The sequence below is a fragment of the Dorea sp. OM07-5 genome (assembly GCF_003481355.1).
Classification (GTDB): domain Bacteria; phylum Bacillota; class Clostridia; order Lachnospirales; family Lachnospiraceae; genus Dorea_D; species Dorea_D hominis.
In genome coordinates this window covers 115,344-173,014 of sequence record NZ_QUKZ01000006.1, presented here as the reverse complement: position 1 = coordinate 173,014, position 57,671 = coordinate 115,344, and the positions used below count along the sequence as shown (strand labels likewise).

Annotated in this window: 40 protein-coding genes, 1 tRNA gene and 1 riboswitch (1 of these 42 only partly in view); of the genes, 5 read left to right on the top strand and 36 right to left on the bottom strand. The window is 40.7% G+C overall.

What is annotated here, in order from left to right; translation table 11 throughout:
- Positions 1-173: 173 nt before the first annotated feature.
- Complete coding sequence (locus tag DXC04_RS07875; protein ID WP_021859709.1) at positions 174-974, bottom strand: SDR family NAD(P)-dependent oxidoreductase; 801 nt, start codon at positions 972-974, stop codon at positions 174-176.
- Positions 975-1,510: 536 nt separating this feature from the next.
- Here DXC04_RS07875 and yfcE point away from each other — a divergent pair.
- Entirely contained in the window at positions 1,511-2,056 is a 546-nt protein-coding gene (gene yfcE, locus DXC04_RS07870) for a phosphodiesterase (RefSeq protein WP_118288417.1), read from the top strand.
- Positions 2,057-2,120: 64 nt separating this feature from the next.
- On the opposite strand, the gene DXC04_RS07865 is transcribed toward yfcE, so the two are convergent.
- A complete protein-coding gene (locus DXC04_RS07865) occupies positions 2,121-4,709 on the bottom strand; it encodes a cation-translocating P-type ATPase (RefSeq protein ID WP_118660685.1) in 2,589 nt (862 codons plus the stop codon).
- A 258-nt stretch (positions 4,710-4,967) separates the two neighbouring features.
- Here DXC04_RS07865 and DXC04_RS07860 point away from each other — a divergent pair, with 258 nt between their 5' ends.
- A complete protein-coding gene (locus DXC04_RS07860; protein ID WP_118519924.1) occupies positions 4,968-5,204 on the top strand; it encodes a hypothetical protein in 237 nt (78 codons plus the stop codon).
- A gap of 226 nt (positions 5,205-5,430) precedes the next feature.
- Here DXC04_RS07860 and DXC04_RS07855 read toward each other — a convergent pair whose 3' ends face one another.
- The 3 genes from DXC04_RS07855 to sdaAB are packed head-to-tail and all read right to left on the bottom strand — an operon-like array spanning position 5,431 to position 7,689.
- Positions 5,431-6,066: an endonuclease III domain-containing protein gene (locus DXC04_RS07855; protein ID WP_021859705.1), complete on the bottom strand. Its 636-nt coding sequence runs from the start codon at positions 6,064-6,066 to the stop codon at positions 5,431-5,433.
- A 56-nt stretch (positions 6,067-6,122) separates the two neighbouring features.
- The gene (gene sdaAA, locus DXC04_RS07850; RefSeq protein ID WP_021859704.1) at positions 6,123-6,992 is read right to left on the bottom strand and encodes an L-serine ammonia-lyase, iron-sulfur-dependent, subunit alpha; all 870 of its coding nucleotides are present in this window, start codon (positions 6,990-6,992) and stop codon (positions 6,123-6,125) included.
- Positions 6,993-7,017: 25 nt separating this feature from the next.
- On the bottom strand, positions 7,018-7,689 hold the full coding sequence (sdaAB, locus tag DXC04_RS07845; RefSeq protein ID WP_118288414.1) for an L-serine ammonia-lyase, iron-sulfur-dependent subunit beta: 672 nt from the start codon (positions 7,687-7,689) through the stop codon (positions 7,018-7,020).
- A gap of 247 nt (positions 7,690-7,936) precedes the next feature.
- Here sdaAB and DXC04_RS07840 point away from each other — a divergent pair, with 247 nt between their 5' ends.
- Together DXC04_RS07840 and DXC04_RS07835 are read left to right on the top strand one after the other, a co-directional pair.
- Positions 7,937-9,055 (top strand): DUF4317 domain-containing protein, encoded by a 1,119-nt coding sequence (locus DXC04_RS07840; protein ID WP_118660683.1) that lies wholly within the window; start codon positions 7,937-7,939, stop codon positions 9,053-9,055.
- A gap of 130 nt (positions 9,056-9,185) precedes the next feature.
- Positions 9,186-9,269, top strand: a tRNA-Leu gene (locus DXC04_RS07835).
- A 263-nt stretch (positions 9,270-9,532) separates the two neighbouring features.
- Here DXC04_RS07835 and DXC04_RS07830 read toward each other — a convergent pair.
- Entirely contained in the window at positions 9,533-10,087 is a 555-nt protein-coding gene (locus DXC04_RS07830) for a carboxymuconolactone decarboxylase family protein (RefSeq protein WP_021859701.1), read from the bottom strand.
- 482 nt (positions 10,088-10,569) lie between these two features.
- Between DXC04_RS07830 and mgtE the strand changes: the two genes are divergently transcribed.
- A complete protein-coding gene (gene mgtE / locus DXC04_RS07825; protein WP_118660681.1) occupies positions 10,570-11,964 on the top strand; it encodes a magnesium transporter in 1,395 nt (464 codons plus the stop codon).
- A 93-nt stretch (positions 11,965-12,057) separates the two neighbouring features.
- Here the strand turns inward: mgtE and DXC04_RS07820 are convergent, their stop codons facing one another.
- From DXC04_RS07820 to DXC04_RS07675, 30 genes are all read right to left on the bottom strand, one after another.
- On the bottom strand, positions 12,058-12,693 hold the full coding sequence (locus DXC04_RS07820; RefSeq protein WP_021859593.1) for a thiamine phosphate synthase: 636 nt from the start codon (positions 12,691-12,693) through the stop codon (positions 12,058-12,060).
- A 104-nt stretch (positions 12,694-12,797) separates the two neighbouring features.
- Entirely contained in the window at positions 12,798-14,012 is a 1,215-nt protein-coding gene (thiH, locus tag DXC04_RS07815) for a 2-iminoacetate synthase ThiH (protein ID WP_021859594.1), read from the bottom strand.
- A 39-nt stretch (positions 14,013-14,051) separates the two neighbouring features.
- Entirely contained in the window at positions 14,052-14,825 is a 774-nt protein-coding gene (locus DXC04_RS07810) for a thiazole synthase (protein WP_118660679.1), read from the bottom strand.
- A gap of 32 nt (positions 14,826-14,857) precedes the next feature.
- Positions 14,858-15,514 (bottom strand): sulfur carrier protein ThiS adenylyltransferase ThiF, encoded by a 657-nt coding sequence (thiF, locus tag DXC04_RS07805; RefSeq protein WP_408640167.1) that lies wholly within the window; start codon positions 15,512-15,514, stop codon positions 14,858-14,860.
- A 136-nt stretch (positions 15,515-15,650) separates the two neighbouring features.
- A complete protein-coding gene (gene thiS / locus DXC04_RS07800; protein ID WP_021859597.1) occupies positions 15,651-15,848 on the bottom strand; it encodes a sulfur carrier protein ThiS in 198 nt (65 codons plus the stop codon).
- 147 nt (positions 15,849-15,995) lie between these two features.
- Positions 15,996-16,103, bottom strand: a riboswitch (TPP riboswitch).
- Positions 16,104-16,165: 62 nt separating this feature from the next.
- A complete protein-coding gene (locus DXC04_RS07795) occupies positions 16,166-17,098 on the bottom strand; it encodes a thiamine pyrophosphate-dependent enzyme (RefSeq protein ID WP_021859598.1) in 933 nt (310 codons plus the stop codon).
- Positions 17,099-17,115: 17 nt separating this feature from the next.
- Complete coding sequence (gene porA / locus DXC04_RS07790) at positions 17,116-18,297, bottom strand: hypothetical protein (protein WP_021859599.1); 1,182 nt, start codon at positions 18,295-18,297, stop codon at positions 17,116-17,118.
- 1 nt (position 18,298) lies between these two features.
- Entirely contained in the window at positions 18,299-18,601 is a 303-nt protein-coding gene (locus DXC04_RS07785; RefSeq protein ID WP_021859600.1) for a 4Fe-4S binding protein, read from the bottom strand.
- Positions 18,601-19,173, bottom strand: a complete 573-nt coding sequence (locus tag DXC04_RS07780; protein WP_021859601.1) for a 2-oxoacid:acceptor oxidoreductase family protein — start codon at positions 19,171-19,173, stop codon at positions 18,601-18,603. The genes DXC04_RS07785 and DXC04_RS07780 overlap by 1 nt, the downstream gene beginning before the upstream one ends.
- Before the next feature lie 339 nt (positions 19,174-19,512).
- A complete protein-coding gene (gap, locus tag DXC04_RS07775) occupies positions 19,513-20,538 on the bottom strand; it encodes a type I glyceraldehyde-3-phosphate dehydrogenase (RefSeq protein ID WP_118660677.1) in 1,026 nt (341 codons plus the stop codon).
- Positions 20,539-20,912: 374 nt separating this feature from the next.
- Entirely contained in the window at positions 20,913-24,182 is a 3,270-nt protein-coding gene (locus DXC04_RS07770; RefSeq protein WP_118660675.1) for a rhodanese-like domain-containing protein, read from the bottom strand.
- A gap of 230 nt (positions 24,183-24,412) precedes the next feature.
- Positions 24,413-27,109 (bottom strand): FIVAR domain-containing protein, encoded by a 2,697-nt coding sequence (locus DXC04_RS07765; protein WP_118660673.1) that lies wholly within the window; start codon positions 27,107-27,109, stop codon positions 24,413-24,415.
- A 182-nt stretch (positions 27,110-27,291) separates the two neighbouring features.
- Positions 27,292-29,337, bottom strand: a complete 2,046-nt coding sequence (locus tag DXC04_RS07760) for a leucine-rich repeat domain-containing protein (RefSeq protein ID WP_118660671.1) — start codon at positions 29,335-29,337, stop codon at positions 27,292-27,294.
- Positions 29,338-29,342: 5 nt separating this feature from the next.
- Positions 29,343-31,289: an FIVAR domain-containing protein gene (locus tag DXC04_RS07755; RefSeq protein WP_118660669.1), complete on the bottom strand. Its 1,947-nt coding sequence runs from the start codon at positions 31,287-31,289 to the stop codon at positions 29,343-29,345.
- Positions 31,290-31,308: 19 nt separating this feature from the next.
- Positions 31,309-33,132: an Ig-like domain-containing protein gene (locus DXC04_RS07750; RefSeq protein ID WP_118660667.1), complete on the bottom strand. Its 1,824-nt coding sequence runs from the start codon at positions 33,130-33,132 to the stop codon at positions 31,309-31,311.
- 201 nt (positions 33,133-33,333) lie between these two features.
- Complete coding sequence (locus DXC04_RS07745; RefSeq protein ID WP_118660665.1) at positions 33,334-36,090, bottom strand: leucine-rich repeat domain-containing protein; 2,757 nt, start codon at positions 36,088-36,090, stop codon at positions 33,334-33,336.
- Between the two features lie 308 nt (positions 36,091-36,398).
- A complete protein-coding gene (locus DXC04_RS07740) occupies positions 36,399-38,159 on the bottom strand; it encodes a fibronectin type III domain-containing protein (protein ID WP_118660663.1) in 1,761 nt (586 codons plus the stop codon).
- Between the two features lie 174 nt (positions 38,160-38,333).
- Positions 38,334-40,610 (bottom strand): rhodanese-like domain-containing protein, encoded by a 2,277-nt coding sequence (locus DXC04_RS07735; RefSeq protein ID WP_118660661.1) that lies wholly within the window; start codon positions 40,608-40,610, stop codon positions 38,334-38,336.
- A gap of 148 nt (positions 40,611-40,758) precedes the next feature.
- Positions 40,759-45,930 carry a leucine-rich repeat domain-containing protein gene (locus DXC04_RS07730; protein ID WP_118660659.1) on the bottom strand — a complete coding sequence of 1,724 codons (5,172 nt, stop codon included), beginning with the start codon at positions 45,928-45,930 and terminating at the stop codon, positions 40,759-40,761.
- Positions 45,931-45,966: 36 nt separating this feature from the next.
- On the bottom strand, positions 45,967-46,848 hold the full coding sequence (locus tag DXC04_RS07725; RefSeq protein WP_118660657.1) for a nucleoside hydrolase: 882 nt from the start codon (positions 46,846-46,848) through the stop codon (positions 45,967-45,969).
- A 7-nt stretch (positions 46,849-46,855) separates the two neighbouring features.
- Complete coding sequence (locus DXC04_RS07720; RefSeq protein ID WP_118660655.1) at positions 46,856-47,887, bottom strand: ABC transporter ATP-binding protein; 1,032 nt, start codon at positions 47,885-47,887, stop codon at positions 46,856-46,858.
- Between the two features lie 55 nt (positions 47,888-47,942).
- Positions 47,943-48,755 carry an ABC transporter permease gene (locus DXC04_RS07715; RefSeq protein ID WP_021860902.1) on the bottom strand — a complete coding sequence of 271 codons (813 nt, stop codon included), beginning with the start codon at positions 48,753-48,755 and terminating at the stop codon, positions 47,943-47,945.
- A complete protein-coding gene (locus DXC04_RS07710; RefSeq protein ID WP_118660653.1) occupies positions 48,742-49,638 on the bottom strand; it encodes an ABC transporter permease in 897 nt (298 codons plus the stop codon). The genes DXC04_RS07715 and DXC04_RS07710 overlap by 14 nt, the downstream gene beginning before the upstream one ends.
- A 39-nt stretch (positions 49,639-49,677) precedes the next feature.
- Positions 49,678-50,925 (bottom strand): ABC transporter substrate-binding protein, encoded by a 1,248-nt coding sequence (locus tag DXC04_RS07705; protein ID WP_118660651.1) that lies wholly within the window; start codon positions 50,923-50,925, stop codon positions 49,678-49,680.
- A 41-nt stretch (positions 50,926-50,966) separates the two neighbouring features.
- On the bottom strand, positions 50,967-51,992 hold the full coding sequence (locus tag DXC04_RS07700) for a phosphotransferase family protein (RefSeq protein ID WP_118660650.1): 1,026 nt from the start codon (positions 51,990-51,992) through the stop codon (positions 50,967-50,969).
- 25 nt (positions 51,993-52,017) lie between these two features.
- Complete coding sequence (locus tag DXC04_RS07695) at positions 52,018-53,361, bottom strand: TIGR04283 family arsenosugar biosynthesis glycosyltransferase (protein ID WP_243112119.1); 1,344 nt, start codon at positions 53,359-53,361, stop codon at positions 52,018-52,020.
- A complete protein-coding gene (locus DXC04_RS07690) occupies positions 53,345-54,058 on the bottom strand; it encodes a TVP38/TMEM64 family protein (protein WP_118660649.1) in 714 nt (237 codons plus the stop codon). The genes DXC04_RS07695 and DXC04_RS07690 overlap by 17 nt, the downstream gene beginning before the upstream one ends.
- 104 nt (positions 54,059-54,162) lie before the next feature.
- Entirely contained in the window at positions 54,163-55,158 is a 996-nt protein-coding gene (locus tag DXC04_RS07685) for an Ig-like domain-containing protein (protein WP_118660648.1), read from the bottom strand.
- Between the two features lie 33 nt (positions 55,159-55,191).
- Positions 55,192-56,526 (bottom strand): hypothetical protein, encoded by a 1,335-nt coding sequence (locus tag DXC04_RS07680; RefSeq protein ID WP_118660647.1) that lies wholly within the window; start codon positions 56,524-56,526, stop codon positions 55,192-55,194.
- Between the two features lie 156 nt (positions 56,527-56,682).
- A protein-coding gene (locus DXC04_RS07675; RefSeq protein ID WP_118288394.1) for a glycosyltransferase family 2 protein crosses the window boundary here: on the bottom strand, positions 56,683-57,671 show its 3' portion. The gene runs 223 nt beyond the window's last position; the window shows 989 of its 1,212 coding nt (coding positions 224-1,212); its start codon lies beyond the right edge, outside the window; the stop codon is at positions 56,683-56,685.

Here is a 57,671-nt window from a genome sequence, read left to right as displayed (position 1 = left end):
TCGCATTTTATCTCCGACGAATTATTTTGACTTTCAAAGTATATATTCTTTTCCTTTGTTTGTCAAGTATTTTGATATTCAAATTATATTGCCCTGAAAAATTACCCCACCGCCGGTCAGGAGATATTTCCAAAACCTGCGGTGGGGTTGAACTGTATGTACACATCAACCAATTAAGGTCTCTGTCCCATTCCACCTTCCAATGTAATTGTCTCACCATTCATATATTTAAAATCCGGAGAAGCAAGCTGTACGCATGCACGTCCGATTTCTTTCTCAACGTCTCCGTAGTGTCCTGCCGGCGGCATCTTAACATTTGCCTTAAATGCGTCAGGATATGCTTTCTGGAAGTTCTCTAACTGTGCTGTCCATGCAAGCGGGCAAACAATATTGACATTGATTCCATCTGCTCCCCATTCTGTTGCTGCAACTCTTGTAAGTCCACGGATACCTTCTTTTGCAGCCGCATATGCACACTGTCCATAGTTACCAAACAATCCTGCTCCGGAAGCGAAATTGATTACTGAACCTTTAGTCTCTTTCAGGTAAGGATAGCATGCTTTCATATAATAGAATACTGCATAAAGTCCGGAATATACTGCAAGGTCAAACTGCTCTGTTGTGTGATCTGCAAGTGTTACACCCGAAGCAGATGCCTGTGCATTGTTGATCAGTACATCAATTCTTCCAAATTTGTCAACTGCCTGTTTTACTACATTCTGAACTGCCGCCTGATTGTCTGCTCCAGCGTTCACATCTGCCTGTACCGGCAGCACTTCAATTCCGTATAATCTCTCTAATTCTTCTTTTGCATCTTCCAGCTTCTTTACATTTCTTCCGGTAATAACAAGATTAGCGCCCTCTTTTGCATAAGCAGTTGCAATACCATATCCGATCGATCCGCAACTTCCATCACTTAATACAGCGCGTCCTCCTCCTGTAATGATTGCTGTTTTTCCTGTTAAAAATCCCATAGTTTTAACTCCTTTCTGTGCGTTATGTCTTTCCTGATCCATACCTTCTGTCACGGCACCTGCAAGTTATCTCTCCTGCACTGTGGAGTGGTCTTCTTCTCGTCCTTTCGAGTTCCCCCTTAAGCAGCTTCATATCCTGGCTGCACACTTCCCGAAATGGGCAACTGCGCTTCCCCAGCGCGAAAGGTATAAGAGTATAATAGCAAATTGCTTCAGCAAATTCAATATACAATTTCGTTTATTTTCAGTCATATTTGTTAATTTTTTGCTAATCTTTCTTATTGTTAGAAAATTACCATTTGAATACTTATTTATTCCATCCCCACCTGAATATCTGCTTTATTTTTCTTTTCATTTGTCCCCCGGCTTGTTACAATAAGGTATGATGTCAGGGTTAAAAGTCTGAAAACACGATATGCTTACACAAGAGCGGTTTTATGGCTTTATGACCCGTCTCGATATGAGCATAAAAAGAAAGCGTTAGCTTCATGATATGCGAATATGGGGTAGAATTTAAGAAAAGATGAGGTAACAAAATGAAATTAATGATTGCATCCGATATTCACGGTTCAGCTTATTACTGCAAAAAAATGCTGGAAGCATATAAAAAAGAAGAAGCAGACCGTCTGCTTCTTCTTGGCGATATTTTATATCATGGACCACGTAACGATCTTCCGAAAGATTATAACCCAAAGGAATGTATCGCTATGTTGAATCCGATGAAAGAACATCTGCTCTGTGTCCGTGGGAACTGCGATACAGAGGTTGACCAGATGGTTCTGGAATTCCCGATCCTTGCCGACTACTGTTTCCTGGAACTGGATGGACATACGATTTTCGCCACCCATGGTCATCATCACAATCCGAAGAATCCACCGATGTTAAAAAAAGGTGACATTCTTTTAAACGGACACACACACATTCCGGCACACCAGGATAATGGAACTTTCATTTACATGAATCCGGGATCTGTCTCTATTCCAAAGGAAAATTCTGCACATGGGTATATGATCTATGACGGTGAATTCCACTGGAAAAAACTTGATGGGGCAGAGATTCCTATGCCACTCCAAAAGGTTTAATAATAATTTAAAATAAAAAATAGACCGCGTCCAACCTCATTGTCTGGCACGATCTATTTTTTTCTTAATTTTTCTGTTCTTTCTTAAACACTCTTCTATATAAATTACGCATTCCACTGACTAACAGTGTCAGATAACGAAGTACCGGTTCTGTTGCAATGGAAAAAATCACAAACAACATAATGCATTTTTCTGACATTCCTGTGATTGCAAACAGCTTTGGCAGGAAGATACTGCAGAGAATGAGACCTGTCATGGACCCAATCCACACAATTCCGCGCAGAAGATTCAAAGGCTGACAGATCCGGTACAATATCATAAATCCAACAACCGCAAGCAGCATAGTTGCTGCTGTCGAAATAGCCGTTGCTCCAACTCCGAATTCCTGCCCAAACACAACCAGTGCCCCAACTGCAAGTACATCCGTAAGCCCCGCCGGAAGTGCTTTTAATACAACATTTGTAAGAAAATGTCCTTTAATAATATCTTTATTCGGCTGGAACGCAAGGAAAAATCCCGGTATTCCGATCGTAAACATACTGATCAGCGAAACCTGTGATGGTTTCAGCGGATAAGAAATCATAAATACAACCGAGAACAATGACAACAGGAAGGAGAATATGTTCTTTACAAGGAACAGACTCGCTGATCTCTGGATATTATTTACTACACGTCTTCCTTCCAATACAACTGATGGCATACAGGCAAAATTGGATTCCAGAAGCACAACCTGTGATGCCTGTACCGCAGCGTCACTTCCGGATGCCATTGCAACGCTACAATCCGCATCCTTTAATGCCAGTACATCATTTACTCCGTCTCCCGTCATTGCTACGGTTCTTCCCTGGGCTTTCAAAGCCTGTACAAACTGACGCTTCTGCGCCGGTGTAACACGTCCAAACACAGTATATTCCGCAATCGCTTCCGCTGTCTCTTCTTCTGTCCGAAGCGTAGACGCATCAATATAACGATCTGCATTTTTAATTCCTGCTTCTTTTGCAACCTCAGAAACCGTCAATGGGTTATCACCGGAAATAACTTTCACATCTACTCCCTGCTCTGCAAAATAGGCAAATGTTTCCGGTGCCTCCTGACGGATTGGATTTGCCAGAAGAATATAGCCGTAAGGAATCACCTTATCTCTCAGACGTTCTCCGTCCAGTTCTCCTTCGTATTTACCAAACAATAGCACACGATATCCTTTGCCGGCATATTTCTGGACCTCATCCCTGCACTGGTCATAATCTTTCCGAAGCACCAGTTCCGGTGCGCCAAGTACATAATTATTCTCTGTGCCATCCTTTTCCTTCAAACACACTGCACTGTATTTCACTGCGGATGTAAAAGGAAATACCTTCACCACGTTTCGTCCGTTTCTATCCTGGAAATACTCTTTCAGTGCCGCCATTGTTGCATTATCATTGCTCATGGCTTTTGCAAAATCTCCAATTAACGTACGGAGCTCTTTTTCATCTGGTTTTCCTGCTGACTTTTTCTCACCGATTTCTTTTTCTTCGGTTTCTTCTTTTTCTTCATTATCTTTTTCATCTGCTGTAACTGCTACCAGTTGCTTCACACACATAGATGGTTCGGTAATCGTTCCTGTCTTATCGACGCATAATACATCTACACGCGCAAGTGTCTCGATACTCTTCATGTCATGCAGCAATACTTTCTTGCTGGCAAGTCTCATGGAACTTACTGCCAGCGCAACACTTGCAAGCAAGTATAAACCTTCCGGGATCATACCGATCACAGCTGCTACCATAGATGTAATACTTGACCGGAACGGATCATGGTTCATAAAGAAGCTCTGCACAAATAAAACAATTCCAATCGGGATCAACGCAATTCCGACAAATTTGACCAGTTTGTCAAGAGAACGGATCATCTCCGACTGTTCACCCTGTTGCATCTGCTTTGCTTCCAGAGTCAGTTTTGAAATATACGAATCAGCACCAACTGCATCCAGTCTTGCATGACACTGACCTGCCACAACAAAGCTTCCCGACATCAGTGAGTCTCCTTTTTGCTTCGTAATCTCATCCGATTCTCCGGTAAGCAACGACTCATTGACCTGCACCTCGCCTGCCACAACAATCGCATCTGCCGGTATCTGATTTCCCGCTTTAAAAATTACAATATCATCCAGAACAAGCTCCTGTGCATCTACTCTGGATATCTTACCGTCTCTTACCACACTGGCATGCGGTGCATTTAACATATTCAGATTATCCAGTACTCTTTTTGCGCGGACTTCCTGTATGATACCGATCAATGTATTAAAAATAATAACCGGAAGAAATGTCAGATCTCTGAACGCTCCGACAAGGCAAAGTAAAATTGCCAGTACGAGAAAAATCAGGTTAAAATAAGTAAATACATTCTCATGTATTATTTCTCCTGTTGTCTTTGACGGCGGATCTACCGCTATATTCGACCAGCCATCTGCTCTGTGCTTAGCCACCTGTGCCGCTGAAAGCCCGATCTCATAATCCGGCTCGTAACGGTCTGTAGTTCTCTTTCTAACACCTGTTTTTGTAAATGTTTCTGTTATTCCTTCATCAAAAGGTTCGTCCTTATAGCCTTTATTTTTATAGTAATTCTGTCTTTCTTTTTTATATTTCCAACCGGCGGGCTTTTTTCTTTTCATTTAGTCCCTGCCTCCTTTTATTTTATGTTAGGATTAAAAATGCCATACGAATTGTTCCGTACTGTATACTCCTACAATTCTCCCCAATCTTCTATATCATCTTAGCACATTTTTCCATCTGCAAATCTAAAGATTCTGTGAATAGTTTCTTAGTTTTATCATAACATACTTTAAAATATTATCACAAAATATCTTTTGACTATCTGTCCATTCTTCGTTATAATCGTAAAAGCAAATAGAAAAGGAGACAGAACATCTATGAATTTCAATCAGATTACCATGTTATCAAAAATGAAAAATGCCATGGAAACATTTCGCCGGAATCATCCAAAATTCCCATTGTTTTTGAATGCCGTATCACAGGATGCTCTTGTAGAAGGAACTATTATTGAAATAAATGTAACTACACCAGAAGGAAAAAACTACTGTACTAACGTAAAATTAAAAAGCAGCGATCTTGAATTAATGGAAACCTTGAAAAATATGAACTCTTAAGACCTGTTGTTTCTGTCGGGCAATGCTAAAGTGAGCTACAAAGCCTGCCGCTGACAGTTTTCTCCGGATATTAGGGCAATACAAAAACAGCACCGCAATATCTTTCTGAGGAATTCCCTCATTTTCAGATATTACCGTGCTGTTTTTTATTACTACATTTATAGTCTGACTTTTAGCTATATATGAAGAATCTGTCACTGACATTCTTCAAAAACGACATAACACTTCAGACTCCCACTTTTTTACAGATATCTGCCAGACAGCATCTGTCACAGTGTGGCGTTGTCCGTGCTGTACAGACTTCTCTTCCGTGATATACAAGACGATGGCAGAGCTCACTTCCTTCTTCCGGAGGGATGATCTTCCATAGTTCCATCTCTACTTTCTTCGGATCTTTGATTCCATCTACCAGTCCGATCCGGTTAGACAGCCGGATACAGTGTGTATCTGTAACGATCGCAGGTTTTCCAAACACATCTCCCATAATCAGGTTTGCGCTTTTACGCCCAACACCTGGAAGTTTCAGAAGCGCTTGAAAATCATCCGGTACATTTCCGTCGTATTGTTCATCCAGAATCTTCATGCAAGCGCTGATATCTCTTGCCTTACTTTTGCCAAGTCCGCATGGTCTGACAATTTCTTCAATCTCTTCCGGTGAAGCCTGTGCCAGCGCTTTCACCGTCGGATACTTATCATACAATGTTTCAACGACTATATTCACTCTGGCATCCGTACACTGTGCGGCAAGTCTCACACTTACCAGTAGCTTCCATGCCTGATCATAGTCCAATGTACAGTCCGCATCCGGATATCTCTTTTTCAAACGTTCTATTACTTCAAGTGCTCTTTGTTTTTTTGTCATTCTGTCTGCTCCTTCTTGCTGCCATCACTAATCATCTGTAATCTTGGAATGATGTATTACATACCCAGTTTTTCTGCAACAGCCTGTCCTGCCGGTGTGCCTGCGACACCACCGATACCCGTCTCACGAAGAGTAACATCCATCTTATCTCCAACATCTTTCATTGCATCAATCACCTGATCGATCGGGATCTTACTTGTAATTCCAGCCAGCGCCATATCTGCAGCTGCCAGTGCATTCACTGCACCTCCGACATTTCTCTTCACACATGGGACTTCTACCAGTCCCGCTACCGGATCGCATACCAGTCCCATCAGATTCTTAAGCGCCATTGCACATGCATTGGCGATCACTTCACTGTTGCCACCACGTACATGACAGATTGCACCTGCTGCCATTCCGGAGCCGGAACCGATCTCAGCCTGACATCCACCTGATGCACCTGCAAGATATGCTCTGTTGGCTATGATCTGTCCCAGACCTGCTGCTACATATAATGCTTCTATCATCGTTTCCTCCGGCACCTGATACTCTCTGTAATAAGTAACAAGAACTGCCGGAAGTACACCACATGCTCCAGCAGTCGGTGCTGCTACTATTCTCTTCATGCATGCATTATTACAGCCCATTTTCAATGCATTTGCCATAACTTTTGCCATAAAATCGCCACATAACGGTTTCTCATTCTCTCTGTAGGCATCCATCTGACCGCCGTCTTTTCCGACCATTCCACTTTGTGAAACCAGATTCTCTTCATAGGCATCCAGGTTTTCCAGCATAGACTGCCACATACCTGTCATCTGTTTCCAGGAGTTCTCCAGTGTAACTCCTCTTTCATTTGCATCTTCTATCTGTACAGCCTTCCAGAATGGAATGCCATCTTTTTTGCAGCGTAGCTGCGCTTCTTCCATTGATTGATATGACATACGCTTCTATCTCCTTTTACTATTCTTACTCTACTCCGTTCGGATCCAGGAATTTTACCCGGATAATTCCCGGCTTACTCTCCAGATCTTCGATTGCTTCCTTCGGAATCACCTGATCTGTCTCAACAACCATTACCGCACAGCCTCCACGTTTATCGCGAAATACCTGCATTGTCGCAATATTAATCTCCGCTTTGGAAAGTGCTGCTGATACATCCATGATCCGTCCAGGTTCATCTATATTTCGAATAATCAAAGTGCATGTCTCACCGCTGAAATTCACGTCTATTCCATCCAGCTTGCAGACTTTGATACGACCACCACCGATGGAATGTGCCTGCATCTTCATCGTCGGAACACCTTCTGCTTCCATCACAATCTGTGCTGTATTCGGGTGTGCACCTTTAATGTCCTTGTTCTCAATTGTAAATTCCATGCCTTCTTCTTTTGCTACATCAAAGCTTACCGGAATCCGCATATCGTCTGGCAGCATCCCCAATAATCCTGCGATCAGTGCTTTGTCCGTTCCGTGTCCTTTCCCCGTTGCAGCAAATGAGCCATGCAGATATACTGTAGCTTTCTCTGGCTGTCTCCCGAACAATTGTCTTGCAATAAGACCGATACGCGCTGCACCTGCTGTGTGGGAGCTTGATGGACCGATCATAACCGGTCCTAAAATGTCAAAGATATTTCCCATTTTTTTACCCTCTCTTTTCTATTTTTTGACACATATCTACTTCTTATTATACGTTTTCTCACCTCTCTTTACAATCTTTTTCTGTACGCCGTTCTACTTATTTTCTTTCTCTTTTTTGTTATAAAAATCACATAATTTCCACCGCACTTTCCACTCCTGTATTCATCTATTTTGACACTGCAAACTTGTAAACAAAGTCATGATATGCTAACATTGAAGTCAGTCTGAAAAAGGGAGTGTATGACCTATGAACAAGAAAGAAGTACTGGAAATCCGCAAGCAGTTCACGCCGGAAAACTGTGCAATTACACGTATTTGCGGCTGCTATGTGGATCACGAGAAAGAAAAAAAGACAGAACTGAAAAAGGCTTTTCTTTCCATGCCGGAAGAAGAAGCCCTCAAATATTTTGATATTTTCAAACATACGTTATCCGGAACACTTGGGAAAAATCTGATGAACATGGAATTTCCGACAGAGCAGGAGATGCCGGGGGGAACGCAGGAATTTCTCTTAAAGCTCCGTGACAGCAAGCTTACCGATGACCTTCTGGTTGAGGAATTTTACGATAAGGTCATTGAAAATTATATTTACCCGGAAAATTATTACATCATACTGATCCATGCGGTCTATGATGTGCCGGGCAAATCTTCAGACGGTCTGGAGATGTTCGATGCTTCCGATACTGTATATGAACATATCATGTGCAGTATCTGTCCAGTAAATCTTACCAAAGCGGGACTTACATACAATGCAGAGACGAACAATATTGAAGACCGTATCCGCGACTGGTTTGTGGAATTACCTGTCAAAGGTTTCCTCTTCCCGGCATTTAATGACCGCGCAAGTGATCTTCACGGAGTTCTGTATTACTCCAAGAAACCAGAAGAGCTGCAGCCGGACTTCATTGAAAATGTTCTCGGAAGCCAGATCCCACTTACCGCAAAAGATCAGAAAGCATCTTTCCAAACGATCATCAGTGACACACTGGGGGAAGATTGTGATTATGAAGTTGTAAGAAATATTCACGATAATCTGAATGAAATGATCGAAGAAGCCAAAGAAACACCGGAACCGCTAGAACTCGGCAAACCGGAAATGAAGAATCTTCTTGCCAGAAGCGGCGCTTCCCAGGAACATCTCGAAACTTTCGATGAGGAGTTTGAGGAAGTGGTCGGCGAAAAACAGACATTACTTGCCGCCAATATTGCAAGCACAAAGACTTTCCAGATTGAAACTCCGGATATTGTTCTGAAAGTAAACCCGGAGCGGTCTGATCTCGTTGAAACCCGAGAAATTGACGGGCGGAAATGTCTCGTTATTCCGATTGATGAACATCTGGAAGTCAATGGAATTGAAGTCCATTAAGCATGGGATAAAAAGTATGGACTTTCGTTTTGCAATTGAGTGCAAATAAAAATTTTCATATTTTTTCAAATAATACAAAAAAACATTTGCATTATCTGCCAGAATGTGATATTATACTTTTTGTCAGCGAGCGGAGATGGCGGAATGGCAGACGCGCTAGATTCAGGTTCTAGTGGGAGTTAATCCTGTGAGGGTTCAAGTCCCTTTCTCCGCACTAGCGATAAGAACTCTTGAGTAATCAAGAGTTCTTTTGTTATTGCAACGAAGCAAATGCATCCTATTTGCATGACAGCATTTAACGACCGCTAATCAGAGCAAGATTCTCGAGAGCATATCTTATCTCTGTGTATACGATGAGCCAAGTACAGATTTGTGCTTGCACAAGGATCCGTATTTGGCGAACAAAACAAAAGACTTCACCCTGGGCACGCCCAAAAATGAAGTCTTTTTCGTTCCCTTACTATTTTCCTGCGAAACTTATTTAATAGCATCTCTCCATGTTGCAGGCTCGAACTTGTCCTGGATTGGGATCAGTCTCTGATCAACATCGATCTGTAATACAGAGTTGAAATTATTTGTTGCCATCATCTGGCATGCAAATCCAACAATAACTACGATCTCTTTGTCAGTGTAATATTTCTTTAACTCTGTAAATGTCTCGTCAGATACTTTTGTAGGGTTCTTAACGATCTGCTCTGCAAGACTCTTCAGAAGTGCTTCTTTCTCAGTTGGTTCAAAGTTAGATGGATCAATTCCGATCTCTGCTAAATCGCTTACGAAGAATAAGGAGCACAGAAGGCATCCGTTTGTTGATGATACAGAATGTGCATAAACAATTGCTGCACGCTGTCCAATAATTTCAACCAGTCTGTTCCATGATGTATACCATCCCATAAATGCGTCATATGTTGCATAATCCTGAAGCAGTGCTTCTTTCATATTTGTTAATTTTCCCTGATTCTTTAACTCAAGATAAGCTTCCAGTTCTTTTCCTGTAGCTTCTTTTTCATTTGTAAATGCTACTCTTGCCATTTCTTAATGCCCTCCATTTTTATAACATATTCTTTCAGTAGGTTTATAGGAACATAATACTACTTTCCACATTTTCCGTCAATCATAATTCACATTTTCTCACTTTTTTGTTTGTTTTTTTGGTGTTTTGACAAATGTATTTCTGTTAAAACGATGTAAATTTACTTTATTACATATAAAAGCACTTGCGCCTCATTATCGAAAAGGCTATAATATTCTACGGGAGATTTTGCAATTTTCGCAATAATTCCAACAATCATTTCTAAAATTATTTTAAAGGCAGGTGAACAGCATGGACGGTTGTGATAGTCACGGGCGAAGTAAGAATATAGAATCGGAAACAAGCAACAGTCGATGCTGTTGTTTTCTATAATTTTTGATTCTATTTTCCATGCCCTGATTTTCATTTCTTAAGACAGCACAAATTCATTTCTTAAGGATATTTAAACAACTGAAAATCACACAGCAACTTGGAGGTAAAAATGGAAAATAAAACACAGAATTACACACCGGAGATTCTAAAAATCATCCGGAGCAACACCTCTCCGGGGATTATGCGAAACAAACTGGAAGACTACCACGAGAATGATCTCGCAGAAGTTTTTCCGGAACTGACCATAAAAGAGCGTGTCAAACTTTGTCGTATTCTCGACCTGGATATGCTTTCTGATATCTTTGAACACACCGATGAAAAAGAAGCAGCAGAATATTTGAATGAAATTGATGTCAAAAAAGCGGCATTAATTTTGTCTGCAATGGAAACAGATGCCGTTGTAGATGTTTTGCAGATGGTTCCAAAAGACAAAAAGAATCTTTTTATCGAACTGATGGATGATGATGCCAGAAAAGACATCGCCGTTATTGCTTCTTTCGACGAGGAAGAAATCGGTAGCAAAATGACAACCAACTGCATCATGATCCGTGAAAATCTCACGGTCAAGCAGGCAATGAGCAGCCTTATTGACCAGGCGGCAAAAAATGATAATATTTCTACTATATTTATGGTGACAGACAAACAGACTTTTTATGGTGCTATGGATCTGAAAGATCTGATCATCGCAAGACAGGATCAGCCGTTGGAAGACTTGATCGTAACGTCTTATCCTTATGTATATGGAAATGAACTGATTGATGATTGTATTGAAAAGTTAAAAGATTATTCCGAGGATTCTATCCCGATTCTTGACAATGAAAACAAACTGCTAGGTGTCATCACATCCCAGAGTATGGTAGACCTGGTTGATGACGAGATGGGTGAAGACTATGCAAAGTTCGCCGGATTGACCGCTGAAGAAGATTTGAAAGAGCCATTGCGCGAGAGTATTAAAAAGCGACTTCCGTGGCTTCTGGTTCTGTTAGGTCTTGGCATGGTTGTTTCTTCTGTTGTCGGATTATTTGAAACAGTTGTAAGCCAGCTTACATTAATTATGTGTTTCCAGTCACTGATTTTGGATATGGCCGGAAATGTCGGTACACAATCGCTTGCTGTTACGATTCGTGTCCTCATGGACGAGTCATTAACCGGAAAACAAAAATTTGAACTTGTATTAAAAGAAATGAAAATTGCATTTTCCAATGGTTTTATCCTTGGTGTTCTGTCCTTTGTATTAATTGGATTGTATATTGCACTTTTCAAAGGAAAGAGTTTCCTGTTCGCCTATGCAGTCTCCGGCTGTATCGGTGCTTCACTGTTATTGGCAATGGTTATTTCCGGCGCCGTTGGCACATGTATTCCTCTCTTCTTCAAGAAAATACATGTCGATCCGGCTGTCGCATCCGGGCCACTTATTACAACCGTCAACGACCTTGTTGCCGTCGTATCCTATTACGGACTTAGTTGGATCCTTTTAATCAACCTGATGCATTTAGCAGGTTAGAAAAGGGGACGGGGATTTTCTAAAAAGGGACAGGTGCAACCGCAAAAGGGGACGGGGATTTTCTAGAAAATCCCCGTCCCCTTTTGCGGTTTTTTACATTTTCATCATGCCAGACATGATACACCCACCAATTGCTCCACATTTTCCCAATTCTATCCACTGGTCCATGTGGAATTTTATTCCACCGATTCCATATACAGAAATATCTACAGCTTCACAGACTTCTCGTAAAAAGAGCAAGCCTCTCGGCGGCAGCCCTTTTTTGCAGTCTGTAGCGTAAATGTGCCCTGCTGTTATGTAGGTTGCACCGAGTTTTTCTGCTTCTATGGCCTCTTCTACAGAATGTACAGAAGTGCCAAGTTTCGCAAATTTTTCTCTCCACCGCCCAGATGCACTTTTCCCAGCCGTCACTTCCCGTAACAATGGCAGTGGCAAATGAAGGCCGTCACACGGCAATTCCATCGCCACTTGATAGAATGTATGCAAAATACATGGAACCTGATACTCTTTGCAGATTGCCAGCACTTTCTCTGCAAGATCTTTATATTCTTTTTCGGTCAGATCTTTTTCCCGCAAAATTATGGCATCCGGTCCCCATTCACAAATTTTTCGGATCTGTTCTAAATATGGTCTCTTGCTTAATGTACGGTTTGTCACTGCAACTACATGAAACCCTTGCACTTTCTCATTTGTACATCTATCATCCGTATTTTTTATTTCTTTACACATACTATAATCTCTTTATATCTTTTACTTGTTCACACATAAAATATAATCGCTTCGTGCATTTTATTTCTTTACGAAAATATAATCTCTTTATATCTTATAATTCTCTATACATAAATATAATCACTCATGACCGGCTGCAAATCATTTTTCAGCAATGCATCATAAACTTCCTTCACACTTCTGCCATCAGAAATTTCAAACTGATCATCGCCTTTGTCCTCGATGTCTTCCACATGGCTTCCGATTCCGGTGCTGACTCCTGCAGAAATCTTAGTAGCCGCAATACCTACGAGATGATCTCGCACGCGTGCGCACTCTCTTGTTGATACGGTAATGCTTGCAAATGGCATAAAGAGACGATATGCGCAAACAACCTGCAACAGCTGTGTCTCATGCACATCCATCGGGTTGATCCGGTCGTTATTGATGATCGGACGCAACCGTGGACAGGAAAATGCAATTTCTGCATGTGGATATTTTCTCTGTAATAAATATGCATGATATCCGGTTGCAAATGCATCTTTGCGGAAATCATCCAATCCCAAAAGTGCGCCGAATCCGACACCACGCATGCCACCTTTTAAAGCACGCTCCTGTGCATTCACACGATATGGATAAATACGTTTATGTCCTGCCAAATGTAATGTTTCATATTTATCAGAATTGTATGTTTCCTGGAATACGGTCACATAATCTGCACCACATTCGTGTAAATATGCATATTCGTCTGAATTGACCGGATAGATTTCAAGTCCGATTACTTTGAAATATTTTCTTGCAATCCTACATGCATTTCCGATATATTCCACTGTGGACTTACTTCTGCTCTCCCCAGTCAGAATGAGAATTTCCTGTAATCCAGTTTCTGCAATTGCCTGCATTTCTTTCTCAATTTCTTGATCATTTAACTGCGCACGGTTAATTTTATTGTGACAGTTGAATCCACAGTAAATACAATAATTCTCGCAATAATTTGCAATATAAATCGGCGTAAACATATACACACTGTTTCCAAAATGTCTGCGTGTCTCGTCTTTTGCTGCCTGTGCAATTTCTTCTATAAACGGAAGTGCCGCAGGTGATAAAAGCGCCGCAAAATCTTCTGGTGTTCTGGATGTGTGTGCGATTGCCCGCTTTACATCTGCCGCCGTGTATTTATCATAATCGTAAGCTTGCATAGCTTCTACAACCTGATCCAATACTTCTGAGCCGATATCTTCCATTCCTGGCAAATATGTCATATGATCGATTCTGTTTTTCTTCTGATCTTCCAGAATCTCCTCACTTAATATACTTTCATTGATATGTTGATTTTCCATCTTTTTTACCTTCTTGTATTTTTGCAATTTTTGTTAAGATTAATCCTCTAAAAATCCCGTAAGCGGAGAGGATGCGCTGGCACCTCTTTCGATTTTTCTTCCAAGTCCGGACAGATAAGCACTGCGCCCTGCCTCGATTGCTTTCTTAAATGCTTCTGCCATGACCGGAACATCACCTGCTGTTGCGATTGCTGTATTTGCCATCACTGCCGCTGCGCCCATTTCCATTGCTTCGCATGCCTGTGATGGGCGACCGATTCCGGCATCCACGATGATCGGTAGATCCATTTCATCAATGAGAATCTGTATAAATTCTTTCGTCGCAAGTCCTTTATTGGAACCGATCGGCGCTCCAAGTGGCATAATGCATGCTGCTCCGGCATCTGCCAGCGCTCTTGCCGCATTCAGATCCGGATACATATATGGCATAACTACAAATCCTTCTTTTGCAAGAATTTCCGTTGCTTTTATTGTTTCGTAATTATCCGGCAATAAATATTTGGAGTCGCGGACAACTTCGATTTTTACAAAATCCCCGCATCCAACTTCTCTTGATAATCTTGCGATTCTGACAGCTTCTTCTGCATTTCTTGCTCCGGATGTATTCGGAAGTAATGTTACATTGTCCGGAATATAATCCAGAATATTTGCCAGTCCGCCTTCATTTGCGCGGCGAAGCGCCAGTGTAATGATCTGCGCATCTGCTTTTTCAATGCATGCTTTTACAAGATCCAGTAAAAATTTTCCTGATCCTAAAATAAATCTGGATGTAAATGTGTGTCCTCCCAGACTCCATGTGTCTTTTGTACTCATATGTTTGTCCTCTTTTCTTATTATTTTTTGATTTATATCTCTTCCTCACCAAGAAGCAAGCGTGTGATCATATTTGCTTCATGGGCAGCGCAGATTGCAACTCTTGGCGCCATCAGTCCATTTCCATAACCTGGCTCTGTCACACGGTCACCACACAGGTAAAAGTTCTTCATCAGATGTTCTGTGCGAATTGTATTACTGCTCCCATAGCCTGCCATTCCGGTTGCCGATACCAGTTTCTTTTTCGGAAAATGCTGTAGAATTCCATTTACCAGCATTGCTTTTGCTTCTGGATTATCAAACGCTTCGCATACAATTCCTGCATCTTCAAAAAGAGAAATCAGATTCTCTTCTGTCACTTTCACGCAGTCTGTCCGGATATCAAGATATGGATTGATTTTCAAAAGCAGCGATTTCAACGCATCGGTTTTATACATTCCAAGATGTTCCATAAAGTACTGCTGCCGGTTCAGATTCGTAATATCCACTACATCAAAATCAATCAAGTGCAAATGCCCGACACCAATTCTTGCAAGTGCATACGCCACATTTGATCCAAGCCCTCCAAGTCCGGCAATTGTCACATGTCCGGCAGATAATTTTTTCTGGATCTCCGGCGAATGACGTTCTTCCAACGCCGCCTGGATCTCTTCTTTTGTTAATGTCTTTGTTGTCTGTCCTTCCATCATTTTCTCCTTTATGTCATTAACTTCCTGGCTCATCTCTTTTTGGTCCGGAACTTCTTTTTCCTCATCGGTTTCCTCACGCAACTGTCATAATCCCTGTGCTCATCTCTTTCTGTCCCGGACTACTCTTTCTTCCGCTTTAGCCTCCTCCGACAAATGTCACAACTTCCAGACGATCACCGTCTTTCAACATCGTATCGGAATATTCATATTTCGGAAGAATATCTCCATTTAACTCTACCGCAATCCTTTTCATCTGATATCCTGCGTTTTCTAGATAAGCAGCAACAGATATTGACTGTTTCATCTGAATCTCTTTTCCATTTACTGTGATCATTTCACTACACCTCCTTTTAATCTTAGAAAAAAAGAGTTCACAAAGAAACGTACCCGCGGTGGTGCGCCCCTTCATGAACTCTTGTTCACTCTCAATCTTTTATACCTGTTAATAACAAAAACGGAAGATACCAAAGTATCTTCCGCTCATAGCATATTCCTTGCGTTCCTACGTTGGCATTATCCAAATCAGGTATATGGGTCGAAGTTTTAAACTTCCTCTCAGCCTATCACATAAGCTCCCCGGTTCTATTTGATTGTTCCTCTCCAGTATAAATGTATTTCACAAATCTGTCAAATATATTTTATATCACATCCTTATCTGGAGCATCTGAACTGAAGTTCTTCCCATCTTCTGTCTACTTCTTTCTGGAAAGCCTCTAACAGATACTCATTGCCTTTCTTGAAAAGATGTTTGAATCTTCCCTGTGGTCTTAAGAAATCTTCGATTGGGAGTTTCTTCTTCGGCTCATAGTTCAGAATCCATTTTCCTTCTACGACCTCAAATAACGGCCAGTAGCATGTCTCTACACCAAGTTTGCAAATCTCCATAATATCCGGCGTATTGTATCTCCATCCACGCGGACATGGTGCCATAATATTTAAGAAAGCAGCGCCTGGTGTATAAATCGCTTTTTCGGATTTGATATGCAGATCTTTAAAGTTCTGTACAAACGTTGTCTGTGCCACATACGGAATATCATGCGCAGCAATTACAGATGCAAGATCTTTTCTGTTCTGTGGTTTTCCGTTACTCTCGCTTCCTACCGGTGTAGTTGTTGTATCTGCATACATCGGTGTTGCAGAAGAACGTTGGATGCCGGTATTCATGTAAGCACCGTTGTCATAACAGACATATACCAGATCCTGATTTCTCTCCATTGCTCCGGACAGTGACTGCAGACCAATATCATAAGTACCGCCGTCACCACCAAATGTGATAAATTTGTATGTTTCGTCTAATTTTCCTTTTCGTTTTAATGCTTTGTAAGCACCTTCCACACCACTCATGGTTGCGCCTGCATTTTCAAATGCATTATGAATGTAGCTATCTTCCCATGCTGTGTATGGGTATGTAAATGTGGATACTTCCAGACATCCTGTTGCATTTCCGATGACTGCTTTATCACCTTCATGAAGACCGCGCAGTACATTACGAACTGCGATTGTTCCGCCACATCCGGCACACATTCTGTGTCCTGGCGCCAGGCGCTCTGATTTATTCATTGTCTCTTTAAAATTATAACTCATCTTCTCTACGGCCCTCCTTATTCTCTAATTCCAAGATAGCGGTAGGTTTCTCCTGCATCGCCATCTGCGATCATCTGTTTCAGGGCTTCAAATACGCCTTCCATGTCTTCTACGCGCACGTCACGTCCGCCAAGACCGTAGATGTAATTCACTGCCAGCGCATCTGCTTTTGCGCGGTATAATGCACTCATCACATCTGCACCTAACGGTCCGCCATGGTTCGTATAGCTTTCTGCACGGTCCATAATTGCAACTGCTTTCACATTTTTGAGCGTCTCCGCGATCTCATCAGCCGGAAATGGGCGGAACAGACGGATCTTCACAAGTCCGACTTTCTCTCCCTGTTCTCTTAAGCGGTCAATTGCATCTTTTGTTGTTCCTGCTGCAGAACCGATCATTACAACTGCACGTTCAGCATCTTCCATGCAGTAAGATTCAAACAGACCATATTCACGTCCGGATACTTTCGCAAATTCCTTTGCAACCTCCTCTACAACTGCTGGTACATGTTTCATGCCTTCTGCCTGCGAGCGTTTTGCTTCCATATAATAATCTGTGATCGCATATGGACCAACTGCCATCGGGCATTCCGGATTCAGAAGATAATTTTCCGGTTCATATTCTCCAACGAAATTCTTTACCTCTGCGTCATCCAGTAATTCGATATTTTCTACTGCATGACTGGTGATAAATCCATCCTGACAGATCATGATCGGCAGTCTGACATCTGCATGTTCGGAAATGCGATATGCCTGCACCATGTTGTCATATGCTTCCTGATTATTTTCTGCGTAAATCTGGATCCAGCCTGCATCTCTTGCTCCCATACTGTCGGAATGGTCACAGTTGATGTTGATCGGGCCGGAAAGTGCACGGTTTACAAGAGCCAGTGCTAACGGCAGTCTATTAGATGCCGCAATATATAATTCTTCCCACATATAAGCAAGTCCGCAGGAAGAAGTCGCTGTCAAACTTCTTGCTCCTGCTGCCGAAGCTCCGATTGCAGCGCTCATGGAACTGTGCTCACTCTCTACCGGAATAAACTCTGTGTCTACCTGTCCGTTTGCTACAAAAGAAGCGAAATACTGTGGAATCTCTGTGGACGGAGTAATCGGGAATGCCGGGAACACATCTGGATTAATCTGTCTCAATGCGATTGCAACCGCTTCATTTCCTGATAAACGTTCTCTTTTTCCCATCTTATTTCACCCCTTCCATCTTAATTGCGTCAAATGGACATGCTTTTACGCAAATGCCACATCCTTTGCAGTGTCCATAATCAAAATCCAGTCTCTTCATGTCTTTTACCGGGATGCAGCTGTCCGGACAGACCGGTACACAAAGCAGACACTGTTTACATTTATCTGCGATAAATTCTGGTTTTACTTCTGACCATTCCCCTGTGTTGAACTCTTTGGAGGTTCCTGCACCGGCAACGATCATACCTTCTGTCAGCTCTTCCCATGTTGCTTTTACACCTAATTTACTGATATCTGTAGCCATTAGTGCACCTCCTTAAATGCCATCTCAAGTGCTTTCATATTGCCGTCAATAACTTCCGGCTTGCTGGCGAATTTGTGCTTGAAGGATGCTTTCATTTCTCTTAAGAAAGTCTCCTCATCCATAATCCCTGCTACTTTTACAATTGCAGCAAGAAGTGGTGTGTTCGGGAAATATTTTCCCATTGCCTCCATTGAGACTTTGTGTGCGTCAATAATATAAACTTCTCCTTCGTATCCATGAAGATGCGGAATGATCTCCTCTTTTGTGCGCTGTGTATTTACAAGAATTGCTCCATCTTTTTTCAAACCGCTAGTCACATCCACGGATTCCAGTAAGGATTCATCTACTACAACTACATACTGTGGATCATAAATATTAGAATGTACACGGATCTTTGTATCGCTGATTCGGTTATATGCTGTAATCGGTGCTCCCATACGTTCCGGGCCATACTCCGGAAAACCCTGTACGTATTTGCCTGTCTGGAATGCTACATCTGCCAGCAACAATGCGGCTGTTTTTGCACCCTGACCACCACGACCGTGCCATCTGATTTCTGTATGATTACTCATCTTTCGTATTCCTTTCTTTAAAAACTAGTATTATTCTGATTATACTGTATAAATATGTGCATGTCTAGAGTGCACTCTGTTTTTATGTTTTTTATAATTCTTGAGAATTGCATCTGCATCTTGCTTTTTCTTGCAGATGTAGATACTTTTCCGGCGTAAGACACCAAGAATCAACTTGTATCTCTCAAGTCCACAGAAACATCTCACCACGAAAAAGCACCCCAGAAGATCTGCTCATCGACAATTCTCCTGGGATGCTTTTTCGTGACTTTCGACTGTTATTACGGATATTTACTTTTTCTTATATTTTTACTTTTTCATTCTACAACCCTGGTATCACTACTTGATACCGCTATCTACCTGATACATATGTTTGATCAGGCGGAAAATCTGATTTGTGTACCCCCACTCATTATCATAGAAGCTGATAAGCTTGAAGAAATGTCCATTGATCTGGATTCCTTCACGTGCATCAAAGGATGATGCATGGCTGTCTCCGATAAAGTCAGAAGATACTACTTCGTCATCGATATAATCTAAAATTCCTTTCAGATATGTCTCTGAAGCTTCTTTCATTTTCTTACAAATATCTTCGTAACTGGTTTTTGTTTTTAAAGCAACATTCAGATCCACAATGGATACATCTGAAGTCGGTACACGGTAAGAAATCCCATTCATGCGATCTTTTAATGTTGGAATAACGAGTGAAATCGCTTTTGCAGCTCCTGTTGTGGATGGGATCAGGTTGCCAAATACGGCACGTCCTGTACGCCAGTCTTTAAGTGAACGGCAGTCAACTACTTTCTGCTTAGCTGTAGCAGAATGTATCGTAGACATTAATCCATACTCAATTCCGTAATTGTCTTCTAAGACTTTACACAATGGTGCAAGACAGTTTGTTGTACACGATGCATTCGAAACAACATGCATAGACGGCTGATAAAGTTCGTGGTTGATTCCCATTACAAATGTCGGTGTATCCTGGTCTTTAGCAGGTGCGGAAATGATTACTTTCTTTGCGCCACCTTTGATATGTGCCATTGCTTTCTCTGTAGTACAGTAAGCACCTGTCGCATCTATAATATATTCTGCTCCACATTCCCCCCAACGAATGTCTGCAGCATCATTTTCCGAGTACACACGAATCTTCTCACCATTGACGATGATTCCATCCTCATACTTTTCGAGCGTTCCCTGAAAACGTCCGAATATTGAATCGTAACGGATCATATAAAGAATATAATCCAGATCAGCGTTTCTTACGTTGATCCCACAAAGTTTAAACTGCTCCGGCTGATTGATGGCAATACGGAATGCGACTCTGCCAATGCGTCCAAATCCGTTGATGCCAATTGTTATTGCCATAATAAATACCTCCTGTGTATGACATATTAATACTTTTGTATCTTTCCCCATTTGCAATAACAGTCCGCCACAATCTATCGCGAGTGTAACATACTTTTTCCCGGAATACTACCGAATTGATAGTAATTAATCATTTAACGGGATACGTAAATATTTAACAAGATTTCGATTTTTTCACAGATATTTCTGACTGAATATGCCTCCTTCCGACAACCTCCTAATCAGGATTAAAAAGAATAGAAATGAAGTTTCCTATTATATAGAAAATGGTGCCTTGCGTATCTGCGCAAAGCACCATTTTATTCGTATTATATTCTTTATTTATAAATCATTATGCTTAAACCATTTCATACCTGTAAGCACTTAGATTCATTTTATTGAGCCGGGCTTACAACAACTTTGTATGTTGCCTTATTTCCAGCTTTTGTTCTTGCAGTAATAGTAGCTTCTCCTGCTGCGACTGCTGTAACTTTTCCAGTTGCATCTACTGTTGCAACCTTCTTGTCGGAAGAGCCATAAACAACTTTACTGCTTACACGTGCCGGCCAGCAAGCCAGTTTATTTTCTGCTGCAGAAGCTCCTGCAACAAGCATTTTACCGGAAGCATCTTTGTTTACTTTTTCTGCTGCAAAGCTAAGCTGTGCATAGTTCTTTACAACATCTGCAGATACGTCCTGAATTGGCCATGCAGCTTTGTCTTTCTGCCAATTCAGCTGCCATAACCACCATCCGCCATCATACAGGCTGATGTTCTTCACACCATTCTGATAACAGATCAGGAATGGGATTGTAGCTCTCCATCCGGTTCCGCAATAGAATGATAATTCATTGTCTAAAGAAGAGTCAGACTCTGCAAGGATAGATTTTACTTTGTCGATTCCTACAACTTTACCGTTTTCAACATAGCTTCCATCATCTGTGTTATGTCCCCATACAGCACCTAAAGGCTCTCCTGCATAGTCGATATATCCATAACCTGTTTCTTCGCCTTCAAATTCTTTTGTAGAACGGATACTTACCAGACGGAAGTTTGCGTCATTCTGTAGTTTGTCTTTTGCATCCTCTGCTGACAGGATGTACTCTGGATGCGCCGGAACAGTTGTACCGAAGCTGTAATTATCTCCTCCGGCTTTCTGCTCGTTTACTTTTGTCTCCACATCGTATCCGGCAGCTTTCCATGCCTGCATACCGCCATCGACAACTTTTACGTCTTCAACTCCTGCATAAAGCATTGCAAACGCAACTCTTGTTACGCTAGAATCAGATGCGCTTCTGCCGTATAAAACTACTTTTGTATCTTTTGTAATTCCGTTTCTTTTCAGGAACTCGCTTAACTGTTTACCGCTGCGGATATTAAAGTTATCTTCCGGTTTTACATCTTTTTCGTCATAAAGTCCGAAATCGTCTTTTCCATCTCCATATGGCCATGGATCACAGTCGTCATATTCTACTGCATCTGAGTTGATATGATATGCTCCCGGAATATGACCTGCATTATAGTTTTTATCTCCTGCTGTGTCTCCCCATGCAACTTCTGATACGAATACATTTTCATATCCTTTCTGAAGTCCGGACATTGCACTCTTTAACCATTCCGGCGATACATATACCTGCTGTTTGGATACGGATGCAGCTGTTGTTTCTACAGAATTTGTATTCTTATTGTAGAATACTTTATTTCCGTTTGCATCAATGTATGGATTTCCTTCGTTACTCCAGCCGATCCAACCATCGCTGTAAAGAGATACATTATCATATCCTAAAACAAGAGCATCCCACATAGTCTCAGCAGCTCTCCATCCACTTCCGCAGAAGAATGACAGATGTTTGCTTACATCTATACCCTGAGATTTCCAAAGTGTTTCCAGTCCTTCTTTGCTTCTCATAGATTTATCAGCATTACGATAATAGATCATAGAGCTTGAATATCCACGTCCTGATGGGCCAAATACGGATCCCTCGATTCTACCTTTCAGATCATGGTAACTATATCCTGAACTCTTACCGTCCCATTCTTCCTGAGTACGTGTATCTACTAACTGTACGTTATCATCTTTCAGAAGTTCTTTTGCTTCTGAAATTGTATCAATATATTCCGGATGTAAAGGTTTGTCGGTTCCAAAGCTTGCTACTGCTTTTGGTTTGTTGATGCCTTTTTCCATCTCATATCCTTTGGCATTCCATCCAACCATACCTTCGCTCATTACGTGAACATCCTCGCATCCAAGATATTTAAGGATAACACCCATACGTGTTGTTGCCATCGGCTCTGAACCAACGATGATTACACTGCTATCTTTTGTAACACCTTTGTCTGCTGCAAGTTTCAGAAGTGTTGCATCATCATTCAGTCTCCACTCTGAACGGTAGGCTTCGTCTTTTTCCGGTACATATACCTTTGGAGTCTCATATTCATCTGTATTTACATGAACAGATCCCGGTACATGTGCATCTTCATATCCAGATCCTGTATCCGGGTTATTTGTCTCATCTCCCCAGGCTACATCCAGTATTACAATATTGCTTCCACCTGTTACTTTCTTAGCTTCTGAAGAAAGTGCTGTATTCTTTGTAACATGGTCGCTGACATTCTTTACAACTTCTGCCGGAACATACAGATCATAATTCTTGTATGATTCCATTGTAAATGTTCCTTTGTTGATTGCAGATTTTGCATTGTAAATGGAAAGGTCCTTGTATCCTTTTTTCTGCAGATAAGCTGCAACAGTTGCTGCATCTTTTCCGTTTGTATCATAGATTACATAGCTTTTAGCAGTCGTAACACCAATCGCTTTTAACTCCTGCTCGATATAATCTTCTCTTGTAGAATTTTCGGCAGATTGTGACGAAAATCCGGCTGTCATCCACTGTGAAGATACGTTTACAGAATTTTTGATATGTCCGCCTTTGCTGACACCATCTAATGCCCATCCCTGATAAGCATCTGTAAGTCTTGCATCAACTAATACTTTGTTGTCGCTTGCGCTCTTTGCATACTCTTTTACCTGAGTTGTTGTAGCGGTTGCGAAATCAACAACTGTCACCTTGCATGTAGTTGACAGATATTTGCCTTTGCTGTTTTTCTGTGTTGCTTTTATAGTAATTGTTGCTGTACCAGCCTTCTTAGCTGTTACTTTCCCATTGCTGCTTACAGTTGCTACTGCTTTGTTGCTGCTTGTCCATTTTACAGGGCAGTATACGCCAGCCGGTTTTACAGTTGCTTTCAGTGTGTTTGTTTTTCCGACTACTACAGTTGCTTTGACAGCACTTACTTTAACGCTGCTTGGTTTTAAGTTCTTAACAGTAATCTTAACAACTTTTTTCACTTTTTTGTTCTTCTTGGATGTTACAGTAATGTTTACCTTTCCGGCTTTCTTACCTGTTACAACACCTTTGGAAGATACGGTTGCAATCTTCTTGTTGCTTGATTTGTAAGTAACTGCCTTGCTTGCATTTGCAGGCTTTACTGATTTGACCGAAATTGTAGACTTTCCTTTGATATCAACTGTTTTTGTTGTTACCTTCACGGAAAGGCTCTTCGGTGCTTTGGACGCTGCCTGTGCCGGTACGCTTGTACCGAAAACTGCTACAACTGCTAACATAGCAATCATTGCTACCGCAGCCTTTTTCATAAAATTTTTCATGATTTACCCTCCTTTTGTAAATTTGTATCAGGGTATATAATCCCTGATAATATTTTACTGCAATAGAAACTTTCACTCCAATTGGTATTTTTGATATATAAAAGCACTTATAGATTCTTATTGATATTTATTATCAATAATCGTCATCAGATACTATAGCAACAAAATTCCCGACATACACATCCGATTATGTACATGCCGGGAATTTTTTTATTCGTTATTCTCTTCGACTATTTTGTTTTCACTTTTTTAGCAGCTGACCAGCCTGAGTAAATCTTCACACTCTTCTTGCCAACTTTGACTGTCTTATAAGTACGGACTCTTACATAGTAAGTTTTCTTCGCCTTTAATTTCTTCACTGTTTTCTTAACAGTTGTATTTTTAGAAATCGTAGATGTCTTTACAGATTTTGCGAACTTTTTGTTTGTAGAATACTGTAACTGGTATCCGCTTGTCTGTTTGCTCTGTTTCTTCCATGTTGCGCTGAAGCTCTTTCTTGCAGCTTTTACTTTTGAAAGGCTTGTTCCCTTTGGATTAATGTTGAATGTCTTTGTAAATGTTCCTTTGTAGTCTCCCTTGAAAGTAACTTTTACTGTGTATGTTCCGACATTTTTGCATCCTGCTGCATATTTTACTGTGTAATCTTTGCTTGTAATTTTCTCACCTTTATTGTTCTTTGCAACAACGGCTGGTTTCTTTACCTTTCCATCGTATACATAGCTTGTCTTAGCAAGTTTTACGGAAGCTACTTTTTTCACTTCTGGTTCCGGTTTTGGAACTTCTGCTTTAACTAATGCTGCTTCTGCGTCTTTCACAGCCTGGATCGCATTCTGGTAATCTGCAGCTGTAACTCTTTCTGCTCCTGCTACCTTCTCAGAAATAGCCTTTGCAGCATCTACTGCTTCTTTGTAAGCATTCCAGCTTTCTTTTGTGAAGTCAACTTCATTTTTCTGCTCTGCATCAGCAAGAACTTTTTCCATCTGCATTTTTGCTGCATCTGTAATATCGTATTTTGGATTTTTCTTAACAGCAATACGAACATCGCCTGCGCTCTCAACTGAGAATCCATCAATACTTGTAATTACTGCATTCTCTCCTTCACTTACTGTAAAGTTATGTGCATTAACCAAAATTACACTGCTTACCCAATCTGTGTCATCTGCAACTGTTACATTATAAGTTAATCCACTGTCTTCTGCCGGATTGATCTCATACTCAGCTACACCTTTATTATTTGTCACAATATTTCTGACACGAGTTTTGTCATTATCTGCTGTTAATTTAAATTCTACGCCTTCTACCGGTACACCTTCAGCATCTACTGCTTTCACACGGTATACATCTTCTGCTGAGAAAGCGGAATTGTTTGTATATTCTTCATCCTGTGATGCCGGAATAACAGTTACACTCACACCTTTCAGGTTTGTATAAGTACCTTTTTTGCTTGTTGGTGTGATCTGATATTCTTCTTCCTTCTCTGTTGTATTTTCAGGAAGTGTTACTTTGATGATTGGATTTTCCTTAGAAATCTGAGTTGGTACATTTGTCTGTACTTCATCCCACATCGGATAACCCTCTGGAGTAATCGTTTTCTTACGCACACGATAGTAAATTGTTCCCTCGTCTGCTCCGTAATTGTCTAATACAAGTCGAAGTTCTACCGTTCCACCTTTGCTTGTCAGCTTATCCCTTGACACACCAATATTTGCTGAATCCCATGATGGAACTTTTTTTAATGCTTCCATTGCATCTTCAATGTTCTTCTGTGCAGCTTTGATTTCTTCTACAGAAGCATTGTCAGTTAATTTTTCTGCTGCATCTACTGCAGACATAACTTTTGCTTTGCTTTCATCTGTATACAGACTGTAATCAAATTTCTTAGCCTCAGCGACCTTAGCTTCCAGCGCTTTTCTTTCAGGAGACATTTCTACCAGTCCCTTTTTCGCTGTCTCTAAATTACTTTTTGCTGTCGCAATCTGCGCTGTTGTTGCATTTTTGTTTTCATATACTGTCTTTGCTTCTGTAAGCGCCTGCTGAAGAGCTGCCCAGCTTTTTGATGTATAATTGTCTTTGTTTAATTTTTCTACTTCATCGATTACAGCTTTTAATGCCACTTTTTGTGCATCATCAGCCGCTGCCTTCTTAACTACAAACTTAATTTCGCCAGCCTGATTGATTGATTTTCCGTTAATTTTGGAAATAATCGGACTCCATGATTGATCATGACCAACTTCAAATGTACATCTGTTCTCACTTGTCCATCCACTGTCTTCCGAAACTCTGATCGTGTAAATACATGTTATGTCATTATCTTCTATTTCATACTCTGCCACACCATTTGCATTTGATGTAAATTCCGGCTCATTTCCAAAAGACTCATCTTTTCCGACTAATTTTACACCTTCTACCGGAGCTCCATTTTCATCTACTACTTTTGCACGGAATGTAGTTTCATCAGATAAAACTTTCTCTTCCTCTGATCCTGCATTGGCTGCTGCAACAGTGAAAGATGCTCTCTTGGCACCTTGTTCCGTCCCACCCCAAGAATTCTCGAACTTTCCACTTGTCAGGTTTACGATCAGTTTATATTTCACTTCTGTTGTCTCTTTGTTTGCCGGAATATTTACTTTCAGTTTGTTCCCGACAACCTGTCCTTCAACATTCTCATATCCTTTTACTATTTCCCAATTATAATCACCAATATCTTTCTTTAACTGGTAATAAATCGGACTGTCTGTTGTTGAAAAGTCGTCAAACTTAATTGTTGCGACAAGTTCTCCTCCTTCACTCGGAAGCTCTTTTGAATCAAGAGCATAGCTGTAGATTCCATATCCTGCAGCTTTCGCTACATTTACCTGTCCTGCAAACAATCCTAAAACCATTGCTAAAGACAGGAGCCAGGCAAAAATTCTTTTCATTTTCCCCATTACTTTTTCTCCTTTTCTTTTTTCATTTGTTAATTACATTACGATTACTATTATACGTTGTTTTTCGCATTCTCTCCAATCGGTATTGTCAATAAAGCGATTCATTTATTCATAGTATCTATGCAAGAAGAAGGCTTTCTCCTGCCTTTTATAGCAAGTGAACGCCTTCTCTTCGTTCTCTACTATTTCGTCTTCACTGCCTTAACTTTTGACCATCCAGAATACAGCTTCACTGTCTTCTTTCCGGCCTTGACATTTTTGTATGTGCGAACTCTTACATAGTAAGTTTTCTTAGCACTTAATTTTTTCACTGTTTTCTTAACAGTTGTATTTTTAGAAATCGTAGATGTCTTTACAGATTTTGCGAACTTTTTATTTGTAGAATACTGTAACTGATATCCACTTGTCTGCTTGCTCTGTTTCTTCCATGTTGCGCTGAAGCTCTTTCTTGCAGCTTTTACTTTGGAAAGGCTTGTTCCCTTTGGATTGATCTTGAATGTCTTTGTAAATGTTCCTTTGTAGTCTCCCTTGAAAGTAACTTTTACTGTGTAAGATCCGACATTCTTGCAACCTGCAGCATATTTTACTGTATAGTCTTTGCTTGTGATCTTCTCGCCTTTGTCGTTCTTAGCAACGATGCTTGGTTTGTGTGTCTTTCCATCGTATACATAGCTTGTCTTAGAAAGTGTTACAGATTTTACTTTCTTTACTTCCGGTGTTGGTTCCGGCTTTGGCTCCGGTGTCGGCTCCGGCTTTGACTCTTCTTCGCCCGCTTTACTTAATACAAACTTCAGCTTTTCTTTTCCGGTTGCTTTCACCCCATTGACAGTTGCTGTCATTCTCGGCGGACCACCTTCTACTCCATAAGAAACGGTATAATAGATTTCTTCTGGATTTGCAATATATTCATCTGCCGGTCTGATTGCAATCTTATCGTAAATAGTATCCATCATCTTATGTGGAACGATGAGCATACCATTTTCATCACTGACAAGCTCCTCCGTGTCTTTTACGTAAGGTGTAGTCTTTTCTTTTACAAATTTCACACCCTCCATCGGAACGCCTTTTTTATCTACCACTCTGATTTCAATGCGATCCCAAATTGCATTCGACTCGTTCTCGTACTCTGGGTAAGCATCCGGTGCCTCACCTTTTTCAATCTTTTCTTTATTGCTTTTAATTGCCTGAATTTTCTTTTCATCGATATAAGTTTTCTGTTCCTCTGTCAGCTTATCATATGTATCCAATGCCTTCTGCACGGTTTTTAAATCTGCTGCACTCATATTACTGATACTGAATTCATCAATATATTTATTCACTTCGATTGCGGCAAACAGATCCTCTTTCTTTGAATTATCAGGCAGATAAGTCATTTCTTTGTCTAGTGATGTCAGCTCTGCCAGTGGTCGTATATCCTTTACTTTCGAATCTCCCGTAAGGCTGATTCTCTCCAGCGATTTAATCTTGCTTACTGATGCAATATCTGTAAGATCCGGATTGTCTGACACATCTAATGATGTAAGGCTTGTAAGTCCGCTCATATCCGGAAGTTTTTTCAATGCATTATAAGATACATCTAATGTTCTAAGCTCTGCCAACTGACCAACCGGTGCAATATCTGAAACTTTATTACGAATCAGACTTAAACGCGTCAGTTTTTTCATATTTGCAATCGCAGAAATATCTGTAATCTCATTTTCATTGAGTAGCAGACTACGCAAATTCGTCAGACTCTTAAGCGCGGAAATATCTGTGATCCCATCACCTTTTAAGAATAACTGCTCCAACTGACTTAATCCTGAAAGTGGCGTAAGGTCTTTAATTCTTGCGCCCTCTTTGTACACTGTAAATCCGATTACAATCTGCTTTGCGGATGTGGCATATTGCAAACCTTCCAGGCTTTCCACATACCATGGCATTTTCCAGTTTTTAAATCCATTTGGATTGGAGCTGGATTCATAAAAAATGTACTGTACAGTCGAGGATGCTACATCTTCTTTTGTCAGTACTAACTTCTGATCATTTTTACTCATTGCCGAACGAATCGCCCAATTAAGTATTGGATCCGGAACGACATCTTCCTTCTCCGGATAATAGACATCCTTTTCTGCCAGCCCGGAACATCCTCTAGCTTGTGCATAGACATTGCCTGTCCATGCACATGTAGCGAGCATAATTCCGGTCATTAGCATTGCGACGTTTTTCTTTACTCTGTTTTTCAATTTCATTTGCTTTATTTCACCTTTACACTCTTCACTTTAGACCATCCAGAATACATTTTCACTGTCTTCTTTCCGACCTTTACATTTTTGTAAGTACGCACTCTTACGTAGTAAGTTTTCTTTGCGCTTAATTTCTTCACTGTTTTCTTTACAGTGGATGTCTTTGTAATTGTTGTTGTCTTTACAGATTTTGCAAATTTCTTATTAGTAGAATACTGTAACTGGTATCCACTTGTCTGTTTGCTCTGTTTCTTCCATGTTGCGCTGAAGCTCTTTCTTGCAGCTTTCACTTTGGAAAGGCTTGTTCCCTTTGGATTGATCTTAAATGTCTTTGTAAATGTTCCTTTGTAGTCTCCCTTGAAAGTAACTTTTACAGTGTAAGTTCCGACATTCTTGCAGCCTGCAGCATATTTTACTGTATAGTCTTTGCTTGTGATCTTCTCGCCTTTGTCGTTCTTAGCAACGATGCCAGGTTTCTTTACCTTTCCATCGTATACATAGCTTGTCTTAGCAAGTTTTACAGAAGCTACTTTTACTTCCGGTTTAGCCGGTTTTTCCGGATTTGATGGTTTCTCCGGTTCAGTTTTTACCAATGCTGCTTCTGCATCTTTCACTGCCTGAATCGCATTCTGGAACTCCGCATTTGTTGCACTATTATCTTCTGCAATTTTCTTTGCAGCTTCTACTGCATTCTTATAAACATTCCATGACTCTGCTGTATAATCAGATTCATTTTTCTTTCCAGCCTCTGTGAAGATTTCTACCATTGTGTTTTTCGATTCCTCTGTCACTACTGTTCCTGCAATCTTGACACCATTCTCGCCTTTTGCCATATAATATCCATCTTCTGAATTTGGAATAGTCTCTACTCCGATTTCCCAGTATGCGGCTTTCGGAAGGTGTAAAACAGACGGGAATTCTGCTTCAAATGTACGAAGAGTTTCTGTACCTTTTGCTTCCGCTTCTTTTTCTTCCACCTGGCTTAATAAGACTCCTTTTGGTGAATAACAGTGTACTACGTAATAGAACTTTGCAGGAAGACTTGTTCCTTTCACAGTAATTGTAGCTGTACCACCCTCGCGACTTACTTCTGCACCTGCGCCAGATACCTCTGAAATACTTAGTTCGTTCTTTTTTACAACAAGCTTTACTTCTTCGCCATTGTATTCCTGTCCATTTACTTTAGCGATGTAATTCTCATTCTGGTTTGTGTCTCTTTCAAAATAAATATTTTCAATCGGTGTAACGATTTCATAATCTTCGCCTTCTGCAAGTGCTATCGCAAATGGCATACCGATTCCTTCTCTTTGTGACAGTGTATAGCTTGCTGTTCCGACCGCATCTGTCGGTTGTGCGAATGAATTCCTACAGCAATTCGGAGAGAAGATCTCTAAGTGTACGCCCTCTACCGGAAGACCCTTTTCATTTACTACTTTTACGTTCAATGTCTTTGGATGCTCTACTGGTTCTACTGGTTTTTCACTTTCTATCACCTTTAGTGCCAGATCAACAGTCTCCCCTGCATATGCTTTTCCATTTACAGATACAATGCAAGGATATCCCCAGCTTTCACCAGAATTTTGTACATCCATTTTTATGGAATCATTTGCAAGTGTATATCCGCTTCCTGATGCGGGTTTTACTTCATAGATTCCAAATCCTGTTCCATCACCGTCCGCAGCATCCATGTTTGCCATAACAAGATCAGTAAAATCATTTTCATCCAAGTATGCTTCTCCATCTTCATCTGTTGTGGCAAAATCATAAGTTTCCCCATCTTTTTCAAAGACAAGCTCCACGCCACTTAAAGCTTTTCCTGATTCATCCACTGCGCGAACTGCAAGTTCTGTCGCATGACTTGCCGCCTTTGCCGTCAAAGGTGCTGCTCCTGCAAATGTACCAAGCACCATCGCTGCTGTAAGCACACCTGCAAGAAGTTTTGCTTTTAATTGTTTCATAATCTTCCTCCTTTGTATTTTATTTTATTTTGATTTTAATGGTTTTCTTAATACCACTTCCATCCGTTGCCTTTGCGGTTATTTTTACTGTCTTTCCTTTTCCCGCTTTCTTTGCTGTTACTTTTCCTTTCGCAGTAACTGTTGCGTATTTGCTATTTGAGCTATTCCATGCCAGTTGTTTATTCACATCTTTTCCGGTTGTTTTTACAGTCGCTTTAACTGTAATTGCTTTTCCGTTCTTTAATGTGTCAGAAGCCTTTAATGTGATTTTCTTTACGGCATGTTTTCTTATACGAATCGTATAACTTCCGGACTTTTTACTTCCGTCAACCGCTGTTGCCTTTATGGTAACCTTCTTTCCTGCTCCTGCCTTATTTACAGTAACTTTTCCGGCAGAAGTTACAGTTGCATATTTTTTATTGGAAGTTGTCCATTTCACTTTTTTATTCGTTACTTTTGCAGGAGATACTTTTGCCTTTAACTGAATTTTCTTCCCTGCTGCAATATCCCTGGATGCTCCAGTCACCTGCACCTTGCTTACCTTTATCGTTTGCAAATCACTTGCTTTTCCATATTCTACTACGACCGGATACATGCCCAGACTGTGCATTGTAAACTGAACATCAGTGCCGTTCTTCGTCTTCTGATTTTCAAAGGCCAGCTTCTTTAATTGCTTCTCTCCATCAAGGTAATATACGTTCTTTACTGTTTTTCCTTCCGGAACTTTTCTTGTTACCTGAAATTCTCCGGCTGCAAGTTTCGCTCTTTCCCAGCGATGTGGATTTACGACACTGATGTCCAGGACTTCATAGTCTTTATTCGGAAGTTCACTCACAAGATCTTTGCTTAAAGATTTCTCATATAAAAGCATATCCTTGAAATTGATTCCTGTCACACTCGTATCACCTGATTTGCTTACAAGTATTGTATCCGAATGATGTGTCTCGTTCTTATCTACTAGTCGAAGCTCATCTACCTTTGCACAGCTGGAATGATTGTACGCATATCTTCCTGCACCGTACTCAGATTTATCTTTTGCTACAAGTGGAAATGAATCCATATCCCATTGTTCATTCTCAATTACTACCATGTAATTTTGATCTTCCAGAAGCTCTGTCTGCAATCTTCCATTTTCCCCGGTAGTACATTCTAATGTCTCCACCGGACTTACAAGCTTGAGCTTTACATTTTTTAAAAGTCCTGTTCCATTTTTATAGTACACCGGCAGGCTGATTCCAACACGCATATCATTTTCCAGCTTATCGTATACTTTGTTCGGATCTCTCTTGTACATTCTAAATTCATCCACTTCTGGATAATCGTAAATCATCTGTCCGTCATTATCCTGGATGTTTTTCTTAATATTGTAAATCTTTCCTTCTTTTACCCAGATATAAAGAATCGGTGTACGGTATTCTTCATCCTGCGCATAGATCATATAGTTATTGTTATTGACGAGACTTAAGTCCGGAAGTTTTCCATTTTCTACTGTTACTTCGCCTTCCGTCTCCTGTTTAGTCGTGTTATAGATTACAAATTTAACTGGTTTCGTCATTGGTCGCATAACGATTGGATTAGCTGAAGCAATTACTACTTCATTGACCTTTATTCCTTTCACTGTCACACGATCCGTCGCGTAAATATCCTTGTATTGATATCCCGGTACTCCGTTGTATCTTTTTTGTTCCAGCTCATCTGTAGTCTGCACAACTTTCTTCTGTTCTGTACTTGTCTGTGCGCTCGCAGCGCTTACACCGCACATCATCCCCGGTGCAACGCCTGCGACCAAGTTCCCCACAACAGCCGCACAAAGTAAGCCTGTAAGTATCTTTTTCCCTTTCATATTCCCTCCATTTTTCTTGTAATTCTTCGTTAAATCATTACGTTTCTTTACTTTTATTGTAATATATCCTCCGCACTCCTTCCAATCGATTTCATTGATAAATGAGCCTTTTTATAGATGTCATCTATTGTATATTATTGCTATATAACAAATGAGCAGGTCCCTTATTGTAAGGGTTTCCTGCTCATAAAATGGATTTAATTATTTTACTGTTGTCTTCTTAACTGTAGACCATCCGGAATATAATTTCATTGTCTTTCCGTTTACTTTCACCTTCTTGTATGTACGAACGCGAACGTAATAAGTTTTCTTCGCGGTCAGATTCTTTACGGTCTTTGAAACGGTTTTGTTATTAGAAATTGTGGAAGTTTTTACGCTGCTCTTGAAACTCTTGTTTCTTGAATACTGTAGCTGATATCCACTTGTCTGTGTCGACTGTTTTGCCCAGGTTGCCTTTAAGCTCTTCTTTGCTGCTTTCACGGACTTCACCTGCGTTCCTTTTGGAATGATTGTAAATGTCTTTGTATATTTTCCTTTGTATCCGTTTTTAAATGTTACGGTTACGGAATACTTGCCGACATTCTTACATCCAGATGCGTATTTTACTTTGTAGTTGGATGATGAAATTACTTTCTTCTTATCATCCTTCGCTACAACTGTCGGACGTTTTACTTTTCCGTTGTATGTGTAAACCGTTGTCTTAAGTGCAACAGAAGATACTTTCTTTACTTCCGGTGTTGGTTCTGGCTTCGGTTCTGGTTCTGGCTTTGCAATCTTTTCCAGTCCTGCTATAGCCTGCTCCAGCTTCGTTCTTGCTTCATCTACCTCCTGTTGAGTTGCATCTTCATTATTTCTGACTTCATTTGCTTCCCAGAATACCGGGTAGAAAACGTTCCATGATTCTTCTGTATAATCAGCCTTTTTCAGTCCTCTTGCAATACTAAGCTGAGTCTGAAGTCCTTTCAGATCAAGCTTTTCTTTTTCTTTTTCTGCTACTTCTACAACGAAACTAAGATCCGCAGGGTCATCTACAGTGATCGACTTTATAAGTTCACTGTTTGCGCCATATTCGCCTTTCACATAATATACTTCTATTTTCGTTACTTTTGACTGTTCTTCTACAAGACGAATTCTTACTTTTTCATACTTTTTCGATTCACGCATGTCTATTGTATAGTAATTATAAGATCTGCCCTGTGTCGTATATTCTGCAAGTCCATCTGCATCGGACTCTATCTCTGTAGTTCCCGGTGTCCAGGAATTTCCAGCCGTAAATTTAAGTCCAGGAATTGCAACACCTTTACTATCTACAAAAGCGATGTGCAGTGTCTTGTAATCCGGTCCTTTTTCGAGTCCATCAATGGCATTGATCAGTTTTTCTTCTGCTGCATCGATCTGCTCCTGCGTCGCGTTTTCATTTTTATTGACACTATTTGCCTGAGCAAGTGCATTTTTCAATGCTTTATAAGACTCTTCTGTGTGCCCAGCCTCTTTAACTGTTTCCGCTGTTTTGATTGCTTTCTCAAGATTCTGTTTATTTACACAAAGTGTCTCACCTGCGTTCAGCTGTAGTGTACGATTAATGGATGGCTTATCAACTGCTGTTCCATTAATCTTACCAATTTGTCCTTCTTCATTCACCTCAACTGTGATCACATCTTTGTCTCCGGTAAATTTAGACTCTTCATTCAGTGAAATATTATATGTAAGTGTCTTTACTGCTGTCGGGAATGTGTACTCTGCAATTCCGTTGCCATCTGTACTGATTTCAGAAAGCACTTCATCGGAGCCCTGCTTTTTCACACTGAATTTTACATTTTTCAGTGGCTGTCTGTCAGCATTGCCAACAAAAATATTAATTGTAGATTTGTCTGCTTCATAGTACTTATCGTATTTGGAAAGAGAACTGTCTGGCTCAACAGCCTTTCCTTCTTCTAAAAGTTTAATATTCTTCTCTGCAACGCTGATACGATTCTCATTAATATAGGATTTCGCATCTTCGGAGGCTTTGTTATATGCTTTTCTTGCAGCAATCACATTTGTCTTGTCACCAAGTTCTACTGTATTCGCATTAAACTTCTCAATCAAACGATTTACATTTATTACTTCGAATAATAAATCTTTCTTTGTCTCAATCTTTGTACCACTTAAGTTCAATTTACCCTTTGTAAGTTTTGTAAGCTCTGTCAGCGGTGTAATATCTGAGATATTTTTATTATTACCCAGATTCAAAGATTCCAGATTTCTAAGATTTGCAAGTGGAGTAATATCTGAAACCTGATTGTTAATAAGATCAAGTTCTTTTAACTTTGTCATATTCTTAAGAGCACTGATATCTGTGATCTTATTATCTCCAAGCCACAGCATCTTCTCTATATTCGTAACACCTTCCAGTGCAGAAATATCAGTAATATTATTATTACGCAGTGTTACTTCCTGCAGACTTGTACATCCCTCTAAACCGTTCAGCGTTGTGATGTTGTTAGATTCCATCGCCAGATATTTCAGCTTGCTCATCTTCTTTAACGGTGTAAGATCTGATATTGTGTTATACCCACAATTCAAACGTTCCAGATTCACTAAGCCGGAAAGTGGCTTGAGCGTTGTAAGCTCATTCATGTAAAATCTTAAATCACCAAGATTCGTCAATTTTGAAAGCGGGCTTAAGTCCTTGATCTTATTGTAAGATAAATCAATCTTGTAAAGATCTTTACCATACTGTAGTCCTTCTAAGCTGTGTACATAAATATCCAATGTCTCCGGATATGCTTCCGGATGTGTACCTGCTGAGAAAGTAAACTGTTTCAGCCCTTCAAAACGTTCCGGTGTAATTGGTTTATAATCTTCTTTTTTATAACTCTGATCGAGTGTCACACCACGGATAACCCAGTTTAACATCCAGTCCTGGATCACATCTTCTGGTGCCGGTTGGAAGACATCCTCTTCCTCTACATTCACTCACGCATCTGCTGCATGGGCTGCCATAGATATGTTTCCCGCACATAACATAGCTGCCAGTAACGCTACTGTAATTTTTTGTCCTAATTTTTTCCAGTTCATTACTATTTTCCTCTCTATTTTAATACATCTATATAGTACCAAAATTAATTATAACGAGAAGCTTACTCTTTGTAAATTCATTTTCTGTATAACACTTATAGATAATTTTCATATGCCATAATTTGTGTTATAAAAAGAAAACGGTGCGTAAGAATCTTAATTTTCTCACACACCGTTTTCTTAAATTATTATGCAACTCATATTTATTATTTTGTTTTAACAGATTTAGCTGATGACCATCCTGAATATAATTTCACAGATTTTCCATTTACTTTTACTGTCTTGTAAGTACGAACACGTACATAATATGTCTTTTTCGCTTTTAATTTCTTAACTGTCTTAGAAACTGTCTTATTCTTAGTAATTGTGGATGTCTTCACGCTCTTCTTAAAGTTCTTGCTTGTAGAATACTGTACCTGGTATCCACTTGTCTGTACAGACTGTTTTGCCCATTTTGCTGTGAAAGCTTTCTTAGCTGCTTTTACAGAACTCATCTTTGTTGCTTTTGGAAGGATTGTAAATGTTTTTGTATATTTTCCTTTGTAACCATTTTTGAATGTTACTGTTACAGAATATTTACCAACATTTTTACGTCCTGCTGCATACTTCACTGTGTAATCAGATGCCGAAATAACTTTCTTCTTATCATTCTTAGCAACTACAGCTGGTTTTTTCACTTTTCCATTGTATGTGTAAACAGTTGTCTTAAGTGCAACAGATCCAACCTTCTTTACTTCTGGCTGTGGTTCCGGCTCTTTTTCAACTAAAGCTTCGATTGCTGCTTTTAAGCTTTTTACCTGTGCATCTACTTCTGTCTGTGTTGCTTTTTCATTTGCATATACTGTATTTGCTTCTGCAAGCGCGCTCTTGAGTTCTTCTACTCCTGCACTGTATTTGTTTGTATCGATTGCTGTTGCTTCATCAATTGCTGCCTTTAATGCTGCTTTGTCAGCTTTTTCTACTAAAGCTGCGATTGCTGCTTTTACTTTTGTAACCTGTGCATCTACTTCTGTCTGTGTTGCTTTTTCATTTGCATATACTGTATTTGCTTCTGCAAGTGCATTCTTGAGTTCTTCTACTCCGGCACTATATTTGTCTGTATCGATTGCTGTTGCTTCGTCGATTGCTGCTTTTAATGCTGCTTTGTCAGCTTTTTCTACTGCACCTTTTTCTTTCAGAACATATACTAATTCCTCATTGATATCTTTGAGATTCTGTCCATCAATCTTCTCAATTTTTCCTTCGTAGTAATATGTCGTATAACTATGTGTTGTTTCACATTCCCACTTATCATTCTCTGCGAGAGAAATCGTTTTTGCTGCATCAATGTCATACTGATCAATTGCAATTTCAACTACACCATTTGCATCACTTGTTACTGACTTTGGAGTTAAATTGTTGTATGAATTTTTTACATCAAATTTTACACCAGCTACCGGATTGCCATTCTGATCTACTGCTCTTGCGCGGAAATGGCTCTCATCTGGTAAAACTTTTTGTGTATCAGGAGTTCCAGGCTCTGTTCCTGTTGCTGCTGCAACAGTAAAAGTTGCTCTCTTTGCACCAGTCTCTGCCGTTCCCCATAAAGTTTCAAATTTTCCACTTGTCAGGTTTACAATCAGTTTATATTTGACATCTTTTGTTTCTTTGTTTGCTGGGATATTTATTTTGAGTTTGTTACCAACAACCTGACCTTCTACATTATCATATCCTTCTACTACTTCATACTCATACTCACTGACAGCTTTCTTCAACTGATAATAAATCGGGATGTCTGTTGTTGAAAAGTCATCAAACTGAATATTTACGACAAGTTCTCCACCTTCACTTGGGAGTTTGTCTGATTCCAGTTCAAACTTGTAGATACCTAAACTTGCAGCTTTTGCTACACTCACCTGTCCTGCAAACAATCCAAAGACCATTGCAAGGGACAGAATCCAAGCCAAAATTCTCTTCTTGTTCCCCATAACGTTTCTCCTTTTCTTTTTTTAATCCGTTGATTTTAGACATTCTTTTACATTTTCATTTTACCTTCTTTTATGATATGTGTCTAATCGTTTTTATAAATATATTATCCGATTTATTTGTTTTATCTATATATTATAATGCAAAAAAGCGTGGTCTTTAGCCACGCTTTCTTTTTATTTCTCTGTTCCGGTTACAAGCTGGTCTTTGTAATTCAACACCAGATTCTTGCCACCACCGGTCAGAATATACAGTTGTTTCTTCGCAACCCCTGCATCCATCAGGACTGCTGCCGCACGCTGAGCTCCCTGCTCACCAGCCATACATACAATAACTGTCGGAACATCCAGATCTTTGATCTTCGCTTCTTCTTTCCGCACATTCGCCTGTGCTTCTGCTGTCTTCGTCGGCCATGCAGGCGCCCACATAGATCCTTCGATATGTCCGGCTGCATATCCTGCCTCAACACCGCCTACTACTTCTTTTTCAAATCGAATGTCGAGAACATTCAATGTTCCGGCTTTTACCCTTTTCAGAACAGTATCTGCATCCAGATACATATCATCCCACCGCATGAGATAATCTTCGCCCCTTGACACTGCAACTTTATAACTTACTTCTTCTGATGCTGTTGTCTTTGCCGTAATAGTTGCATTACCAAAGCCAATTGTATTCACTTTTCCATCCTGATCTACATTAACAATCCGATTACTCAACTCGGAACCATAACCATATATTATGTTCTTACGAACTCTCGCCGGCCAGCAGGTCAGTTTATTTTCGGCAACAGTTGCCTCAAGCGCCATCAGCTTATGTCCTTCACTGTCTGTTGTAACTTCTTTTTTTGCAAATTTCAGCTGACCATAAGTCTTGGCATCTTTCGGTGAAACTTTCTGGATTGGCCAATTTTCCGGCTCTTTCTGCCAGTTTACCTGCCATGCCCACCAGCCGCCATCGAAGACGCTGATATTTTTTATCCCATTCTGATAACAAATTAAGAATGGAATCGTTGCACGCCAACCGGTACCACAGTAGAAGGATAATTCATTATCGAGGGATGAGTCGGATTCTGCAAGAATGGATTTCACTTTATTAAGTCCGACTACTTTTCCATTTTCAATATAGCTTCCATCGTCTGTATTGTGTCCCCATACTGCACCTAACGGTTCACCTGCATATTTAATATAGGAATATCCTGTCTCTTCGCCGCGGAATTCTTTCTCCGAACGGATACTTACAAGGCGGAAATTAGCATCATTCTGTAACTTTTCTTTTGCATCATCGGTGGACAGAATATATTCCGGATGTGCCGGAATCATCGTACCAAACGTATAATCTGTGCCACCGGCTGTTGCTTCATTTACTTTTGTCTCTGTCGGTAATCCTAGTTTATTCCATGCTGTCATGCCACCATCTATCACTTTGACATCTTCTACACCGGCGTATAACATAGCGAATGCTACTCGTGTAACACTGGAATCCGATGCACTTCTTCCGTACAGTACTACCTTGGTATCTTTGGTGATTCCGTTGTTTTTTAGAAATTCTCCAAGCTGCTTTGCACTTCGGATATTGAAATTGTCTTCTGGTTTTACTTCTGTCTCTTCATATAGCTGCTGATCGTCGATTCCATCCAGATTCCAGTCGTCATACTCTACTGCATCGGAATTGATATGAACCGCTCCCGGAATATGTGCTTCGTTATAAGCTTTGTCATTTTCTGTCTTGCCATAGGCAACTTCTGCTAAAAACACATGTTCATATCCAGGCTGCTGTCCTTCTGCCGCACTCTTATACCACTCCGGTGATACATACACCTGTCTCTTAGGAACATTTTTCACTTTCACCGTTACCTTGCAGCTCTTTGCCAGGTATTTTTTCTTATTGTTCTTCTGTGTTGCGCGAACAGTAATTGTTGCTGTTCCCGGCTTCTTTGCTGTAATCTTTCCGGTGCTGCTTACTGTTGCAACTGCTTTATTGCCGGATGACCATTTTACCGGACAGTACACACCTGACGGTTTAACTGTCGATTTCAATGTCTTTGTCCCACCAACATATAATGCTGCCTTTGATGCACTGATTGAAATGCTTGTCGGTTTTAAATCTTTTACTTTCATTGTTACCGACTTTTTCAGCTTTTTATTTGCCTTTGCTGTTACTGTAATCTTAACTTTTCCAGCCTTTTTTCCTGTCACAACACCCTTGGATGATACGGTTGCAATCTTTTTATTGCCGGATTTGAATGTTACCGCTTTGCTTGCTTTTGACGGTTTGACGGATTTTACAGATATCGTTGCATGTCCTTTGATATCAATCGTCTTCGCTGTAACTTTGAGTGACATCTTTGTTGGCTTTTTCGATGCCGCTTCACTCGGGATTGCAGTAAATGCAACTGCCATAACCAAAACTAAGGCAAGCAATCCCAGTGCTTGTTTTTTGATTTTCTTTTTCATCACGCATTTCCTCCAATGTAATGATTTATTCCGCAACGTTTATCCACAGTATAACATTAACTCTCCAGTTCTTCAATTTGTAAAAGAAGCAGCCGCCTCAGAATTTTTCCGGAAACGGCTGCCTCTCTTATTTAAGCAAAATATTTCTTTATTTTACCTTTACGCTTTTTACTTTTGACCATGTAGAATAATATGTAGTCTTGCCTACTTTCTTGTATGTGCAGATTCTTACATAGTATTTCTTATTCTTTTTCAATTTCTTGATGGTCTTGCTTGTATATTTGTTCTTTGTTATCGTTGATGCCTTCACAGACTTCTTGAACTTCTTGTCCGTTGTGTACTGGATCTTGTAACCGGTTGTCTGCTTCTTCTGCTTCTTCCATGTTACTTTAATCTGTTTCTTACCAGAATTCTTCACAGACTTCAGGCTTGTTCCCTTCGGCAGGATCTTGAATGTCTTCGTAACTTTTCCTGTATAGCTGTTCTTCATTGTTACAGTAACTTTGTATGTTCCGACATTCTTTCTTCCGCTACTGTATTTTACAGTGTAGTTTGAAGCAGCAACTTTCTTTCCGTTTACAACAACTTTCACTGCAGGTTTGCGAACCTTTCCGGTATATGTATAAGCAGTTGTTGATAATGTTACGTTTTTAGATGTAACTTTTTTCTTAATCGGTGTATTGTCAACGTAGACGATTTTCTGGCAATCGCTGGATTCAAATTTTTCTGCCTGACTCTTGGCAAATACACGAACTACTACAACATGGTCGTTGTTTGTTCCTGCATTTGCGTAGAATGCATCACTTGCAAGCTCTGTTACAGATGCCGGAATATCTACGCTCTCAAGATATCCTTCCTTGAATGCGTATTTACCAATCTTTTCTACACCGTTTTCGATCGTCAGCTTCTTTAATGTGATTGCTTTGAACGTTCCTTCAAACGCAGACTCACCGATTTCTTTTACGTTACCTGGAATTACAAGCTCTTCGATGTGGTGTAAGTGGAAAGCTTTTCTTCCGATCTTTGTTACGGATGCCGGAATTGTAAGACTTGTAAGTCTTGCTCCTGCAAATGCCATTTCACCGATCTCTGTTACGGTATCCGGAATGTCTACATGATCTAAGCGGATGTTCATTGAGAATGCTCCCTGTGGGATTACAGTTACATTCTTGGATAATGTAAGGTCTGTGATGTCATTCGTTGAAAATGCTCCTGCTCCTAAATCTGTTACCGTATCCGGAATAACAAGTTTCTTCAACTGGTTGGAGTTAAATGCACTTTCTCCGATTTTTGTTACAGATGCCGGGAATTCTACATTGTTAATCTTATTATAACGGAATGCGCTTGCGCCGATGGTTGTAAGTGTGTCAGGTAATACAACCGTATCCATACCATTCGGTGATTCTACGCTGTCTTTTCCCTGTACCCATTCGCCATCCGGAATCTCAAAAGCTCCGTCTGCAACTTCTGTGATTGCTTCCTGTGTCTCAGGATTCAATAACGGGATTACGAGTGTGCGTACACCGTCTTTTACAACTGCATCGCTCTTACGTGTTTTATTCCCCTGCTCGCTCCATCCTGTGATCTTATTTCCATCATAAGTGAAGTCTGCGTGTGTCCAGCCGCTTCCTACGATTTCATCATAGATGACTTTATGTCCGGTTCCATCGTTTTTGTCTGCATATTCTGGATAGAACACATTTGCTACTTCTTCTAAATGTGCTTTATTTGAAGTATATAATTTGACCTGTCCTTTTTCACCTTTGACAAATGCTGTGTTCGCCAGTTTCTGCAGGCTTGATGGGAGATATACACTTGTTAATAATGTTTTTTCAAATGCTGTCTTTCCGATCTCGGTCAGACCTTCGTGCAATGTTACACTTGTCATTCTCGGTGCAAGACCTTCTCCGGTTACATTCTGTGAGAATGCACTCTGTCCGATGGTTGTTACGGATGCCGGAATGTCTAAAGACTCTAACTGGTTTCCTTTAAATGCATCTCTGTCAATTAATTTCACTGTAGAAGGCAGGCTTAAAGAAGTAAGCGGTGCATTTCTGAATGCCATTCTTCCAATCGTTTCTACTCCTTCCGGAATTGTCAGTTCTTTAATCTTTGTTGCATTAAATGCGGAAGTCGAAATTTCTTTTAAGGATTTAGAAAGTGTTACTTTCTCCAGAGAAGCACTTGCTGTAAATACGCCACTTCCAAGCGTTGTTACGCTGTCTGGAATGGTTACTTCTGTAAGTGCGGTTGCTCTAAACGCTGTTGCACCAATAGATGTTACAGTATCCGGGATAGTAACTTTTGTCATTCCGATTGTTGCAAATGCACTTGCGCCGATTGCAGTAATTGCTTCGCCGTTTTCATTTGTCTCAGGAAGTGTTATTTCTGTATCACCATTTGCGATTTTCGCCTTTCCGGCATCATTTAATCCGGTAATGGTTGTTCCGTCAAATGTAAACTGGGAAGTATTCCATGGCTGCTCTTCTGCCGGCATCTCACCGTAAATAACTTTCTGTACCCAGGATTTGGTTCCCTGTGTATTTGTGCCATTTCCAGTACCCTCTACATGCTGGATCATTCCTTTCTTTCGAAGATCCACATTCTCATTGTACATGTATACGATACGACTTGCCTTTAAGATTGTATTTGTCGGTGCACTTGACTCCAGATCTTCTTTACCTGTGTTTGCTCCAAATGCATATACTGTGACTTTCTCTGTTCTATCCGGAAGTCTTACAGATTTGATGTTGTTATATGCAAAACACATATTATCCAGATTCAGATTGAAATCACATGTCTTCGGAAAGTCAACAGTTGTAATCTGATTTTTAGCAAACGCTGCATTTCCAATCTGCCAAATTGTATGAGAGAATTTTACGCTCTTTAACTTGTTGCTCTGGAATGCTGTTCCACCAACATAGATTACGCCTTCCGGTAAATCCAGAGATGTTAGATTATTGCTTGTAAAAGCATTGCTCTGAATAATAAAGTTTCCTCTCTCTGTCACTCCTTCTGCAATTGCGCTTCCGCTGTAACTTGCCATCACTCCCTTCGGGAATGTTACAGATGTAAGTCCTTTCTTATAGAAAGCTTTTGTTCCGATACCAATAATCGGATTTCTGTCTGTATCCTTTGCAGGAATCACAAGGTCTGTATTTGTTTTTAATTTTTCTTCTCCGGATGCAGATAAGCCCGTGATACCAACACCACTGATTGTTGTTACATCCGATGTATTTGATGCCGGATATAATTCCTGACTGATCGTATCATATGTAAAGTCTTCTGCGTTCCATTTATCTTCCTGTCCCGGTACTTTCAGGATCAGGCTGTGATAATCAGACTGTGGGAAGTTCTTTGTATCGTTGTACTGTGTTTCCGAACTTACATATACTTTTGTCTTCACTGCTGCAGCACCGGAAGAATATACTTTTTCAAATGTATTTGCCTGCAACTTCTCAACGGTCGATGGTAATACTACCGATTTAATCGTTTTATTTCGGAATGCTCTGCTTCCGATTGACTTTAAGCCTTCCGGCAGTGTCAGTGTACACTCATCTGTCAAATATTCCTTAGTAGAAAATGCATAATTTCCAATCGAAGTTACCGTAGATGGAATGACAATCTTATGAATGTTATTTCCTGCGAATGCATTATTTCCAATCGTCTTAACTCCTTCCGGAATGGTCAGTTCCGTCAGATCCGTCATGTAATTCTGTGCGTCACTGCATCCGAAGGCTCCTCCCGGAATGTCTGTCATGTTCTTAGAAAGAATAATCTTCTTTAACTTCGGATTCGTTCCGAATGCGCCACCGCCGATCTTTGTAACACTGTCCGGTAAAATAATACTCTCTAACTGGTTCTTCTGGAATGCTGCCACACCGATTTCTGTCAGTGTCTTTGGAAATTCAATCTTCGTAATACCGCAGTCTGCGAAAACTTTTGCACCAATCTTTTCCAGTTTTGCCGGAAGTGTAACACTTGTAAACTTCTCGTCTGCTGTTGCAAACATTCCAGTATAGCCATTTCCTGTATAATCAGCGATTGCTGTCACATACTCACCATCTGAATTCTTGTTCGGTAATACCAGATCTGTATTGTCTTTTCTCTTTTCAATACCGCTCTCAGAGAAACCGGTGATCGTTGTTCCGTCAAATGTAAAATCATCTGCTGTCCATGTCTTGTCCGCATTCGGATCTTCACCAAGGATCAGTTTCTGATGCCAGGAGTGCTGTGACTCTGCGGTACGATCCATATGGTGGATACGTTCCATGTCAAACAACTTCTCATTGTCTGTGTACATATAGACAACGCCGCCAAATTCCTGCTCTTTCTCCGGTGCATCTTTGGAACACTCTTCCATTCCCGGATTCCAGTAGAAGACTTTCTTTTCTACTACTTCCATATAATCCGGAAGTCTTACGGATTTGATGTTGTTGTGTGCAAATGCAAAGGCATGAATCTGTGCCTGGAAATCACAGGTTTTCGGGAAATTGACCTTTGTGATCTCATTGTATGCAAATGCGGAGTTCTCCAACCACCAGAATGTATGTGGAATGGTTACGGATTTCAGTTTATTTCTTGCAAATGAACTTGGTCCGATATAGATCACACCTTCCGGCAAGTCGAGAGAGGTCAGTTCATTTCCGTCAAAAGCACCTGCGCCAATCAGGAAATTACCTCTTCTTGTTACTACATGTGTAACTGTGTCATTATAATCTACCATCATACCATCCGGCAGTGTCAATTTTTCAATCCCCTGCTTTTTAAATGCACTGTCAGCGATACCTACGATTGTAGTTCCATTCGGATCTTCAGACGGAATGACAAGATTCTTATTCACTTTAATCTTCTCTGAACCTGTCTCAGAAAATCCTGAAATTGCTGTACCGGATACGGTAAAGTCACGACTGTAATCACAGCCGTTCAGTCTCTGGCTAATCTCTGTGTAAGTGAAATCTTCTGCTGTCCATACAGATGTGTCGATGTCACTTGCAGATGCGTCAGAGTCTGCCTGTTTCTTATCCGTCTTGGTCGTCTTGGTTACTTCTTTTTTCACTTCTGCGTTCTCATAAGCATCCTCTGCCTTCTCATCTGTTTTGGAGGCTTCTGTTTTAGAATCTTCTTTTACAGTTTCGGCAGACGCATCTTTGGACGTATTCTCGTCTGCAGATACGTTCTCATCGTTCGAAGTTTCCGTTACTTCGGACTGCACAGCCTGGGCTGCGCTTGCTGTATTATCCTGTGCAAATGTCGGCATTGCAAGGGAAAACGACAACGCAAACGATAATACAACCGCTAAAAACTTTTTCATTTTCATGCTTTTAGCCCTCCTTATTACTTATTTATGTAAACTTTATTTACATACACCTTTTACCAGCACACGAAGCCAGGTCTCATATATATTATTTTTAAATGGCGCTTCTTCCCCGATTTCCGGAAGATTTAAATTGGTTTGTCCATCCTCGGCCCATCGCAGGAATCCGGTTTTTAAATCTTCTTCTGATAAGCAGTAAGTACCCTTCTGATCATCGAATAACTCCGGATGAACCAGATACACCGCTGCTATCACATCCCAGTTATAGAATCCATGGATTCCGTAATCTCCTTCGTTATAACCGAAATAATAATCGGTTTCTCTCAGGATATACTCACCCATCGGGTTATTCTGCCCACCTAATCTCTGCTGATATTCCTCTTTGGTAAATAGCACTTTCAGGCAATTATTTCCTGTAATAACAGAAACATTATTTCCTTTTGTCAGCACCAGGTATGTTGCCTTTGGATCACAGGAAAAATTCAATTCATCCATCTGTTTCTTTTCAAAAATCAATGGTTCTGTAATTCCACCCATCAATACAATTTCTTTTACATTTTCAAAGAAATGTTCATCCGCATAATAGGCATGCTTTAGATTCGTAAGCGACCCGGTTGCAAGAATAGAAAGTTCGCCTTTGTATTTTCTTGCCATCCCTGCGAGATAATCTCCTGCCGGACTTTGCTCTGTTCCAGCGGATTCACCACCTTTTTTCACAGTCAGATCTGTGCGGCCGATATCTTTTAACAATTTTTCTGTCTGTGCGTACACAACCGGAAGCTTGTTGTTTCCATAAGTGCAAGTCACCCCATGCACAGTTGCTTCTTCACATCCAAGCAGGTAGAGAAGTGCCAGTCCGTCATCGACATCACAGTCCTTTACGCCCAGTGTATTGTCACAATCAAATATTACATGTTTCATTTCTAAATTACTCCTTCTCTTCCGGAAATAAACAGATGCTCTCCGGCGCAAATTCTATTCCTGCTTTTGCCCCTTCCATAAGTCCGGCAGCATGGATTCTTGCACTGATGTCCTGAGCATAAAATGTCTGCTTCTCATCCCGTAAATATAGATCCACTGTCTCTCCTAAGTATGTCATTTTCCTGATCTCCACAGCAGAACCCTCCGCTATAACTTTTACATCAAAAGGCCGGACAAGAAGCTCATACTTTCCATCCGCATAACCTTTCGCCTCACAGGAAATATAATCGCTATCAAACTGTTCTTTCTGCACGGTTCCTTCAATATAATTGGCTTTTCCGAAATATGCCGCCACTTGCCGGTTTTCCGGATGCTGGAAAATCTCTGTCGGTGAGGCATACTGCAATATATGTCCGTTGCTCATAAGTGCGATCCGGTCAGACATCTGCAGCGCTTCTTTCTTATCGTGTGTGACAAGGATTGTCGTGATCTTTCGCTCTTTCTGTAATTTTCTGACGAGCGCACCCATCTCCAAGCGTAGCTTTTCATCCAATCCGGAAAATGGTTCATCCAGAAGCAGGATCGACGGTTCACAGGCAAGTGCCCTAGCAAGCGCCACTCTCTGCATCTGTCCACCGGACATTTCTTTGATCTTACGTTTTTCGAATCCCGGAAGCTGTACGTCTTCCAACAGTTTCTTTATGATCTCTTTCTGTCTTGCCTTCGGGACTTTCTTAAGTTCCATTGGAAATGCTATGTTCTTTTCCACTGTCATATGTGGGAATAATCTTAAGTCCTGGAACACAATCACGGTTCCTCGTTTCTCCGGTGCCATATTGTGGATCTCTTTTCCATCCAGACAGATTCGTCCTTTTTCAATATCAAGCAATCCGGCGATGCCCTTTAACATCGTGCTTTTTCCACAGCCGGAAGCTCCCAGTAAGGAAATCAGTTCGCCGCTTTTGACAGTCAGGCTCACTCTATTTAATATCTTATTTTTCTGAAGTGTTACTTCCAGATTTTCTATTTTTAATTCCATTTCTTATTCACCAATTTCTGTACTTCTTTATCTCTTTTCCACATTTCCCGATCTCTTATGTGTAATATTCTCCGCTTCCATTTTTCGTCCACAACTTACTGATTCCTTCAAATATCGCAAACACGATCAAAGTAATTCCCAGGAAGATCATGCTGTAAATACTTGCGATATTGCGGTCGCCACCTTGCAGATACGGCACCATAACAATCGCAAATGTCTTGACGCTTCCTCCACCGATCAGCAATGTAATGAAATACTGGCTGAACGAAACAATATAAGACATACTCATAGAAGCTAACATCACAGGCATTAACATCGGAAATGTCACTTTGAAAAATGCTTTCCATGGTCCGGCACCAAGTACTCTTGCCTGCTCTTCGAGTTTATTTCCAACTGCCTCTGTTCCTTCAATCATCAGATGTACTGCATACGGAAGCGAACAAATCGTATGTGCTACGACGACTCCGGTAACGGTATTGCTCAGTCCCCAGCGTATGAAAGATACCTGGATTCCCATCGCAAATACGGTAGAAGGTACTAAAAACGGCAACATCGAAAGGAAATAAAAGAAGCCTTTTCCTGCAAAATCATACAGCACAAGCGCTCTTGCTGTCATTGTGCCTATCATTACTGACAACACACCTACAACAGCAGAAATAAAAATGCTGGATGCAAACAACTGTATTAATTCTTCTTTTCTTCCAAATACTTCATCTAATGCACGAGTAGAAAAAACCTGTGGCAGGAGATTCGGCCATGCCCACCGTTCTGTAAATACCCAGACGATCATCGTCAGTATCGGAAATAGAATGAGAAATACAAATATCCCAAGCAGGATTTTGCCTAAATAACTGTTACTTTTTTTCATTGTGCTCTTTCTTAGCCTTTCTACGATTTAAAATCTCTGTATTTTTCTGCATCAGCCGAAAATATGCAACTGCACAGATCATGGAAATAATAGTAATAATTCCATTCAATGCCATTGCATACGGACGATTTTCAAGATCCGGATGAATGTACTGTGTATGTGCCAGGATCGGTAATGCTTCCGGGGAGGTCGGTCCCAGTAAAAGTGGAAGCTCATAAGCGCCCAGTGCAAATGTAAAAATGATCAGAAAACTGCTGCCAATCGCTCTTCGGCAAAGTGGCAGTGTAACTTTCATAAATGCCTTCAATCTGGATGCACCCAGATTGATCGCTGCTTCTCCAAGACTTCCATTAATATTGGCCATCAATGCAATGACAAAATAAATCACAAACGGAATCTCTTTCCACAAATATGCAATAATGACTCCTACACCATTCGTACTGTACAAAAGCTGTACAAAATCCTGCTGTTCTTTAATAAATCCCATTGCACATAAAAATCTGGCAAGCAGACCATTCTGCGAAAGAATATTCACTACAAACAGTGCAACGACTACATGAGGCACAATGATCGGGAGCTGAATGATCCGCATCCCTTTTCCTTTTGTATCTGTATTCATAACAAGTACCGCACACATTCCGACTCCGATCAGAACTGCCAGAGTTGCTGATGTGACTGCAATATACAAGCTGTAAATGATTGATTTTACAATATCCGGTCTGGATAAGATCTCTTTATAATATTTAAATGTTGGTTCTGTAAGACCAAAAGCCGGAATCACCCCAAGACTTTGGGTGATTCCGGTTGCCAGTCCTGCTATAAATATGATTCCAAGTATAATCTGCGGAACCAACAACGCATATGGTATGAATTTTTTCCACATGTATTCTTTTCCACACTTACTAAATCTTATTTTGCTAAATTATTTGCCGACTACTTCTTCCTGCCAGATCTCTTCAATAACCGGAACAAGCTGTGCAGGCATCTCAGGAAGTCTCTTGGAAAGGAGCTCATCCTGTGCGATAACACCTTTTCCTAAGTCAACATTGTCAAATTCTTTCTTCTGGTCATCAGACAGTTTGTCATAAGATACAACCGGAAGAGTCTTCATCTCCTTGTAACGGCTTGCCTGGATCTCCGGTGACATCATCTCATTGATTGCTACCATTGCTCCGGCTTTGTTAGCAGAGTTTGCTGCGATCGCCATAAAGTTCGTATTACCGATTGTTCCTTTGTCAAACTGGAATGTCTGAGTTGTCTTCGGATAGGTTCCGTTGTCAATTCCTACAGCTGCATCATAAGCGTCATATGTCATATACATAACCAGTTCGCCGTCAGAGTACATCTTCTCACACTTTGTAGATGAATCCGGGAATGATTTTCCATCGTTCCACAGATATGGATTTAATTTCTTCAAGTAATCCAGTGCTGGCTGAATTGCTTTTTTCACAGTTGCTTTGTCTGCTTTCATATCCATGAACTGCTCGTATCCACCACAGGTTTCATAAATGATATTTCGTACAAATACGCTTCCTGTGAAATCCGGAAGTTTTGGATAGGTTACTTTTCCTTTGTATTTCTTGCAGAACTCTAAGAATTCTTCTGCATTCTTTGGAGTTTCTTTTGCAACAGCATTGTCTTTCATAAATACAAACTGTGCTTTTCCGTATGGTGCCTCGTATCCTTTGATCGGATATGCAAAATCATAATTTACATCTTCAGACTTGGTGTCAATATATTTTGAGAAGTTCGGAAGCTTGTCTGTAAATGGTCCGTACAGCATGTTTTTCTCTTTTGCTGATTTGAAGTTCTCTCCATTGATCCATATCATGTCGATGTCGCCATCTTTTTTGTTTCCTTCCATTTCTCCGGATAACTGGCTTAAAATCTGGTCGATGTCCATCGGAACACGTTCCATTTTAATGTCGTATTTTTCTTTCATGTCCGGTGCGAATACATCATCCAGCCATTTATTCAGGACTTCATCACCGCCCCATCCATAAAATGTTACGGTTGAGCCTTTGGCTTCCTTTTTCATGTCATCAAATGACATCTCTTCCACTTTCGAATTTTTCTTGTCCGAAGAGTCTTTGCTGCTGTTGCTGCTGCATGCTGCAAGTGAAAGTGTCATCATAGCTGCAAGCAACACCGACAAAAGTTTCTTTTTCATTGTGTCTCTCCCTTTGTATCATATATTTATGTAAATTTTATTTACATACAAAATGTATCTTTCAGAAACTGATGCATCTTCTCCAGAAAATCTGCGTCCAGATATGCGTTCAATTTCTCAAACGTAGACTGGTTAAATAACATTTTCCCAGGCTCTCTGTACTGTACCCATGCCATGGCACACCATGTAATTCCACGCAGGCAAGTGATTCCTGTAAACTGCATGGCACGTTTCTTCAATCCTGTGACATCGAATCTTCCGGCAACCGCCCTAATATATGTATCGAGGAAATCTAACATCTCCTCTCTTTCTAACAGCACATCCGTCTTCCAGAATGTCGTTGTCGGTGCCAGAAAATGTCCGAGGTCCTGCGCCGGATCGGCATATAACGGTTTTTCCCAGTCTACGAGATAAGTATATCCATTCTCATCTACAAGAAAATTCGTATTGTTCAATTCTGTATTGACGCAGCACTGGTAAACCGGCTCATTCGGAATGCTTCTTACAATCTTCCAGCCCGTATCCAGCATCTCACGAATCTTTTCTTTCTTCTCTTCTTCACCAAGCGATGATTCCATATATGTCTTCACCATTTCCTCACACTCATCCAGAATCGCTTCCAGCGGATTCTCCGGTGTGATCAGTGTGTGCATACCTTCTTCCGGCATCTTCACACTGTGAATATCTGCAAGACATTCTGCTGCACCGCCCAGTCCTTTGTGATAATCCAAAGTTGTTCCAGGCAAGAATTCCATGACCATAATGCCATGTTCCAAATACTCCAGACTGCCATCAACATAAAGTGGCTTCGGTGTTCTTCCGGAAGATTCCAGAAGTTTCAATGCGTGAAATTCATATTCAATCTGATGTCTTAAATGCATCTGGCTTCCGCAGTTCACGCGGAGCACCAGTTTCTTACCTGTCACCGGATGTGTAAATACATAATTACGGTTATATTCACCCTGCGCCAACATCTCATATCTCTCTGTCACTTCCTCCGAAAGCCCCAATACCTCCCGGTAAAAGGGAAGGCGGATATATTCTTTTAATCCTTTAATGCTATCCATATTTATCTCCTAAATTACAATACATCTATCGCACATCCTTATAGAGACTTGCGATCTTCTCGATCGAAACACCATCCCGATACATCTTGCGTAACCGGTTCATCAGCCACATGAGCTTTAATTTTGGAATGATTCCATCCGGGAAACGTCTGTCCGATGTGTAAATACGGTGTCTTGCCATTCCTAAGCGGATACCTTTTTCTTTTAAAGTCAGTGAAAACTGATAATCTTCCAGTATCGGCAGTTCTGCAAACATTCCTGCTTCAAAGAACAGCTCTCTTGTCACGAATATACCCTGATCTCCGAACATGACTTTCCGGTCTTTGATCCGGTGATTGGAAATCACGCGGCATGTCCACATAAAGAAATTTTTTGAATGAAATGCGATTCCAAAACATCCTGCCTGATGGTCTTTCATTACATACCGGATCTCTGGTACAAGTGTAACCGGAATTTCGCTGTCACAGTGCAAAAAACATAAAATATCTCCGTGGCTGTTCTTTGCACCGACATTCATCTGTGCTGCCTTTCCTTTGTCCGAATGATATACCGGAAATGTATCTCCCAGCAATTCCAATGTCCGGTCTGTACTTCCACCATCTACAAATATAACTTCACATTTATCTTTCAGGCCTTCCATCTGCCGTTTCATAGCAAGGATCGTTGTCTCTTCATTGTAAATCGGTATAATAATTGATATCTTCGTTGTACGCATCAGGTATTTTCCAGTCTGCGTTTTCTGTAATTTCGAATTCTCCCGCATCTTCTGCCGTAAAGCTATGACATCTTCTTTTCTGTCAATGTCACTTAATTCCCGGATACATCCGACCTGTAATCCGACTTCTTTCAGTCCTGCCAGTGTATTTTCCATCACACTGGCATGTCCATAACTCTGCTTTTCGAATACTTCTTTGTGCGGCTCATTCATTCCAACCAGATAGTAACCGCCGTCTTCCGTTGGTCCGAATACAATATCCTTCGTCTCTAATATACGGAATGCATTTTCCATATCTGTGCTATGAAGTTCCGGGATGTCTGTACCAAATAAAATGCAGGAATCATATCCCATCTTCAGGACATCTTCAATCGCAACATACATCCGCACACCAAGGTCTTCGCCTCTCTGCGGAAAATATTTTGCTTCTTTTCCAAAAATCTTACGGATCTTCTTCTCCTTATCTTCCGGCGTGTAACAGACAAAAATATCTGCTGCCGCCTGCTCACATTCTCTCTCAATATCCTTAAGCAGACAAATATGTATCTGCTCACACTGTTTCGGTGTAAAATACGGCATCAGCCGCGTCTTAGTCTTTCCCGGAACAGGCACTCTTGTAAAGACGATCACCGCCCGTTTATTCTTCATGTTCATTCTCACTCTCTTCCGGCTGTACATAACGTTTTTTGAGGAACGCACCCATTGCAAGCACAACCACTGCGAGTACGACTGCAATTCCAATATATAAAATTCGATTCTCTTTATCTGCCAGTCCGGCTGTCCCTACTGTATATATTGCCGTTCCCGGCAACATAAAAAGGAGGGAACATACGGAATAGATCGTAAATTTGATATCCGTTACTCCATACGCAAAATTCTGTAAATTGTATGGGAACAGAGGCACCAGTCTTGTGATCATTAAGATAAAGATCTCGTTGTTTCCAGATTCATCAAATAACCATTTTTTCAAATATTTGTTCTTCATAGCTGCCGGTTTGATACTGTCTTTCAGGAAAAATCTTCCTGCAATAAATGCAAGCATCGCACCGATCGTTGTTGCTACGGAACATGCGATTGTTCCGAGCACCGGTCCGAAGAGAAGTCCGGCTACAATGGCAAATGTGATTCCCGGCAATGCCAGTACTACACAACCGACAATTGTAAGCCCTGCATAGATTGCCAGTGCCGCCGGCAGGTTATTGTCTACCATATCGTCTAACATCTTCAGGTTGTTGATATTGCCAATATATTTCGACCATCCGAATATATGGTTCAGCACCAGAATTGTTATGATGATTACGACAAAAATAATTAATTTTATATGGTTTTCTTTTTTCTTCTCTTCGTTCATACCGCTACTCTTCCATACCTTTTATCTTTATAACTAGTGTTGGGACAAAGCCCCTGCTTATTGTTGAATGTAATTGTGTTTCCTTGACTACCAGATCATTTTCACTATTTGATCTTTACTGTTACTGTTTTCTTCTTATTACTTCCGTCAGTTGCTGTTACTGTAATCTTCACTTTTTTGCCTTTTCCGGCTTTCTTGGCAGTTACTTTACCGGAAGATGAAACAGTTGCATATTTTGTATTACTGCTTGTCCATCTGACTGTTTTGTTTGCACCTTTGCTTGCAGTTACTTTTACTTTTAATTTTAAAATCTTCCCTGCTTTTACAGATTTGGCTCCGGAAATGCTGATCTTTTTCACAATTCCTTTCATAGAAGTGATCGTATAACCGGCTTTCACTTTGCTTCCGTCTTTTGCAGTTGCTGTAATGGTAACTTTCTTACCACCTGAATTTTTCTTTAATGTCACATTGCCATATTTATCTACAGTTGCAACTTTTGTATTGCTGCTCTTCCATGTGACTGCTTTGTTTGTCGCATTGGATGGTGAAACCGCTGCGGTAAGCTTCACTTTCTTTCCTGCTGCAACTTTTTTATAAGAACCTGTAACTTTAACTTTTTTCACTTTTACAGTTGCAGGTTTTAATCTGCGATATGTGTATGTGTAATTGCGGCCAGCATCCCCGATCAGATCTTTATCCCATTTTACTGCCGGGCTGATGACCGGTTCTCCCGCTTTGTTTTTCACTACTTCATATCCCGGGATACTCTTCGGCGCAATGTCAAACTGTTGTACCATTGAGATTGCATAAGCCTCATATTTATCCGGTTTTGCAAGGGCTTTTCCTGTGCCCTCTTCTTTGTAATTTACAGTGACTGTTCGAATGTCTTCTTTATCTGTAAATGCGTATTCTGTTTCTTCTCTGATTCCAGTATTATCTACTCTTAATACTACGGACGGACTTTCCAGGAAATGTTTTCCATCCAGTGCTACCTGAATTGTAAATTTCTTAGGTTCGTCTGTTCTTGTGCCGGCGAATCTTGCCGGAAGGACTTCGATCAGCTGACTGTTTCCATCACCAACTGCTCCGTTCTTATTCATTCCTGCGATTGCAACGAATCGTAAGGTGCCATCTCATTCCGGAATGTCGTACACCGGGAAGATAATTCCATTCTCATCGATGGCACGAACTTTTACTATTTTGGAATCAAGATTTGTTCCATACAGACGAAGAACGGTTTTTAATTCTCCGACCTGTGGGGATACTTTTACTGTAATATCTTTATTGGAATCACCCGTGTTGTCTTTGTTATTACCGGTGATCGTCATTGTTGCCAATGTCTGCTTGGCCGGGTCTGTTCCTTTTGCCAATACAGAAATGATTGCCTTCTTCGCCGGGTTTCCACTATTTCCTTCGTATACTAACATGCCCTTATACTTTACATTAATCGCATAAGCCATGGTATTGTCTGTCGTATTCTCCGGCACAGTGACAGTCATCTGCGGACCATTCTCTGTCTTTACAACGTCAAGCGTTGTTCCGACTGCCGCATCTGTCTCTCCCGCTCCGGTTAAATACGCTTCTACATCCTTCTCAATATCAATCTCATCTACACGTACGCCTTTGAGTGTGGCAGTTACAGTTCCACCCTGATAGTCAAGAACCTCTTTACTAAGATCGATCTGACTGATCGTTGGTTTAGTAGTGATTGACCATGAAACTTCTTTGTTATACTTGTTATCGTCATTTTTTAATGCACCGGCTCCGACATAAAGACCGGAATCCACTCCAAGTTCGTTTTTCGTAAAATCTTCTTTGAAGCGAACGATAAGCTGATTTCCTTCGATGATCACTTCATCTTCATCTGAAACCGTACGGATTTTCTCGAATGTACCGTGCATTTTCGCAATATAGATTTTGCTCTTAACTCTCTCCATATCCGCATATCCAAACTGGATATCTTCCTTGAAAGTTGCTGTGATCGCATTGGAACCTGTCTGTGCGATCTGCTCTACTGGAAATTCCACCATATCTCTTGTCTTCTTTTCCAGTAAGACTGTTGTCTCAGCCTGTTCCTCAATTGTTTCCCCGTTTTTGACACCTGCTTTGATCTTTAAGTCAATATCATTCCTCATCGGGTTCTCCGGAACTTCGATGATTGCAGTGTCTTTTTTCACTTCTTTGACTGTAGGCTGTATCTTGTTCGATACAGACATTCCTCCCTCTTTCAAAGTCGCATCAAATTCTACTCCCCAGTTTTCGGATGTGAGACCTGTTCCGGTTGCTTTAACTGTAATCGTCCCTCCGTCCTCCGGAAGCGTGTCTGGCGTAGCTTTAACAGCTGTTACTACTGCCTCTTCCTGCGCTGCTTCGTCCTGTGCATGAACAGTGAATCCCTGTCCTGTTCCAGCCAGCATACAGCAGACGAGAGCAACAGAAAGTGCCTTCTTCCATCTGTTGTTTTTCATGTTTTTCCTCCTAAATGACCCGATAGTCTATTATGTAGCGTATCATATTTTCCGGCTTTTCTCTAATTGATAAATTCAATAAATATGGCTTATTTATCATTTGTATCAATAAATAAGCCATATTTTATATTTTTGTCGTTTTAATCAATAGATTTTCTATCTGTTTCCTTCTTCATCGATACTTTTCTTAGATTTCCCTTTAATTTTCTTCTTTAATCGCTTTATTTTCTCATTAAGAGCCAGTAGGAATGCCAGTCTTCTGCGCACCCTGCGAAGCGTATATTTTAACTGGTCTCTGTCATTCATCCGTTCCGTTGCTTTACATAGAAGAAAGTCTCCTGCCGACATCGACTTCATTCGCATGAGATCCGCATACATCCATGGTTCTTCTACCATATCTTCTGTCACGTCCTCCAGATCAACCGCATGCATTCCCTCCTCTTTCAGAAAATCATACAATTCTTGGTAAGCGGCAAAAGAAGTCTGTATATTCAAAGACCGAAACAATCCTCTTATCATCTTATTGCGAAAACTTTTCTCTACCAACGCAAAATCATCTTGCTTTTTCAACTGTTCCCATGTATAACGATACGATTCAAATGGGCATTTCCATGTCTCTGATGCCTGTGACGTTAAACTTCCTGGATTGTTCATTCTATAATAAGCAAGCTCTTTACTGACCGTTGTAATCCGCTCTGCATGATACATTGCCTGCATGACAAATGCAGTATCATTTCCCTGCCGGATATCCTGGAATGTAATCTCATTTTCCACAATGAACGCTCTGCGAAGCATTTTATTCCACAGCATGTTCGATGCAAAGCCAAAGATATCCCCCGGTATGTCATATTTATTAAATGGATCTTTCTCCGGCAATTTATCTTTTTGCAGATATCCGCCTGTTTCATATAATTTGCCGTCCCCGCGAAATTCACACACTTCACAGACACAGATGTCTGCCTGCACCTGCTCGGATTTGTGATACAGTTCCTCCAGTGCTTTTGGATGAAACCGGTCATCTGCATCCCAGAACACAACATATTTCCCCACTGCACATTCCAAACCTTTGTTTCTTGCAACTCCGGCATTGTGCTTTTCCTGCTCGATCAGATAGATTCTCGGATCTTTCTCCATGCGCTCACGTA

Coding starts and splice junctions, on each gene's coding strand:
- DXC04_RS07875 (WP_021859709.1), bottom strand. CDS start 974: ATGGGATTTTTAACAGGAAAAACAGCAATCATTACAGGAGGAGGACGC.
- yfcE (WP_118288417.1), top strand. CDS start 1,511: ATGAAATTAATGATTGCATCCGATATTCACGGTTCAGCTTATTACTGC.
- DXC04_RS07865 (WP_118660685.1), bottom strand. CDS start 4,709: ATGAAAAGAAAAAAGCCCGCCGGTTGGAAATATAAAAAAGAAAGACAG.
- DXC04_RS07860 (WP_118519924.1), top strand. CDS start 4,968: ATGAATTTCAATCAGATTACCATGTTATCAAAAATGAAAAATGCCATG.
- DXC04_RS07855 (WP_021859705.1), bottom strand. CDS start 6,066: ATGACAAAAAAACAAAGAGCACTTGAAGTAATAGAACGTTTGAAAAAG.
- sdaAA (WP_021859704.1), bottom strand. CDS start 6,992: ATGTCATATCAATCAATGGAAGAAGCGCAGCTACGCTGCAAAAAAGAT.
- sdaAB (WP_118288414.1), bottom strand. CDS start 7,689: ATGGGAAATATCTTTGACATTTTAGGACCGGTTATGATCGGTCCATCA.
- DXC04_RS07840 (WP_118660683.1), top strand. CDS start 7,937: ATGAACAAGAAAGAAGTACTGGAAATCCGCAAGCAGTTCACGCCGGAA.
- DXC04_RS07830 (WP_021859701.1), bottom strand. CDS start 10,087: ATGGCAAGAGTAGCATTTACAAATGAAAAAGAAGCTACAGGAAAAGAA.
- mgtE (WP_118660681.1), top strand. CDS start 10,570: ATGGAAAATAAAACACAGAATTACACACCGGAGATTCTAAAAATCATC.
- DXC04_RS07820 (WP_021859593.1), bottom strand. CDS start 12,693: ATGTGTAAAGAAATAAAAAATACGGATGATAGATGTACAAATGAGAAA.
- thiH (WP_021859594.1), bottom strand. CDS start 14,012: ATGGAAAATCAACATATCAATGAAAGTATATTAAGTGAGGAGATTCTG.
- DXC04_RS07810 (WP_118660679.1), bottom strand. CDS start 14,825: ATGAGTACAAAAGACACATGGAGTCTGGGAGGACACACATTTACATCC.
- thiF (WP_408640167.1), bottom strand. CDS start 15,514: ATGATGGAAGGACAGACAACAAAGACATTAACAAAAGAAGAGATCCAG.
- thiS (WP_021859597.1), bottom strand. CDS start 15,848: ATGATCACAGTAAATGGAAAAGAGATTCAGATGAAACAGTCAATATCT.
- DXC04_RS07795 (WP_021859598.1), bottom strand. CDS start 17,098: ATGAGTTATAATTTTAAAGAGACAATGAATAAATCAGAGCGCCTGGCG.
- porA (WP_021859599.1), bottom strand. CDS start 18,297: ATGGGAAAAAGAGAACGTTTATCAGGAAATGAAGCGGTTGCAATCGCA.
- DXC04_RS07785 (WP_021859600.1), bottom strand. CDS start 18,601: ATGGCTACAGATATCAGTAAATTAGGTGTAAAAGCAACATGGGAAGAG.
- DXC04_RS07780 (WP_021859601.1), bottom strand. CDS start 19,173: ATGAGTAATCATACAGAAATCAGATGGCACGGTCGTGGTGGTCAGGGT.
- gap (WP_118660677.1), bottom strand. CDS start 20,538: ATGGCAATAACAATTGGCATCAACGGATTTGGACGCATTGGCAGAGTC.
- DXC04_RS07770 (WP_118660675.1), bottom strand. CDS start 24,182: ATGAAAAATTTTATGAAAAAGGCTGCGGTAGCAATGATTGCTATGTTA.
- DXC04_RS07765 (WP_118660673.1), bottom strand. CDS start 27,109: ATGGGGAAAATGAAAAGAATTTTTGCCTGGCTCCTGTCTTTAGCAATG.
- DXC04_RS07760 (WP_118660671.1), bottom strand. CDS start 29,337: ATGAAATTGAAAAACAGAGTAAAGAAAAACGTCGCAATGCTAATGACC.
- DXC04_RS07755 (WP_118660669.1), bottom strand. CDS start 31,289: ATGAAACAATTAAAAGCAAAACTTCTTGCAGGTGTGCTTACAGCAGCG.
- DXC04_RS07750 (WP_118660667.1), bottom strand. CDS start 33,132: ATGAAAGGGAAAAAGATACTTACAGGCTTACTTTGTGCGGCTGTTGTG.
- DXC04_RS07740 (WP_118660663.1), bottom strand. CDS start 38,159: ATGGGGAACAAGAAGAGAATTTTGGCTTGGATTCTGTCCCTTGCAATG.
- DXC04_RS07735 (WP_118660661.1), bottom strand. CDS start 40,610: ATGAAAAAGAAAATCAAAAAACAAGCACTGGGATTGCTTGCCTTAGTT.
- DXC04_RS07730 (WP_118660659.1), bottom strand. CDS start 45,930: ATGAAAATGAAAAAGTTTTTAGCGGTTGTATTATCGTTTGCGTTGTCG.
- DXC04_RS07725 (WP_118660657.1), bottom strand. CDS start 46,848: ATGAAACATGTAATATTTGATTGTGACAATACACTGGGCGTAAAGGAC.
- DXC04_RS07720 (WP_118660655.1), bottom strand. CDS start 47,887: ATGGAATTAAAAATAGAAAATCTGGAAGTAACACTTCAGAAAAATAAG.
- DXC04_RS07715 (WP_021860902.1), bottom strand. CDS start 48,755: ATGAAAAAAAGTAACAGTTATTTAGGCAAAATCCTGCTTGGGATATTT.
- DXC04_RS07710 (WP_118660653.1), bottom strand. CDS start 49,638: ATGTGGAAAAAATTCATACCATATGCGTTGTTGGTTCCGCAGATTATA.
- DXC04_RS07705 (WP_118660651.1), bottom strand. CDS start 50,925: ATGAAAAAGAAACTTTTGTCGGTGTTGCTTGCAGCTATGATGACACTT.
- DXC04_RS07700 (WP_118660650.1), bottom strand. CDS start 51,992: ATGGATAGCATTAAAGGATTAAAAGAATATATCCGCCTTCCCTTTTAC.
- DXC04_RS07695 (WP_243112119.1), bottom strand. CDS start 53,361: ATGAACATGAAGAATAAACGGGCGGTGATCGTCTTTACAAGAGTGCCT.
- DXC04_RS07690 (WP_118660649.1), bottom strand. CDS start 54,058: ATGAACGAAGAGAAGAAAAAAGAAAACCATATAAAATTAATTATTTTT.
- DXC04_RS07685 (WP_118660648.1), bottom strand. CDS start 55,158: ATGAATAAGAACGGAGCAGTTGGTGATGGAAACAGTCAGCTGATCGAA.
- DXC04_RS07680 (WP_118660647.1), bottom strand. CDS start 56,526: ATGAAAAACAACAGATGGAAGAAGGCACTTTCTGTTGCTCTCGTCTGC.